Below are 57,671 nucleotides of genomic sequence, written 5' to 3'. Positions count from 1 at the left end.
GGGCTGGAAGCTGCTGGTATTACCTGCGTTATATTGATCCTGATAACGACGATGCGATCGCAGACCCTGAAAAAATTAACCATTGGCTGCCGGTCGATATGTATATTGGCGGTGCAGAGCATGCGGTGCTTCATTTGCTTTATGCCCGTTTTTGGCACAAGGTTCTCTACGATCTTGGTGTAGTGCCAACAAAAGAACCGTTCCAAAAGCTGTTTAATCAGGGAATGATTCTTGGTGAAAACAATGAAAAAATGAGTAAGTCAAAGGGGAACGTTGTAAATCCGGATGAGATTGTAAAAACACATGGCGCCGATACACTACGCGTATACGAAATGTTCATGGGGCCGCTTGACGCATCTATCGCCTGGTCTGAAAATGGTCTCGATGGCTCACGCCGATTCCTTGACCGCATCTGGCGCCTTTTTGTAGCTGATGATGGAGCCTTGACTCATAAGGTGCAAAACAAGCCGAATGACTCACTTGAAAAAGTGTATCACCAGTCGGTTAAAAAGGTGTCAGAAGATATTGAAGGCATCCGGTTTAACACAGCTATTTCCCAGATGATGGTGTTTGTGAATGAAGCATACAAAGCCGAAGTGATTCCAACCCAATATGCAAAAGGATTTACCCAGCTCCTTGCTCCATTTGCTCCTCATTTAGCAGAAGAGCTTTGGCAAAAACTTGGAGAAACGAACCTTTCCTATTCCGCATGGCCTGAATTTGATGAATCCAAGCTGGTCGATAACGAAGTGGAGATTGTCGTGCAGGTAAACGGTAAAATGAAAATGAAACTGATGATCGCAAGAGACGCAGGCAAAGAAGAAATGGAAAAACTTGCGACGAGTGAAGAAACGATACAATCAGCCATTGAAGGCAAAACCGTACGCAAAGTGATTGCGGTTCCCGGCAAGCTGGTGAATATCGTAGCGAATTAAAGAAAACAGGCAGCCGGAGATGCTCCCAATGGTTTTGGGAAGTCTCCGGCTATTTTTTTTGCTATACTGACAGTATGTTTAACTTGGAAAGGATGATTAAAGTGTCTGAATTGAAAACCATAACACCACAAGAGGTACAAAAGAAGATTGAAGCCGGCGAGCCTATTCATTTAATTGATGTCCGCGAAGAAGATGAAGTAGCAGAAGGCATGATCCCTCAGGCGAAGCATATTCCGATGGGAGACGTCGCGATGCATCTTGATGACTTAAATGAAGAAAATGAATATGTCCTGATTTGCCGCTCAGGAAAGCGCAGTGAAAATGTTGGCTGGTTCCTGCATGACCACGGCTACAAAGTAGTCAATATGACTGGCGGTATGCTTGATTATAACGGGGAAACAAAACCGAAGGCGTAAATGATAAGTTTATTTTTGGCTGGGACAGAGGCAGACCATTTTCTGCTATGTTCCAGCCTCTTTTTTCTATCTAAAGAATCATCTGAATGAAGAATGCACAATGTTTTCTGCTTGGGATCCTCGTACTTCTCTGGTGATGATTCATTCCTCTATCTTAATACTCTACTTTTACCGCAAGCGTCTTCCACTTATCAAAAGGAATATTCATGCTTTTACTATCTATTGAATAAAAAGGGATCATTCGCTCTTCATGTTTCTTGTTAATTTCCTCATAAATATACTTGTCATCAAACCCAACCGCAGCTGCTGCTTCCTGATTTGCCGCAAAGTATACCTCATCCAGTCTTGCCCAATAGACCGCCCCCAGACACATGGGACAAGGTTCACAGCTGGTATAAAGAGTGCAGCCTGTCAGCTGAAAGGTCTGAAGTTTCTCACATGCCTTCCGAATGGCTTGTATTTCAGCATGAGCAGTAGGGTCATTAGAGGAGGTAACCTTGTTTTGCCCTGTCGCAACAACAGTTCCATTTTGATCAACCACAATCGCTGCAAAAGGACCGCCGCCTTTTGTGTTGAGATTTTCAACAGCCAATTCGATTGTTTTTTCTATAAACTCATGATGATTCATGTTTTACTCCTCCTCTCAGTTAATTTTAACTAGTATACTTTGATCTTATTATAATCGTGCATACCATCCTCCTGGTGATCTCACAAAAACCAATACTTGGACAGTAATCCATTTTTTGTTGACAACGCTTTCATACGTTACTATAATAAAAGATAAGTTAATATCAGTGGCAGAGAATGAGAGATCACACGGCAGTCTTGATTTTATTGGGACTCGTGTGATTTTTTTGTATGCAAAATCAGTCTCCACTAAGGCGTTTAATAAGAAGGGAGGAAATTAAAAAATTTTTGACACGTTTGTAGTAAGCGTTATCATAATTCACTTGCGCATAATGATATAAATTGAGAGGGGTTTTAGAATGAGGGAGAAAAAAGGGGTACAAAGATTACTGATTATATCAATTATTTTATGTTTGGTCAGTATGATTGGGGCGTCGCTCGTCCAAACATCCGGGGGCAGCATTACCATAAAAGATTTAAGGTGGGAAACTCCATCCGGACATTTGATGAGCGCTTTGCTGCTCATTCCTGAAAATGCTACGGAAGAAACGCCGGCACCAGGGATTGTTACAAGTCATGGCTGGTATAACAATAGAGAAATGCAGGATTTAAATTATGTAGAAATGGCCCGTAGAGGCTATGTAGTCATGTCGATTGATATGTACGGTCACGGAAATTCAGATGCGGTTCCACCCTCTGAATGGCCTAATCGTGGAACCGGAATGTATGATGCCGTAGAACTGATGGCTGACCTGCCTTACATAGATATAAACCGTATAGGTGTGACAGGCCATTCAAATGGTGCAAGGGCTGCTAACTGGTCTATTTTAGAAGACAATAAAAAAAGCGAGGAAGATCAATTAATCTCATCTGTGCTTCTTGTAGCGAATGATGCAATGTATACAAATGATCCTGGAGAACCTTTGTATTGGGCAATGAGAACGGATGAACAGGAGTTTGCAAATGTATATGGGTCACGTGACACAGGAATTATTGCAGCCCAATACGATGAATTCTTTTTCCGCAGTCTAGGGGAGCATGGAACTGTAACAGTTCCCCGCAATTATATTCAAACCGAATATGCTCAGTCTTTCCTGAATTTCGGCGCAGTCCCTGCTGAGGCAGAAGAGCGTGAAAGCTATTCCATCTATCGTCAGAATGTTAACGGGGAGGAAGCTGTACGGGTAATTTATAATCCGGCCCAGATTCACCCGTGGAATCATTTCTCAGGAAACGTCGTGGAGAGCACACTTGAATTTTTCGATGAAACAGTAGGTGCGCCAAATCCAATTGAACCAGCAAGCCAGATTTGGCAATTTAAAGTGCTGTTTAATTTTATAGGTTTAATTGGATTTGTAATGTTTGTTATTAGTTTCACTAAATTTATGCTATTTACAGAAGCCTTCCGATCTTTAAAAGCTCAAAAAGAGGTAACCGCCCGGACAGCACCTAAAGGAGCAGGGTTACTGTGGTTTTGGGGCGGGCTGATTGTAAGCGCAGTTGTATCAGGATTTTCCTATTTGGCCCTATATAACTGGAGCATGGAGAACATTCCTGCCTTTTATAATCAGGCTCCCGTCTATTATATAGGGGTCTGGTCAGCGGTAATGGGAATTACGACCCTGGTTATTTTATTTTTATCCTACAAGCTCTTTTCTAAAGGTCAGGGGATGAATCTCCGTGATTCCGGCGTCATCATAGGATTCAAACCTCTTCTTAAAACGATTGCATTGGCTCTAATCGTTTGTTCGGCTGCTTTTAGCTTGGTATTTATTGCAGACTATTTCTTTAAAACAGATTTTCGTATATGGATAATTGCAGTAAAAGCTTTTACACCTGACAAAATTTTCATGGCTCTTAAATATCTCCCGTTTTTTCTTGCGTTCTATGTTGCCAACTCTATTGCTGTCAATTCATTTAATTTTGTAGCGGGCGGCAAAAAGAAATGGATGAACATAGCATTGCTTACTTTATTTAATGGGATAAGTGTGGCAGTTTTGGCTGTTATTCAATATACAAGTTTCTTTGTTACAGGAGAAATTTATTTTGCAGATCTTTCCCCAATCATTGGAATCTGGCTGCTGCCTATGATTATTATCATACCGCTTGCTGCGATCGTCACCCGGAAAATCTATCTTGCAACGAATAACCCGTACTTGGGAGGAATCATATACGGCATTCTAGTCACAGTAATTATGGTTACCAATACGCTAACTCAATTGTAGGCTGGGATAAAATTAATGAAGATGTTAATAGGATCTTTTTCACCAGGATACTATGAGGTGAACAGAGCGGAAGGTGGCGACTCCAGCAGGATGTGACGGTTGCTTGAGACTTCGCAGGGAGAAGCCTGCAGGAGGCACAGCGCTGTCCCTGCGTAAAGCGTCCGTCTGAAGCGAAGTGAACCGTTTAGAAAAGGTTGGGACACATTTGTCCCAGCCTTTTTTACTTTAACAACTAGAAATCTTTATAATAATATGTAAAGATTATGTAGTCAGAATATTAAAAATAATGGATTGATGCTTTTGACTGAAGGGGTGGGATCAAATGGGATACGATGCAATTGTAGTTGGAGCGGGGCTTGCAGGATTGACAGCTGCAGCAGAGATAGCAGATGCAGGCAGGAAAGTGCTCATTGTTGATCAGGAGCCGGAGGCATCTTTTGGCGGACAGGCCTGGTGGTCATTTGGAGGCTTGTTTTTAGTGGATTCTCCGGAACAGAGAAGACTTGGCATCCGGGATTCGAAAGAATTAGCCTGGCAGGACTGGCTTGGGACTGCAGGATTCGACCGGGAGGAGGATCAGGATTACTGGGGAAAGAAGTGGGCAGAAGCGTACGTTCATTTTGCTTCCGGTGAAAAACGCGAATGGCTTCACGGAATGGGTATTCGTTTTTTTCCTGTCGTAGGTTGGGCAGAAAGAGGAGGATACCTTGCAGATGGGCACGGAAATTCCGTCCCCCGCTTCCATATTGTATGGGGGACAGGGCCAGGCATTCTAGAACCTTTTAAACGGAGAGTTCAGGAGCATATGAAAAGAGGGCTCATTGATTATCTTCCGAGACATCGCGTTAACTCTTTAATACATCTTAAAGGGCGCGTGATTGGCGTAGAAGGAGAAGTTCTGGAACCAAGTTCAGTAAAAAGAGGAGAAGAAAGCAGCAGGAAGGCGCTGAAAAATTTTGCTGTTCAAGCGAAGACGGTTCTGGTATCAAGCGGTGGAATAGGAGGAAATCATTCATTAATTAAAGAACACTGGCCGAACCGACTCGGACCGCCCCCTGAAAAAATGATTTCCGGGGTGCCCGCTCATGTGGACGGACGAATGCTTGCCATTGCAGAAGAAGCGGGAGGCAGGCTGGTCAATCGGGACCGGATGTGGCACTACACAGAAGGAATAAAAAATTGGGCGCCTGTCTGGAATAATCATGGAATTCGTATATTGCCAGGTCCTTCTTCTATATGGCTTGATGCAAAAGGAAAAAGATTCCCATCTCCAAATTTTCCGGGTTTTGATACATTGGGAACACTTCAGACAATCGCAAATTCAGGATTTGACTATTCCTGGTTTATCCTCACTCAAAAAATCATCGAAAAAGAATTTGCTTTATCCGGCTCAGAACAAAATCCTGATCTCACTGAAAAAAGTATAAATAAAGTCTTAAAGCGGATATTGCCTGGTCCAACAGACCCTGTACAGGCGTTTATGGATCATGGAGAAGATTTTGTGGTTGAAAACAATTTGGAGGATTTGGTCAGAGGAATGAACAAACTGGCAGGCTCGAATCTGTTAAATGTTAAAGACATTGAAAAGCAATTGGAATCACGGGATCGTGAAATGGATCATTCGTTTACAAAAGATCTTCAAATCACAGCGATCCGGGGTGCACGAAACTACACGGGAGACAAATTGATTCGGGTTGCCCCTCCCCATAAGATCCTTGATCCGGAAAATGGTCCGTTGATTGCAGTCAGGCTGCATATCGTGAGCCGCAAAACGCTTGGCGGACTCCAAACAGATTTATCAGGCCGGGTGCTGAACCATACGGGTAAAGTTGTTAAAGGTCTTTATGCTGCTGGTGAAGCCTCGGGGTTTGGAGGAGGCGGTTTGCATGGCTACCGTGCGCTTGAAGGAACCTTCCTCGGCGGCTGTTTATTTACAGGGCGTGAAGCTGGAAGGGCAATTGCCCGTGAAGCCGCAGAGGAAAATTAAAAAATAATTTACATTTAATCAATTTTTCAGTCAGGAGAGGTCCGTGTTTCCCGTAAATTGAAAGCTCCCTTTCTATCTTTATCATCCTAAAGAAAAGAGAGTAACTCATAAAATGCTTGAATGGAAACAGGTTATATAGTAAATTGTTAATTGAGAGTGATTATCAATTTCAAATAACAAGACTGTATAACTGCAAAGATAGGATGGTTTATTTGACGCAAATTAATGAACAAACTACAGACTCACCGCTTTTAAAAGTAATACGGGAACGCCGATCAATAAAAGCGAATTATACAGACGATCCGGTAGCGGAATCACTGATCATGAACATTCTTGATGATGCTGTCTGGGCACCGAACCACGGTCTGAGAGAACCATGGCGGTTTATCTTCGTCTCTTCTGAGGAAAAAGAAAACTTTATAGGAAAGCTGGTACAAACATTTCCCAAAGAAATGCAGGAAAATAGGCGTCAGTATTTTAATCAGCCTGCAGCATTTCTTATTATTGTTATACCGGAAGATCCCCGCCATAAACAGCGCGAAGAAGACTTTGGAGCAGTCAGCTGTCTAATACAAAATATTCAGCTGCTGGCCTGGGAGAAAAAGCTTGGTGTAGTGTGGAAAACAAACCCGCATATAGTGGATCCTAAGGTGCGTTCTTTGCTGGGTGTAAAACCGGGTGAAAAAATAATCGGATTTTTGCATCTCGGGTTTTTTCAAGAAGAGTCCATCCCTCAGGGAAGAACACGGACAAATCCCCGTGAGAAGTTAACGAGATTTCAGGATATTTAATGAAGATGTGTTCTAAAAAAAATAAAAGGACAGGTGATGACCATGCTAAGTCAAACGTTAATTAAAGGGTTAAATGATCAAATGAATTATGAATTCTACTCCGCACATATTTATCTGGCTACAGCAGCTTACTGCTCAAATGAAAGTCTCGATGGTTTTGCGAACTTCTTTCTTGCTCAGGCAGAAGAAGAGCGTTTTCACGCTATGAAATTTTATCAGTTTATTATCGATATGGGTGTTCGTGCAGAAATTGACAGCATGGCTAAACCAAATAATCAATTTGATTCTGTTCTGGAGGCATTTGAGAAATCTTTGGCTCATGAAAAAGAAGTTACAAAGCGGATTTATGCTTTAGCCGATTTAGCCTTGGACGAACGCGAACATGCCACAATGAATTTTCTGAACTGGTTTATCGAAGAGCAGGTTGAAGAACAGGCGACATTTGATGCGATTATTCAAAAGTTAAGAAGAATCGATAAAGACAGCAATATGTTTTACATGCTCGAAAATGAATTAGGGAAACGGACATTTGATGGAACGAGCGAAAAATAAAAGTATAAAGTAAGAAGGTTATTAAGAGGGGCTGGGACAAAATTGTCTCAGCCTCTTTGACCGGTTCGCTGTGCTTCTGGCGAACGCTTTCCGCAGGGACGGCGCTGAGACCTACTGGGTTCTCAAGTAACCGTCATATCCTGCAGGAGCAGCCAGCTTCCGCTCCGCTCTCCTGCTAACATAAATTAATATAGCCTCATTTTTAAAACTATTTTTAGTTTTGTCCCAACCTCTTTTTTAAGTAATCGATTATTATTTATTTGCTAGAGTGGATGGTGTTGAAACTTTGCGCTAATCTGTGCGTAGTAAAGAGAAAACGAAGAAAATACAGGGGGAGTTTAAATGGAACTTGATTTTTTCTGGATTGGAGCAGGTCTGACCGCAATGGGCTATTTCATAGGAAGCGGGTTAAAAAAAAGCAGAAGTCCAAAAATGGGCTTTTTAGGGATCAGCAGCGATCAGACATTAATGAAAACGGATGAACTGGCTATTTATCTCCCGATGACAAAAGAAGAGATAGAGGAACTATTTATTCAGTACCCAAGCGCGCCAAGGATTGTTGTAAACGGCACAACGTATGTAAATTGGGAGGTTTTTTCTGACTGGCTATCGAAAACAGATACGTACCGACCTTAAATTACCAGAAACATAATAATTGTTAGTAACAGCGTTAAAATCGGAACAGAGCCTAGGACAAATTGTCACAGGCTTTTAGGCGGCTTAACTGTGTTTCATATGAATTTTCTTTCCTCCTCAAGTCGCCTCCTTTCTAACCCTCACCCCATAATTATGAAAAAACTACCTCTTTTTCTCCATTCATCAGTTATATTAAAGCCTTTTTTTTTGTTTTAATCATAAGTTAATCTTATTAATATACTGTAATTTTATCGAATTTACTTATAATTTCATTATCGTTATCCTTACGATAAAGGAGGCGGTTAAAATAGATCTTTTGCTTATTTTCTTTACAGGCATCGTGGCCACCACGCTTGGAACGCTTGCAGGTGGAGGCGGCCTCATCAGTCTGCCTGTGATGCTGCTGATCGGGATGCCGGTTCATTCAGCTATAGGAGCGAACAAGGTGTCCAACACTTTCAGCTCTTTTTCCGCTTTTATTTATCTTGTCAGGAGAAAACAGATCAATATAAAAGAATCGATTTGGCTGCTGCCGGTAAGTCTTGCTGGGGGAGGCACCGGGGCTGCGATTGCCTCTTTTCTGTCATCTCAAACGATGACTATCGCTGCCATTTTTCTTTTAATGTTCGCAATGGTTACTTCCTTCTTCAGTAAGGCTTCATTTGAAAAAGCAGAGCCGTTTAAAAAAACGCCTGCAAGTGCTGCAGGGCTTTATGGCATAGGTATTTATGACGGACTTTTCGGACCTGGGCAGGGAACGCTGATGCTTTATTTATTCAGCTGGCTTGAAATTTCATATTTGAAGGCGGTAGGACTTGTCCGTCTCGCCACTTTTTCATCCTGCATTGGGGCAGCAGCAGTTTATATTACAGCAGGTCACATCATATGGGGACTGACACTCGCTTTAATGGCGGGTTCCTGGATTGGTGCTCAAACAGGAGTAAGACTTGCTCAACGAATGAAAGCCGGATATGTAAAACCAATGCTCCGGATTATTACCCTCCTGCTAATTATTCAGCTCTTGATAGAGTACTTGAAATGATTTTATAAATATTGCGTATAAATAGAGAATTTGAAATAATTGTATGTATCATTGTCTTACCAGAGTTTAAAAACGCTTCGAATCATGAAAATACAAAACAAATTTAAAGGAGAAGTTGGATGAAAATCGTCTTGTTATTCGGACCGCAGGCTGTCGGTAAAATGACAGTAGGGCAGGAACTAGCAAAAATTACAGACTTAAAATTGTTTCACAACCATATGACGATTGATTTACTTGTTCCGTTATTTGATTTCAGCCCCGAAATGTGGAGGTTAACCACATTATTTCGCGAGGAAATTTTTAAGGAGTATGCCAGGACGGATCAATACGGATTAATTTTCACCTTTGTATGGGCGTTTGATTTGCGGGGGGATTGGGAGTTTCTTGAAACGGTCAGTTCCATTTTTACTGAAAATGGGGGAGAGGTCTACTATGTGGAGCTCGAAGCCGACCTGAAAGAAAGGCTGGAACGAAATGTAAGCCCTCACCGTCTTCAGGAAAAGCCGACGAAAAGAAATATAAAACAATCTGAAGAGAACTTGCTGGAGTCGGTTCAGAAACACCGGCTAAACTCCATGCCGGGAGAAATACAAAAAGAACATTATATAAAAATAGACAACACAAACTTGAGCGCACAAGAAACGGCAAACAAAATTAAAGACTTCTTTTCTTTACAAGCAAAAAAAGAAGACTGAGACGAATTTGTCCCAGCCTCTGCCAATCCTATTATCCAATGTCGCCTGCATTCGTTCCTGCTAAACGTCCTGTTACGAGCGCCGAGGTGATGTTATATCCGCCGGTGTAGCCATGGATATCCAGAAGTTCACCGCAAATAAACAATCCTTTGCATTTTTTCGAGTGCATCGTTTTCGGTTCGATTTCTTTAACAGATACGCCGCCTCCGGTCACAAAAGCCTTTTCAATGGATTGTGTTCCGTTGACGGAAAGCTCAAAGGATGTCATCAGCTGGGCCATCAGCCGGATTTTATCGCCAGCGATGGTTCCTGCCTGCTGATCAGGATCAATTTCTGCGCGTTCCATTAAAAAGTGAAGATAACGCTCCGGAATTTTCCCCTTCCACACATTCTTGACCGCTTTTTTTGCTTCTTCCTTTGCTTCCTTATGCATCTGCTGAAAAAGCTCTTCTCCTTTAATAGAAGGAACGGCGTCGATCCGTATCGTTACAGGCTCGCCTTTTTGCTTTTTCATTTCTTTGACTACATACTGGCTGCAGCGCAGTATGGCTGGCCCGGATAAACCAAAGTGAGTAAAGAGCATGTCCATTTTATGAGTTACCAGCGGCTTTCCTTTTTTGTTAAGCACACTGACGGCAGCTCCTCTGAGAGCAAGTCCCTGAAGCTCGCGATTTTGTATAAAGGGTTCTTGTGACAGAAGCGGCACTTCAGTGGGAAACAGTTCGGTCACTGTATGTCCCGCTTTTTCAACCCATGGATAGCCATCCCCGGTTGAACCGGTTTGAGGGACGGACTTTCCGCCAACTGCAAGAACAACAGCGTCCGCATTTATTTCATCTCCGTTTACTAAAGAAATGCCCTCAACTTCCCCGTCGCCGACTAAAAGATCCCGAACCTCGACATTCGTTCGGATCTCCACGTTCAATTCTCCAAGTCTGCGCAGCAGGGCATCCACTACCGACTGGGCTTTATTTGATACGGGAAACATGCGTCCGTGGTCTTCCTCTTTCAGCGCAACTCCGAGGCCTTCAAAAAATTCAATAATATCTTCATTGTTAAAAACAGAAAAGGCACTGTATAAAAACCGCCCATTCCCTGGAATGTGTTTGATAATTTCATCGACTGGAAGGCGGTTCGTTACATTGCATCTGCCGCCGCCTGAAATCGCAAGTTTCTTTCCAAGCTTTGTTCCTTTATCTACAAGGAGGACATGTTCCTTTTTTTCCCCGGCGGCTATAGCAGCCATCAGCCCGGAAGGTCCTCCTCCTACAACGATCACATCATACTTCATATTTTTTCACCATCTTTTCCTGTACTTTCACTTGCCTTATTTTATCCTGCTCAGTTTGGATGTTCAATCATTTCTCTTATTCATAACAGAAAATCAATTGTCATTCAAAGGATGGAGTAGTACACTATTGGTTAGTGTCGAAATATGAGTTTTCCTTAGATTAGGAAGTGAATAGATCAAAATGTCCACATCAACATTAGTAAGAGGAACCTTTATTTTAACGTTAGGAACGTTTATATCGAAATTTTTAGGGCTGTTTTATGTCATTCCTTTTTATGCTCTTCTGGGAAATGAAGAAGGGCCGGTATCGCTCTATTCATATGGATATGTTCCCTATACAATCTTTCTTTCCATCGCAACGGCGGGTGTTCCGCTTGCGGTTTCAAAATTTATTGCTAAATATAATGCACTCGAGGAGTATGAAATTGGACGAAGGCTGTTCAGGTCCGGACTATGGTTCATGACCTTATCAGGTTTTATTTCTTTTTTAATCATGTTTCTGTTTGCACCATTTTTTGCTGAATTGGCAATCCCGGCAACCGAACAGAAGATATCGGCTGATCAGGTCACGACTGTTATACGTGCTGTAAGCTTTGCCCTTATTATTATTCCATTTATGAGTTTAATACGGGGATTTTTCCAGGGTCATCAGTCGATGGGGCCTACAGCTATTTCAAATGTAGTGGAGCAAATCGTTCGAATCGTCTTTTTGCTCATCGGCGTATATGTTGTCCTCTATATAATGGATGGTTCCATTACTACCGCAATTGCTGTCGCAACGTTTGGTGCGTTTGTTGGAGGAGCTGCGAGTTTAGCTTTATTAATCTGGTATTACTTTAAACGAAAGCCTCATTTGGATAAAATGCTTGAGAAGGATCGGGGCAAGGTGGACGTATCACTGAAAGAAATGTACAAGGAAATAATTCTGTACTCGATTCCATTTGTCCTGGTAGGAGTGGCCAATCCGCTCTTTCAACTAATGGATATTCTTACCTTTAACCGTGCCATGGCTGAAATTGGCCTTGCAGCAGTATCCGATTTTCAGTTTGGAATTCTGACATTTACCACCCATAAACTTGTGATTATCCCGGTTTCTCTCGCCACAGCCTTTGCGATGACTTTGATTCCTGTCATCACCAGCACCTTTTCAAAAGGGAACTGGAACTCTTTAAATCAGCAGCTGGATCAAACCTTTCAAATTCTATTGTTTCTAACCATGCCGGCTGCGATCGGACTTTCTTTGCTGGCTGAACCGGCTTATACCGTATTCTATGGGTACAGTGAACTTGGCACTGATGTGCTGCGGACGTATTCACCCGTGGCCATTCTTTTTGCCTTATATACCGTAACAGCTGCTATGATGCAGGGAATTAATGAACAGCGTTGGAGCGTTCTGAGTTTGCTTGTTGGTCTTCTTGTCAAGCTGTCAATCAATATACCGCTTGTGCAGCTCTTTGAAGTGCAGGGGGCAGTGCTTGCGACAGCCATTGGCTATTTGGCAGCGATCATGATTAACCTGCTTGTTCTGCGTCATTTTGCTGCATACAAGTACCGTAAAGTGGTAAGACGCACAATGCTTATGATTATTTTCAATGTCGTCATGGCCGTGCCCGTTTTGATCATTTACTTCGGGCTTGCATCATTTATGAACCCGGAAAGCAGGCTGCAGGCTTTGCTCATCCTCGCGATATGCGGTGCTGTTGGAGCGTTTGTTTATTTTGTTTTAAGCTTGAAAACACGTTTAGCAGATCAGCTCTTTGGAGACCGCATCACGAGACTTCGCAAGCGTTTTACATCATAATCCCAAAAAAGCCGGTTCATAAGCCGGCTTTTGGTTTGCAAAAAAGGAGGAAGTTCTTTGAGATTAGATAAACTACTGGCAAATATGGGCTATGGCAGCCGAAAAGAAATGAAGAAATTATTGAAATCTGGTGCCGTAATTGTAGAAGGAACGCCTGCAAAAGAAGGTAAAATGCAGATTGACCCTTTTAAAGAGGAAGTGACTGTAAACGGAGAAAAAATTATTTACCGTGAGTTTATTTATGTTTTATTAAATAAACCACCTGGTGTTATTTCAGCAACTGAAGACCGGCAGCATGAGACGGTAATCGACCTTTTACCTGTGGAACTATCTGTTTTTGACCCTTTTCCGGTTGGTCGCCTGGATAAAGATACGGAAGGTTTGCTTTTATTAACAAATGACGGACAGCTTTCCCATCAGCTGCTGTCGCCAAAAAAACATGTTCCTAAGACGTATTTTGCAACCATTGAAGGGGAAGTAACAAGCGAGGATGCTGAAGCGTTTAAAAAGGGAGTCATGCTCGATGACGGGTATGTAACAAAACCTGCTGATTTAGTCATTATTAAATCAGGGACGGTCTCAGAGATTGAACTGACCATTATGGAGGGAAAATTTCATCAGGTTAAACGAATGTTTCAGTCGGTTGGCAAGGAAGTCACTTATTTAAAACGGCTTTCGATGGGCTCACTGAAACTGGATCCTTCACTTGGACTCGGCGAATTCCGAGAGTTGACGCCACATGAGCTTGAACAACTTCAAAATGGGGAATAAATGAAACAGCCCTTTCCGAAAAACGGAAAGAGCTGTCTTTAGCTTTCTTACGAAATTTTTACTTTTTTGTGTGTCGTCGTCCATTTGCCACGACTAGGACTGCTCACTAAATCGTTATAGGCTAACACATTCAAATCTCTTTGAATGGTGCGAGGTGTGATGCCAAATTCATCAACCAAATCATTTGTTGTTACCGTTCCATTTTCTTTGATGAACATGTACACAGATTTGATGCGAGTCAGCATCCGATTCGTAGTTGGTTTCAAAAAACCACTCTCCCTCATCTTTTTTTCATGGGCAATAACTGCAATGAACTTCTTTGTTGAGTATCGCTCAACGACACATTTTTTTGGTTGCCTCACGACAGCCCCTTTTCGTTAAAATTCGACAATCTCATTGTCTGACAATTTCATTGTACAATTAATTGATTGATTTTTCTAGTCCAAAGGACAGTTTTTACATGGTATTTACATTTAAACAAGTTTATTTTGGAGGATGTTTTGGAAAAAATGACTCCCTTTTCCTGATGCTTCCGTATTAAAGAGAGAAGGAGTTGTTGAAAAAAATGCTGAATGTTGACATAAAAGAAGGCGGTTATGCGCCAAATGATGCAAGAATTGAAAATGTTCGTTTTTCTGTTGGACCGGGAGAGCTTGTTGCCATGATCGGAGCAAACGGAGCAGGAAAAAGCACAACCATAAAAGCGATTATGGGTCAGCTGCCATTTCTTGATGGAGAAGCAGAGATAAAAAAAGGAATCCGCTACTCATTTATTCCGGAAAGACCGGTTTTTTATGAAGACTTAACACTATGGGAGCATATTGAATTTGTTGCTGCGGTTGAAGATCTTGAAAAATCAGACTGGGAGCCGCTCGTTCAGTCATGGCTGTCGCGATTTCGCCTAGAGCGTGTCATTCACGATTTGCCGGGGTCCTTTTCCAAGGGTATGCAGCAAAAATCCATGCTTATATTAGCCATTATGTCGAAGCCTTCTTTATGGATCATTGATGAACCCTTTATGGGACTCGACCCATCTGCTGTAAAGCTGCTTTTAGAAACGCTTCAAGAGGAACGTCAAAGAGGAGCCGGTATTTTGATGTGCACCCACGTACTTGATACGGCCCAAAGAATAGCGGACCGGATTTTGATTATGAGTCAAGGCGCCATCTATGTATCAGGTACTCTCTCTGAAGTGCTGGAAGCCTGTGATGTGCCTGATGGAACATTGTACGACTGCATTCCGGAAGGAGATCTTTAATCATGCCTCTTACGCTTTTCAGAGATCGATTAAAGAAAGATTGGCGCTATCAAAAAGATGTCTGGTCAAGTGTCATGGACTGGACAATTGTCTTATATTTGATTTTTCCAGCCCTCTTCTTCAGTGGCTTATTTTACAGGTCGCTTTGGATCCACCCTCCTGAGTGGTTTGACATGATCAACCCGCTTAGTTGGGTACTGTTGTTTTTCCTTTTCACTCTGTCCGGAAAATGGCGTACATACCTTTTTGAAGCAGATTCAGTGTTTCTTACAAAACGTCCGGAATGGATTAACCAAATTCTACAGTCTGCATGGTTTTATAACTATTTTGCCTCTTTTGTTTTCAGTTTTGCGGCATTCATTTTGTTATTGCCTTATACAGTTGGATTGTTAGATGCAACGATTCTTCAAAATGTCCTGCTGCTGCTTATGCTGACTATTATTCGAACACTCTGTAAAGTATGCCTTTCCTGGATTAACTTTTCATTTGCAGGATTTAAAAATGGATGGAGAGGTGCAGCTTTTCTCGGATCGCTCTTCATTTTCTGTACATTAATTCTAGCGGGAATCGCTTATACCCCGCTGCTTGTGCTCATAGCTGTACCTTTGCTTTTTTATTTAGTTAGAAGAGTGTTCAATAGGACAATGGCTGACCCGAAATGGCTGCCAAATCACGGATTGCAGGAAGCAAAATGGAAGGTGCGATGGATACGGTTGATTTTCAGCCTCTCTAAAGAAGTGGAGACGCCGCCCCATACGAAATTCAGAACTAGACCATTGCTATTTCGCAAATCCAGACGGATCATTAGACCAATGACTCCTGTGACCGGAATGCTGGAGCTCTTTTTAAAGCATCATATAAGAAACCCAAAATTTATTTATTATTATCTTCGCATTTTAGCACTCATTGTTTTAGCTGCCATTTTCATTCCAATCAGCTGGCTGTTTATTGCTGCAGCTGCGCTTTTAGCTTTAGGCTGTAGTGCCATTCATAAAATGATGTGGGAAACGCTTATTGAGAAACATTCGATAGGAGTTAAATATAGATTCGATAAAAGTTATGAGCAAGGTAAAAACTGGACTGCTGCGGTTATGTTCACGCCAATTGTGTTAATAGCCTTGACTGCCCTTTTCCTATAAGTAAATGAACGTCAGACAATTTCTTCAACGCAGTCAAACAATACGTGCTTGTCACAGAACAATCGATTATAATGATAGACATTACGAAAAAGGGGTGAAGATTCAGTGCCCATTCAATGGACAGAAGAAGTTGAAAAGCATAAAGAGGAAATCATTGAAAACCTTCAGCAGCTCGTTCAGATTCCGAGTATCTTAGACGAAGAGAATACAACCGAAGAAGCACCTTTGGGCCAGCCTGTAAAAGATGCGTTGGAGTGGATGCTTTCACAGGGGGATAAAGACGGTTTTATCACGAAAAACACCGGAAATCTTGCAGGGCATATTGAAATGGGAGAGGGTCGTGACATACTTGGAGTTCTCTGTCATGTAGATGTGGTGCCGGCAGGTGATGGCTGGTCTGTCCCGCCTTTTAAAGGAGTCGTGGATAATGGAAGGCTTTATGCCAGAGGAGCCATTGATGATAAGGGTCCGACCATTGCTGCCTATATGGCCATGAAAATTCTCCGTAATTTGGACGTTTCATTTGATAAGCGGGTACGAATGATTGTCGGTACAGACGAGGAAAGTAAATGGCGCTGTGTGGATCATTATTTTGAGCACGAAGAAATGCCATCGATCGGTTTTGCACCTGATGCAGATTTTCCTATTATTCACGCTGAAAAAGGAATTATCGACTTTGACTTATTTTTCAACAAGAATCTGAAGGATGAAAAAGCACCACATATGGAAATGCGGTCATTTGTGTCAGGTGAAAGGTACAATATGGTTCCGGATCGTGCAGAAGCTGTTTTAATTCCCGTTTTGGACCAGACATACCTGCTTCAGGAATTTGAGGAGTATTTAAAGGAAAATGAACTGAATGGGGATTACTTTATTGAAGGCGGCGATTTAACCATTGAATTGTATGGAAAATCCGCTCATGCAATGGAGCCTGATAACGGGGTTAACGCTGGCCTTGCGTTACTTTCTTTTCTCGAACAATTTGAACTCGATGTAAACGCACGTGCATTCTGCCGATTCGCTCAAACAATGCTTCATCACGACTCAAGAGGACACAATCTTGGTCTAACAGGCAGTGATGAAATCAGCGGTGATTTGACGGTTAATACTGGGAAAATCCGATACAGTAAAGAAGAGGCTTATTTCGGATTGAATGTCCGCTATCCGGTTACATATGATATGAAAAATGCGCTTTCCAAGCTGACTTCCATGCTTGATCAAGAAGAAATTGAAATTAAAAATATCGATGATTCACCTCCGCACCATGTAGATGGAAATGATCCTTTTATTCAGACGCTGCTTCGCGTATATGAAGAGCAGACCAATCAAAAAGGGGAGCTTTTAGCCATCGGCGGCGGAACGTATGCCAGGTCGCTTGAAAAAGGTGTCGCGTTTGGCGCTCTTTTTCCGGGCAGAGCGGATGTAGCTCATCAAAAGGATGAATATATTGAAATTGAGGATCTTTTGAAAGCTACAGCTATTTATGCCCAAGCCATTTATGAGCTTGCCTGCGTAAAATAATCTTCTTTATTTTGCTGGGGATAAAGGGTAACCGGGACCCGTTCACTTAAAGGACGATCAGTGATTCAACTAGTGAAAAGGAGTGAGTGAAATGACAATAGTACTTTACAACGATCAATTTGTTTCGCGTGAGGAATGCACCGTGGATATCGAGGATCGTGGATATCAATTTGGAGATGGCGTCTATGAAGTCATCCGAATTTACAGCGGGAAGATGTTTACTGGAAAAGAACACATCACACGTCTGTTTGAATCTGCTGAAAAGATCAGGCTTGAACTTCCATTTACAAAAGAAGAGCTGACAGAAAACCTTTACAAGCTTGTTGAAAAAAACAATCTTCATACCGGAACCATCTATTTGCAGGTGACACGCGGAGCATCTGCCCGTCAGCACCAATTTCCTTTAGAAGGAAAACCGGTTTTTACTGCTTATACAAAAGAAGTAGCCAGACCTGAAGCTCAAATGAATGAAGGAGTCACCGCTATTATTGCAGAAGATGTACGCTGGTTAAGATGCGATATTAAAAGTTTAAACCTGCTTGGAAACCTTCTGGCTAAACAGGAAGCATACTCTCAAGGCAGCTTTGAAGCGATTTTGCACCGGGAAGGCACGGTAACAGAAGGCTCTTCTTCCAACGCATTTATCATTAAAAATAATAAGCTCTTTACACATCCTGCAACAAATTTGATTTTAAATGGCATTACGCGCAGGGAACTGATCCGATTATGTCCTGGAATCGGACTGGAAGTAAAAGAAGAAGCCTTCACGCTTGATGACCTTCAAGCGGCTGATGAGGTATTTATTGCAAGCACGACAGCTGAAATAATGCCTATCGTGCAGATTGACGGGAAAGCGGTAGGAAATGCTGCGCCTGGTGAATGGACCCAAAAACTGCAATCAGTGTTTAAAGCTTCCATTCAGGAACAATGTGGAGAATTAGTAAAGGTTGAAAGATAATAAATGCATGCAGCTGCATTTCACCCAGTCGGAAGAAACTTCTGACTGGGTGAGATGCAGTTTTTTAAATGAAATTAGACTAAAAAAATAAACGGAGCAGGAAAACTGATATTGAATAAATTATTCGATTTTTGCAGAAAAAACGGCTGGAACTCAATTAGTCTCAGCCATAACATCCATTATGATTCAAATCGGAACAAATCACTTGATAGATACCGTTCACCCGTATCACAAGCGATAAAAATAACGACAGAATCCTCCGGCATATTTTTTGCGGTCTCAAGCGCTGCATAACAGGCAGCACCAGAGGATGGACCAACAAGAATTCCTTCTTCGCGGGCTAGTCTGCGCGTTATTTCATAAGCATCCTCATCTTCAATCTTATGAATTTGATCATATACAGATTGATTTAAGATAGAGGGAATAAAGCCTGGGCTGGTTCCTACAAGTTTGTGTTTACCGGGTTTTCCTCCAGATAAAACAGGTGATCCGGCAGGCTCTACTACATGCACCTGCAGTTCAGGAAAGGCTTCTTTTAAAACTTCCCCTGTACCCGTGATCGTGCCTCCTGTACCTGCTGTAGCAACAAATGCACTAAGTGGTTTATTCAGCTGTTTCACTGCTTCCATTATCTCTAAAGCGGTTGAATGACGGTGTGCATCCGGATTGGCTGAGTTGTCAAATTGCATAGGCAGGAAACTGTCCTGAATCTCTTCAGCAAGCTCTTTTGCTCTCTTAATGGCGCCGGGCATTTTATCATCACCAGGCGTAAGCACAACTTCTGCGCCGTAAGCTTTTAAAAGATTAATCCGTTCAGAAGTCATCGTGTCGGGCATGACAAGAATAGACCGGTAGCCTCTGGCAGCAGCATTCATCGCAATTCCAATCCCTGTATTGCCGCTGGTCGGTTCTATAATCGTTGAGCCCGTTTTTAAAAGCCCCTGCTTTTCTGCTTCGATCATCATGTTAAACGCTGCACGGTCCTTTACGCTCTTGCTCGGATTGTAATACTCCAGCTTTGCATAGACCGCAGCGCCCCCTTTTGGCTGAAGCCGGTTAAGCTTAACAAGAGGGGTATCTCCAATTAATTCTGCTATATTTTGAACGACTTTCATCTTCATCATCCTTTCAAACTTTCGATCCATTGATAACTCTTTATATTCTACCTGTAACGACTTCGTCAATCAATTATGTCTACTTGCTCTAAAAGATATACCAAATGGACGAACAGCGGTATAATAAATAAAAAAGGAAATGTTTAACGGAGGTGTCATTCATGTCCACACCACATTATTTTATAGCGATTGAACTTTCTCCTTTTGTCAAAGAAAAAATTGAAAATCAAAAAAGCAGTTGGCAGGAAACGCTTGATTTTAAGCAATGGACGCATAAACAGGATCTTCATATTACTCTTGCATTTTTGGGAGCTGTTTCAGAAAAAGCGCTGGCAGAGATCCAGACGCAAATGAAAGAAACGATTCCCGCTTCTCCAAGTGTTTCAATAAGAATTAATCACATCCATACATTCGGAGAAAAAGAATCTCCGCGTATTTTTTGGGTCGGCCCGAATCGGGCGGATGAAATTCAGCCTTTATACGACCAGGTGCAGAAAATCATTCAATCAGCCGGACTGAAATCGGAAGACCGCCCGTTCAGACCGCATATTACGATTGCAAAAAAATGGCAGGGATCAAAAAAATTTCATCCGCCTGAAAATTTTATTCCGTTTGATATGAAAGTCTCATCGGTCTGCCTGTACCGCATTCATCCCCAGGAAACCCCTAAGTATGAAGTCGTATCTCAGTGCAGATTAAGATAAACAGAGACCTCTAAAAAGAGGAGTGGCAAAGTGGCACAATTGATTAAATTGCAGGACTATGTTTCCAGATATGAAAAAGACAGCATTCGTTATCCATCACAATTTGTCCGATTAAAAAAACAGCAATGGTCTAAAATTAAACAGCAATGGGAAGAAGGCTCTGTTTTTTTAAATGACGAAGATGCGAAGCAGTTTAGAAATGATATTCAAGGTAAAGAGGGTCTCGTTAAACGCTTTAGGAAGATTTGGGTGAAAGAAGAGGAGCATCCTCTGTCTGAATCGGCAGAACAGCCGTCAGAAAGTGACTCCTTTACTTTTGAGCCGAAAGTGTATTATCGCCCTGACACCATTGAAGATTTAAAGCATCTTTATATGGATCAGCTTTATACTATTCAGCTGAAATGGGCGAGTTCTACACTCACAGAAAAATCATATGTAGATGGCAAATACGCAAGAGAAGAACCGCTTCGTTTTTTTCTTCAGCGATTTCCCGATACGTATCTTGTTATGTATGAACCTGTTATGCTCATCAAAAAGGCACCTATTGAATTGGATGTTCTGGTATTTACCCCTACGGAACTTTGGTGCATTACTCTTCTGGAAAATGCCGATCAATCCGCCTATCTTGGTTCAATGGATCGTTTTTGGACCATAAAATCGGGTGAACAGGAAAAAAGAATGCTAAATCCATCTATTTCCCTGGATAGGACCGAAACCATTATTAAGGGATTATTTAATCAGCAGGATCTGGACTTTCCAATCAAAAAAGCAATAATATCCAGGAATGGATACATTGATTTTAAAGATGCTCCATACGGGTTAACCTTGCTTGATAAAAAGAGTTTTCCCGCCTGGTTCTCCCAGCAAAGAAGCATGCGCGCGCCTTTAAAAAGTGCTCAGCTTCGGGCGGTTAAGACTGTATTGGACCTTACGCAGACTACTTCTGTGAGAAGAATGATGTGGTCTGAAGATGATCAGGAGACGGATAGGTTGGAGAATTCAGAATGAAAGTGATTTTTATCGTGAACCCCCATGCGAAAAACGGCTATGCTTATAAGCGGTTTTTAGCTGTAAAGAATATGTGTGAAGCGAATTCAATCGAATACTGGGTTACTGCAGCTCCTTATGAGGCAGTTGAAAAAATTCGACATTACTGTGAAAACCATGTTCATGAAGAGACGCTTTTTGCAGGGATTGGGGGAGACGGGACGATGCATGAGCTGGTCAATGCGACAGCTGGGTTCCCCCATGCATTTGCAGCGTGCATTGCAGCAGGATCGGGCAATGATTTTGCACGTCATTTTCCTTCATTTCCTCTTTCTCCTGAATCATTTCAAGAACTATCATGTTGGGACGGCAGGAATGAAAAACATGACGCTGCACGTTTCAAAGGACTAAAGACCGGGTGGTTTGTTAATAATCTTGGAATTGGATTTGATGCAGCAGTGGCAAATTCGTCGAACCGTTCCGGGTTTAAAAAATGGCTGAATCGAATAAAATTGGGAAAATTGATTTATGTTTACTATTTGATCTATCATCTTATAAGCTATAAACCTCAGTCTATGAAGGTCCAAATCGATGGCAAAACGATGGAGCTGGAAAAGGTTTGGTTTATTACAATAGCTAATCAGCCTTACTATGGAGGGGGCATGATGATTGCCCCTCATGCGAGGTCTGATGACGGATTGCTTGATCTGACAATCGTGCACCAGTTATCACGCCTGAAATTTCTTACTGTCTTTCTTTCTGTGTTTTTTGGTGGTCATCTGCGATTTAAAGAGGTGACAACGGAACAGGGAAAACAGATAAAAGTTGAAACAGAAGAACAGGCTCTCATTCATGCCGACGGAGAGTTCGGGGGCAGCTTAATTCGAAATCATCCGCTTTATGTCGAAGTAGAACCGAAAAGCTGGTCATTTGTTCCATCGAAAAAACAAGGGTCTTGACGAAAGCACCCTCTAAACGATAGAATTTTAAAAAGGATAGCTATTGTCTTTTACAGCACCAATAGCTATCTTTTTTTATTTTTTAATGAAAATGATGCAAGTGCTGCTAAGCCGACTTATAAATTTAGAGCATCGACTGGATTAAAGCTTAAACGGAAAATTTTCTTCAAAGACAAAGACGTAGAAGGTGAATGAATTTGGAACACTTGTTTGATAAAGAATGGGAAATCATGTCGGCAGGCGGGGCCTCTGGTGAAGCTTTTTTCGCACGGCTTGATGAAGAAAAACTATTCTTAAAACGCAATTCTTCCCCTTTCATTGCTGTCCTTTCAGCAGAGGGAATTGTCCCTCGCTTAAAATGGACAAAGCGTCTTGAGAATGGTGATGTAATAACAGCCCAGCATTGGCTTAACGGACGTGAACTGAAGGCAGATGAAATGGCAGGAGCAAGAGTGGGAAAACTGCTTAAAAAAATTCACAGCTCCAAAGCACTGACTTCCATGCTGCGCCGTTTAGGAAAAGAACCGTATGAAGCATTTGTGATGCTGGACGAGGTAAAGTCCACACTGGATATAGAATTAAACATGCTAAAACCGGTACGGGAAGCTATTGAATTTTTACACGAGCATGCCAAAAAAGTAACGACTGGCGACTATGTGGTGTGCCATGGTGATGTAAATCATAATAATTGGCTGCTGTCTGAAGTGGATGAACTGTTTTTAATTGACTGGGATGGCGCTATGCTGGCAGATCCCGCTGTAGACGTCGGGATGCTTTTATACTGGTACATACCGGAAAAAGACTGGGCACAGTGGATGGAACAATATGGTGAAACACTAACCGATCACTTCCGCATCCGCATGAAATGGTATGCAGTATGCCAGGCCCTTTTTATGCTGCAGTGGCAAAAAGATAAAGGCCGTCTGCATGACGTAGCCAAATGGATGAACTTTTTGCAGCGGTGTTTTCAAAGTGACTGTCCGAATGAGAATAAGAAATAGCCCGGTGCCTTTTCTAAAGAACCATTTAGAAAAATGCCGAGGCTATTTTTAATGAGAAGAAGAGGTGCAAGAAAATGAGAACGAGAAATAAACCCTGGGCTGCCGAGCGGCTTGCAGATTACCCTCACTATGCAGTGCCTGTCCCTGAAAATGTTAAGGGAAATTGGTCAGAGGATTTTGGTAATCACAATCCTTTACACATCGAAGTAGGAACGGGGAAAGGCCGCTTTGTTACAGAGATGGCTCGAGCCAATCCGGATGTGAACTATATCGGCATCGAACTTTCTGAAAGCGTGATTGTCACAGCGCTTGATCGAGTTATTGAAGCTGATCTTCCAAACGTTAAGCTGTTGAATATCAACGCAGAAGACCTGACAGCTGTTTTTGAAAAGGGAGAAGTTCATCGTGTGTATTTGAATTTTTCTGACCCGTGGCCAAAAAACCGTCATGAAAAAAGAAGATTAACCTATAAAAAGTTTTTGGATTTATACAAAACGGTTCTTCCTGAAAAAGGGGAGATTCATTTTAAAACCGATAACCAGGGCTTATTTGAATATTCCCTTCAAAGCTTTTCTGCGTATGGTCTTTTATTAACATACGTGAGCCTTGATCTTCATAAAAGTGATTTTGAAGGTAACATCATGACCGAGTATGAAGAAAAGTTTTCTAACAAAGGGCAGCGCATTTACCGCTGTGAAGTACAGTATCAATAGATTTCCGGCAGAACGTTTCGATGACGTTCTGTTTTTTTGATATACTAATGCTGGAAGCGCATTCAATTAAAGGAGTGGTGAAGATGGATTCGTTCAGCTTTGGAGAATGGACACTAAGATGGCTCGATGGCGGAGTCACTAACATGGATGGCGGTGCTATGTTTGGTGTGGTTCCAAAACCGCTGTGGTCAAAAAAATACCCTGCGAACGATCAAAATCAAATTGAACTGCCTACTGAGCCCATTCTGATTGAAATGGACGGGCACAGGGTTTTGCTCGAATCTGGTGTAGGAACTGGAAAGTTAAGTGATAAGCAGAAACGAAACTATGGCGTGACGAGAGAATCACATATAACAAAATCCCTTAAGGAGCTCGGGATCAAAGCAGAGGATATTGGTATTGTCGTAATGACGCATATGCATTTTGACCATGCCGGCGGATTAACCCGCAAAGAAGGGAACCATCTGGTTTCGGCTTTTCCAAATGCAAAAATATACGCATCAAACGTTGAATGGGATGAAATGAGAGCCCCGAATATTCGCTCGAAAAATACATACTGGGAAGAAAACTGGAAATCAATCGAGGATCAAGTCGTAACGTTTAGTGGAGAAATATCGATTTTGCCAGGTTTAAAAATGGTTCATACGGGTGGTCACAGTGATGGACACTGCATCGTGCTATTGGAACAAAACGGGGAAACGATGATTCATATGGCAGATTTGATGCCTACCCACGCCCACAAAAATCCTTTATGGGTTCTAGCCTATGACGACTATCCTATGAATTCAATAGCAGCAAAGCAGAAATGGATTAAACATGGAATGCAAGAAAACTGGTGGTTCAGTTTTTACCATGATTCTTTTTATAGAGCAGTGAAATGGGATCAGGATGGAAAGGAAATAATTGATTCTGTAAAAAGACAATCTTTTGGTGATTAATAAAGAAGAATAAGTTGTCTCAGATTTAGACGTAGGCCATTTTGCTCTCTACTTTCAGCGTTTAGACGCATCGGATGAAAATTCCTTTCTGCTAACCTGCGAAAAAATCTTTTAAGGAGGGGAAAGTTGAAATGACACCAGAAATCAATCTTCCTGTCGGTATAACTGAAGTGCCTGATCTAAGGGAGGCTGTCGGCTGGGGCAGGAGGGATCAAGATTATCCTCTTCTGCTTGAACGCTGTAATTTCTGGGCAGGGATCCGCAATGAAACAGGTTTGCTTATCGGATTCGGGTATGTGGCAGGGACCGGTCTTGAACATGGATATTTGGAGGATGTCATGATTCATCCTCACTACCATCAAAGAGGCCTTGGCGGGAAACTGGTCTCAACGCTGCTCAATGAAGCTGGAAAGCATGGAATAGAGATCGTCACTGTAACCTTTGCTTCTAAGCACACATCTTTCTATGAACATAATGGATTTGTTTTATGTGATGGAGGCATTTGGCGGAAAGGTGTGTAGCCCCGTCATCTGCAAGAATATTAGAACATTACTGCTTTGCTTGATCTTTCCAACCCATGACATCAAAAAGAGCTGTTCCAGCCGCCAATCCAACTGAAATTGAAAATAATCGGCTGACATCAAGAAGTTCCGGTGCGAAAAGTAAATAAAATAAGCAGACAAAGCAGCTGAATGAAAGAAAAGACATTAAAAAACGAATTACGCTCTTTTTAAGCGTCTCAGCGGAACTATTCTTCAACTGAATAGCCCCTTTTACGATGAAAAGTATCGATAAACCAAAAAGAAGGGCAATGTAAAATAAGACAAAAGGGAAAAATGCTGGATGTGCTGTATTTGTAAACATGCCCCATGTAATGATGACCGTACAGATTATAAAAAAGATAAACAATATGACTAGCAGTCTGACTGTTGCCATTCGTCGGCCCCTCCCTATTTCGTAGTATGTCAATTTTTTCTTCGCGCCAGACTTTTAAAAAGAGGTGGGGGACATACTTAAAAAAGTTTAAAAATGAGGCAGTAAATTTTAGTAGTATTAGGGGAGCGGAGGGTTGTGACTCCCTGGAGGATATGACGGCAAGCTGAGCCTTTACAGGGCAGAGCCCTAAAAAGGCTCAGCGCCGTGATCCGGTGATAAAACCTGAGATAGTTATCCCAGGCTTTTTTTACTCTCAAATTTTATAAACGTCCATTACAGTGCCCGTTTTTGCATCCGCAATAAATTCAAACTGCTCTAACTCATTGCCTTGATGACGGGAGATGCCCCCGCGGTAAACCTGGTTTTTAACTGCAAGAATTTCATGCTCTTCAGGTTTCATTTGAATCCATGAACCATCAATTGATCCGCGCTTTTTAAATTGATTTTTAACGTCCTGAAGTACTTTATCAGCAGGAACAGAAACTGCTTTTGACGTGCCTTGGCTGATGGCATACCCGGCAGCCAGGCCGACTGCTGCTCCAATCGTAACATCCTTCCAATTCATTTGATCTCACCTCCGAATTGCTCAAACTATCCTAAGTATACAGAATTCTTCTGTGTAAATCACCTATCTTTTCCATTCCGGCTGAATTGTTCTAAACAGTGGCAAGTCGAAAGAAAGTTCTGTAAAATAAACGTGAATCTACATATGGCAGGTAAATACGAGAGGGGATTTTTTTGTGAATCAAGATACACTGAATTTATTTAAAACGTTAACAGAGCTTCCAGGAGCGCCGGGCAACGAGCATGCGGTCCGGGCTTTTATGAAACAGGAACTTTCCAAATACTCCGATGAAATCGTACAGGACGGACTGGGGAGCATTTTTGGACTGAAAAAAGGTCCTCAGGATGGACCTGTTGTAATGGCAGCTGGACATATGGATGAAGTGGGTTTTATGGTAACGGGAATAACTGACAATGGCATGCTGCGCTTTCAGACACTTGGCGGATGGTGGAGTCAGGTTCTGCTTGCACAACGGGTTGAAATCATAACCCATGCAGCTCCTGTTACAGGTGTGATTGGCTCCATTCCTCCTCATTTATTGAGTCCGGAGAAGCGGGCAAAGCCAATGGATATTAAAAATATGCTGATAGATGTAGGGGCAGACGACAGAGAAGATGCTGAATCGATGGGGATTCGTCCCGGCCAGCAAATTGTACCGATTTGCCCATTTACACCGATGGCAAATAATAAAAAGATTCTGGCAAAAGCCTGGGATAATCGATACGGCTGCGGGATCTCGATCGAATTGCTGAAAGAACTGCAGGGAGAAAGCCTTAATTCTACGCTTTACAGCGGAGCAACTGTGCAGGAGGAAGTCGGGCTCAGAGGTGCGCAGACTGCAGCTAATCTGATCAAACCGGATATTTTCTTCGCAATGGACGCAAGCCCTGCAAATGATATGACTGGAGACAAAAATGAATTCGGTCAGCTCGGAAAAGGAACCCTTTTGCGTATACTGGACCGCAGTATGGTAACGCACAGAGGAATGAGAGAATTTGTTCTGGATACAGCCGAATCCAACAGCATACCTTATCAGTATTTTGTATCTGCCGGAGGAACAGACGCAGGTCGAGTCCATACCTCCAATGAGGGTGTGCCAAGTGCTGTAGTGGGTATCTGCTCCCGCTACATTCATACTCATGCTTCGATGATTCATATTGATGATTATGCTGCTGCAAAAGAATTGCTTGTAAAGCTTGTAAAATCCTGCGATCGTTCTACGATTGAATCGATTCGTCAAAACTCATAATTTCAATGACTGAGACAATTGTGGTCGCAGCCGGCACTCAAAACAAAGCAAAAATTGCAGCAATTGAGAAAGCATTCTGTTCTTTATCATACGAGTTTTATCGTATAGAACCCAGTGAGGCTTCGTCTCAAGTAAGCGAGCAGCCCTTTGGTGATGAAGAAACCATGACAGGTGCAGTTAATCGTGCCAGTAATGCTCTGTTATTAACCTCAGACGCGCGCTTAGGGATTGGCCTGGAAGGAGGCGTCGTAGAGACGTCTCATGGTCTTTTTCTGTGCAACTGGGGAGCATTGAAGGATAAGGATACCGATGAGCCCATCCTGGCCGGAGGAGCACGAATTCGCCTCCCGAATGAAGTAGCGGATCAATTACGGCTTGGCGGAGAGCTTGGGCCTGTTATGGATCGCTTCAGCCAAAGAAAAGAAATTCGCCAGCAGGAGGGTGCGGTCGGTATTTTTACAGGCGGCCGTATGACGCGTGCTGACATGTTTTCACATATCGTGACCCTTCTTTTAGGTCAATGGGAAATGAACAAGCAAAAATAAAAGCAGAATGCTAATAGAGGAAAGCCTTCAAAACAAGATACCCAGTTATGAAGGCTTTCCTTTTTTTTGTGGGGAATCGGAATTCTAAGGAGGAATAGCGTTGGAAATCTTTACTTTTAAAAAAGAAAACGGCAAACGTATTGAAGCTTTTGATTCCAATTTTGTGATGTCCCGTATTACCAAAACCAGCAGCCACTCCATGATCGGGTGCATGTACCTTGAAGAAAACGGAGTGATCGGCTATCATCAGGCCGTAACGCCTCAGATGCTTTTGATTGTAAAGGGAGAAGGGGAAGTACGAAGCAATAACGGAAAGTATTTTCCCGTGAAAACTGGAGATGCTGTATTTTGGGGAAAAGACGAATGGCATGAAACAAGGTCGGAGGAAGGTTTGATGGCTATTGTCATTGAAAGTGAAGAATTAACCCCGGGGGACTTTATTAAATAATGGAGCCTTGTCTTTACATGGGGTGGGAAAAGAGTTTTTGATCAATTATTTGAAAAGATAAATGAATGAAGGTTTGATTTGTTTTTAGAGAAAGGAGCCATGATTGATGAGAGCTGTTCAAGTGACCGGATATGGCGATGTGGATAAATTACAGGTAGTAGACATACCTGTGCCTGAACCTAAGAGTAATGAAGTTCTGGTGAAAATAAAAGCGTGTGCAATAAACAACACTGAAATCTGGATGAGAGAGGGAGCCTATGGAGCCGGCTCAAAGTCAGGCTGGAAACCGGAAGGCGTAGAATTTCCCCGCACACCCGGCTCTGATATTACGGGGGTGGTAGTGAAGGTTGGAGATCAAGTGGATCCACTAATGGTGGACAAAGACGTTGTGTTGTTTCCTTTCACCTCCAGTGGAGAAGCAGGATTGGAGCATATATCAGACGATATGTCTTTTATTGGTTCTGAATACGATGGAGGCTATGCTGAGTATGTGGCTTGGCCTGCTGAACTTTGTTATGAGATGCCGCTTTCCAGCTATACAGATAGCGCTGTATTTTCAGTCAGCGGTTTAACAGCCTGGCATATGGTAAACCAAATTCATCTTCAGCCGGGAGAAACGGTTATGGTCACTGGGTCTAATGGCGGCGTCGGATCTTTAAATGTTCAAATAGCTGCAAAAGTATTTGGAGCTAAGGTGATCGCGATTGTTGGAGACATGGCTGCGGAAGAAAAATTAAAGGAATTAGGAGCTGCACATGTTTTATCGTATAAATCAGCTCATCTTTCAAAGGAAATCTTAGAAGTAAATGGAGGACCGATAGATGCTGTTCTGGATGTTGTAGGCGATGCATTGTTCTCTATTTCTCTTGAAGTACTTAAGAAAGGGGGAAAGTTCTGTATATCCGGATCTGCCGGGGGGCAGAAAACCAGCCTTGATTTTAGAACGGTCTATTTAAAGCATATTACTATGTACGGATCCGTTCTTGGAACGCGGGTTGAATTTAAAGAAATGCTTGATGCCATTTCTGCAGGCAAGATTAAGCCTGTCATCGACCGGACTTTTTCTTTGGAAGAAGCAAAAGAAGCGCAAGTCTATTTTAAGAATAAAGGTAAACTGGGAAAGATATTGTTGATTCCTTAATTCCCCATGATCGCCCATGAGGTCTCAGTAAATAAGTAAAGGTCAAAAAAGTATAGTGAAACGATGGAGAGAGTTTGGGGCAACTTTGTCTCAGGCTCTTTGCTCGCTTCAAGTGGACGCTTTTTTTAGGGAGGGCTTCTTACTGCCTTGCCCTTCAGAGTCTGAAGCACCCCTCATCCCCTTTAAACATTTGCCGCTTTCCCCCGCCTTAAACAATGATAAATACTCCTTCATTGTTTATTTTTCTTGTGATGTCTCAACTTCTTTCTATAATAATTTTACTTCTCTGCTATTTCTGACTGAAAAGAAGTGGATGAAACTTTTTTAATCTCTATTCCGTAAATGAAATAAGAGAGGCAGGGTGACGACTATGAAATTCAGTAAATGGATCCCAGTTTTAATCGCCGTTTTGTTTTTTATTTTTCCACATAAAGGCCATGCGGTAGACTATTCAATTTCACAGTTCGATATTTTAGCAGAAGTTCAGGAATCGGGTGAAGTGAATGTTACGGAAACACATACGTATGAGTTTGATAGTGAATTTAATGGGATAACCCGTCATTTAGCGCCGAAAGATGGTTCGGCTATTGAAAACGTAAAAGCAAGTGAAAATGGTGAAGACCTGGATTTGTCTGTTGAAAATGACCTTTATCGTATTTACCGTGCAGGAGAAGATGAAACCATCGAAGTGACCATTACCTATACCATCAAAGATGCTATTCAATCAAACGGAGATCTTGCGGAATTTTATTGGGCTTTTTTTGGGGATGTAAACGAGTCTGACTATGGAAATGTATCTGTTGCACTAATTCCGCCTTCGCCGACAAGTGATGTGACGGCATTTGGCTATGATCGTGCTTTTGACAAAGAAAGCATACAGGGAGACGGAACCGTTCGTTTTGAATACGGAAAAGTGCCTGCCCAAACAAAGGGGGACATAAGAGCTGCCTGGGATGCTGATGTGTTCAGCTCTTCCATTGTGAACACAGAAGAAGATCTTCGAGCTGAATTAGCAGCAGCAAAAGAATCTCTTGAACAGGAGGCGGCTGCCTATAATGAACGTCGTGATCTGATCGCTGTAATCGGAATCTCGGTGCTTGCCATTTATGGATTGTATCTTCTCTATTTAATAATAACGGGGGTTCGCAGGTCAAAGTCTGTTCAGAAAGAAGCACGCAGCCATGACCATTCAGGAACAGGTATACCATCTGAGATCATGTCTTTGCCTGCTTTGATTTGGTACATGAATGGCCATCTACCTAACGAAGCGATTGGCGCTTCTTTATTAAACTTAGTTCGAAAAGGAAACGTCATTCAAAGCACAGAAAGTGAATTTATGATTGCACATCGCAGGGATTTGAAGGAACAGGAAGAGATTTTGCTCAATTGGCTCTTTAATGAAATTGGAAGCGGAGATACATTTACTTTAGAGGAGCTAGAACAGTACACCTCTATAAAGGAAAATCATACTCAGTACCAGCACTCAGAAGCACTATGGAAAGAAGCTGTGCACAGGGAAATGAAAGGCCATGAGCTTTATGAAAATAAAACGAATCACAGGCTGGCTGCAGGATTTTCATCTCTGATTATGTTGCCTCTGATTGTTCTTTTTCCTTTACATGATTTGATGCCTGAGCTGTTTGCTGCGGTTATGCTGATGATTGCAGCTATTGCTTATGCTATTGCTTACTCACCAAGAACCGTTAAAGGTGTTTTGATTAGGAATGAGTGGATAGAGGCAAAACGCAGCTACTTTAATACTTCGGTTGACGAATGGGAAAATTGGTCTGAAGATGACAAGATGAGGATGTATTTATATGGTCTCGGCTCGAATGATAAAGATATCATGGATAAAAATGATAAACTAATCGCTGCCTTTAAACCGTTGTCTGCTTCCGCTGCCTCAGCTTATACAGTGGATATCTCAACACTAGCCATCCTTTCTGCAGTTACAGGGCCGAGCTTTCATTCGGCTAATGAGTCTGCTTCCATCCAGAGTTCCTCTAACGCCTCATCAGCAGGAGCTGGCGGCGGAGGAGTTGGAGGAGGCGGCGGTGGATCCGGTGCTTTTTAGCACAAGCAGAAAAGCGGTTTGAAATAACGAAAAATTTAAAATAAGTCAGTATATAATAGTTGTATGAGGTTAACTATAGCGCCGTCCCTGCGGAAAGCGTCCTCCTGAAGCGGTGTGAACCGGTCGTAGAGCTTGAGACACTTTGTCCCAAGCTCTTATTTTTGTAGTAAGTACTCAAAATGTAACAATGTCAAAAAGAGTTGATTTGATCCATGATGTCACTGAGTATTTTAATAGAGCCCTGTGTGTCTTTTTTTAATTCAAGTGAATGATCAGCTTCAGGAAAACAGAAAGACGATAGAGCAGCGTTGTGCTTCAATTGATTAAACCTCTCTTCCTGATAATAGGGATCCTCGCTGCCGATAAAACATAAACCTTCCGCGTGATGATTCAGCATGGCAGCCCTGACGTCGTCTTTATGGAGCAACGGGGTCATCCACACTGTTTTTGCCTGGCTGAATGTTTCCATTTTTAATAAAGAACTGACTGCTATTGTCCCAAGAGACTTTCCGATTAAATAGTAATCTTCATATGATTCGTTCTCGAGCAGAGTGTTGATAACAGTATGAATATCAAAATTAAGCGCTTTAATTAATTCAGATTGATCAAAATGATCATAGTCAGGGGATGAATAACGATAGTTAACTTGAAGGACATCGAACCCTCGATTAATATAGATTCCCGTTGTATAGTGAAGAAGCGGGGCTTGAGCAGTGTAGCCAAGGCCAGGCAGGACGATCACAAGTCCTTTTGGCTGCTCCTGCTTAAATAACGTATATGGAACCAATAGTTCTTTATATCCCTTAGTTTCATGCCGCGTTATTTCCATACACAATGGTTCCCCTTTCAGCTGCAAGTAAATGGCAGAAAAATATCATGAATAGTTGAACTTTTATCCATTTTCATTTTAATTTTCTTCAAATATGTAAGAAATCGCTTTGAGTGCCTGTTCCGGTGTTTCAACTGTCACAGTTGCTTTGCGTGAAAGCTCCTTTAATGCATGGTGAAGCTTCTCTGGGCGGATTAAGATCAAGGGCTTATGCATCGTAATGGCAGCACTTGCATCCATCGCGGTATTCCATTGCTTGTACTGCTCGCCAAATAAAGCAATAACGAGATCGGACTTTTGCAAAAGGACCTCTGTACGCAGGTTGTTCATTGCTGAAGCCGCATCATCTTTGAAAATGGGAGTCGGCTGTTCCCCTAAAATTTCTTCCCCGATTTGATCAGACCGTTCATGGTTTTCCATTGGACCTACAAAATTCAGCTGCCAGGGCAGCTCTTTAGCCATTGATTTCAGGTGCTCACGCCAGTTGCTGTGAATTTCTCCTGCTAAATAAATAGTTAGTTCCATAAGACCACTCCTTTAATTTCTTTTAAAAAGTATATCATAATCAGAATCTTGCTAAAAATTGTCTGCTTTCTTCTATTGTCAAGTGACAGGAGGAACGGGTATCATGATAGACGAAGCGTTTTAAATGTGCAGGAGGTACCATTCGTGAAAAAATTATTTATATTAACCATTTTTGCAGGCATATTTGCTGTATTGGGTGCATGCAGCCCATCGATCGAAGAGGAAAAAGAGAAGACGGTGGATGAGGTCAAAGAAATTTTCGAGGATCAGCCTAAAAAAACAAATGAAGAAATAGATGAGCTGTCTTTTCGGCTTCCTTTTAATACATCCATAGAAGAAGAGGATCACCATAATCTTGTATTAGAAAAAGGAAATGAGACATTCGTTCTGTTTCATCACCGCAACAGTGAAGCAGGCAATGAAAGTGTCTATCAAATGACAACGGCTTCTGAAGAGCCCTGGCTAGTAAATGAAACATTTACAGAAGATGGCCGTTTTGGTTATGTTCTTGTAAGACAGATAGAAAATGAAAGCTATGAACTTGTTACTGGCGCAGACCATGTAAAGCTGACTACAATCTCGTCGTTAGGCGATTTATCAGACAATGCTAAATGGATGATGGAAACGGTACGTTCTGCAGAATGGAAGGACGAATAGATTCCCCCCAAGTCGTCAACAGGAAAGAGGCTGAGACTTCATTATTTTGTCTCAGCCTCTATTTTTCTACATAAATCTTTACATTTTTGACAAGTGTCTTTACACTAGTGATGTTAATAGAATGGGGGATTTATAGAATGAAGTGGCTTCAAAAAAAGGGTATACGTTTGTCTTTTAAAACCTATTTGATTGATGGACTAAGCTATATGGCATTAGGACTTTTTGGTTCGCTTATTATTGGACTCATAATCAAAACTGCAGGTGAACAGCTGAGTCTCCCGTTCTTAGAAGAAATGGGTGCTTTAGCGATGACCATAACAGGACCTGCTATTGGTGTAGCAGTGGCATATGGTCTGAAAGCTCCTCCATTGGTGCTGTTTGCCGCTGCAGTCACCGGTGCTGCCGGGTATTCCCTCGGTGGACCAGCCGGGGCATACGTTGCTTCACTTTTTTCTACAGAGATCGGCAAGCTGGTAAGCCAGTCAACCAAGATTGATATTATTGTCACTCCATTTGTAACCATCGCAGCCGGTTACTCTGTTGCTGCTTATATTGGACCCGTGATAGCAGAATTTATGACATCGTTTGGCGGTTGGATCGTATGGGCCACTGATCAGCGTCCTATCATCATGGGCATGCTTGTAGCAATGCTCATGGGACTTGCCCTGACGGCTCCTATTTCCAGTCTGGCGATTGCCCTGATGCTGGATTTGAGCGGGATAGCTGCCGGGGCGGCGACCATTGGATGCAGTGCGCAAATGGTAGGTTTTGCGGTTGCAAGCTACAGGGAAAACAAATTCAGCGGACTGATTGCCCAGGGAATGGGAACTTCTATGCTGCAGGTTCCGAATATCCTGCGCAATCCACTTATTCTTCTTCCTCCAACCATTGCGGGAATGCTGATGGCTCCAATAGGAACCACACTTTGGGTTATGGAAAACAATGCTCCTGGCGCGGGGATGGGTACAAGCGGATTTGTAGGGCAGATCATGACGTTTCAAACTATGGGATTCACTGCTGAAGTCATGCTGCAGGTTTTCATGCTGCATTTCATTGGACCAATGGCCATTGCCCTGTTACTATCTCATTATATGAGAAAGCTTGGTCTAATAAGAGACGGGCAAATGAAGATTCATACAGGAGGCAGTGAAAAATGAAAAAACTTGAATCTGTTGAGCAATTTCAGGAATTTAAAAATAGCGGCAAGCATGTGTTTATGTTTTCTGCAGACTGGTGTCCGGACTGCAGGGTGATTGATCCCATTCTTCCGGAAATAGAAGAAAAATTTTCGGATTATACATTTGTTTATGTAGACAGAGATGAATTTATTGATCTTTGTATTGAACAAAATGTATTTGGCATTCCGAGCTTTGTTGCCTTTCATAATGGCAAAGAAACAGGCAGGTTTGTCAGTAAAGATCGTAAAACACAGGAACAGATCGAAAAGTTTTTATCAGATTTGCCAGCGTAAACGGTAAAACGACATAAAATTTAACATGAAATGCTGACCTGCCCCAAAGGAAGGATTTCTCCTTTAGGGTCAGGTCATTTTCATGTACAATAGAGTGTAGGATGAAAAGCACTCTCCTAAGTCAGGAGGAAAAAAGATGAGTAAAAAAATGGATTCCATTAAAATGAAACGGTTGCTTGAAGATCGGCTTAAGCGGGTGGATCGAACGATAAGCTATAATCGTGAAAAAGACGAAATCCGGATTGAAAACAATGATACTCAAAAAGGAATTGAAGTTTCCATACCAAGTGTAATTGGAAAATGGAATGAAAAGAAAGATGCAGCAATCGATGAAGTTGTCTATTATGTGGAAGAAGCGCTAAATGTAATGGGAAAAGAAACGAAAGTAGAGTCCGCACAAAAGCAGGTGCTGCCTGTTATTCGTTCCACTTCCTTTCCGGTGGAAGCTTCTGAAGGCATTCCCTTCATATTTGATGAGCACACCGCTGAAACACGTATCTACTATGCTGTTGATCTTGGCACTACGTACCGCTTAATTGACAAGGACTTTATGGATAAGCAGGGCTGGACAAAAAAGCAGATAAAAGAAATGGCCCTCTTTAATGTACGATCTCTGCCAACTGAGGTAAAAAAAGATGAAGTAGCAGGCAATGTATTTTATTTTATGAATACAAATGACGGCTATGATGCCAGCAGGATTCTAAATGAGTCTTTTCTGAAAGAAATGTCTGCTAAAATGGAAGGCGAGATGACAGTTGCCGTTCCGCATCAGGATGTCCTGATTATTGGAGATATGAGAAATGAAACCGGGTATGATGTCCTTGCCCAAATGGCGATGTCCTTTTTTGCAGGAGGGCATGTTCCGATTACTGCGCTTTCCTTTATTTATGACAATGGAGAGCTTGAGCCAGTATTTATCATGGGAAAAAATAAAAGAAGAGAATAAGGAGAAACAGACATGAATGTTTTTTACAACCGTAATGGCATTGGAGATGTATTACTAATTACATTAGCATCGGTCCCCGCAGATGCACGATCATTTGAGCGGAAAAATGATGCAGCAAAGATTATCAACACTGAAACTGGTGAAACAGCAGGGTACAATCTTTTTAATGCTTCTGCCTACTTTCAGACGGAAGAAGCAGGACCTGTTGAGATGAATGAAGAAAAACTCGGTGTGCTGAATGAAGCGCTTCGTAAAAATGGCTTTCCTGAAGAGTTGACGGCTGATTTTTCACCTAAATTTGTTGTAGGCTATATTGAATCGAAGGAAAAACACCCTAATGCCGATAAGCTGAATATCTGCCAAGTTCAAGTCGGAGAAGAGAAGCTGCAAATCGTTTGCGGTGCTCCTAATGTGGACCAGGGCCAAAAAGTAGTGGTAGCGAAAGTCGGGGCAGTGATGCCAGGCGGTATGGTGATTAAAGACGCTGAATTAAGAGGAGTTCCTTCAAGCGGCATGATTTGTTCAGCGAAGGAGCTTAATTTAAAAGATGCTCCACAGGAAAAGGGGATTTTAGTCCTTGAAGATTCATATGAAGCAGGAGAGCCATTTCCTCTCACTTAATGTTTCAACATTTCCGCCCTGTTTGTTTTCCTATAAGGCTAGGAAGATCAGCAGGGTCTTTTTTGCGGTCTGTATTGGCTTTTAGGGAAGGTGACAATAGAATCCGGACTATTTAAATATGTCTTCACCCCTTATTCTGTCATAATGTAAACCGTTTTACCCAATTCATGGTTTTGACTCCAATTTAAGAAAAAAACTGATAAAATGTAAAGGAACTTAAAGAAATGAGTGATCGTAATGAGTTGGATTAAAAAAGTTCTGTCCTACCTTCAGCAGGAAGAAAAAGAGGAGCAGGTTAAACGGTCAGCACCTCTTTCAAAGAAAGAATCTTCCGCTGCAAAGAAAGGTAACCAGATGGACACGAAAATGGTTTATCAGTATCCGAAGGGAGCATTTCGCTTCCCTATCATACCGGACGAAAAAACGGAACGCCCACAGAGAGAAGAGAGTCCGAAGAAGAATGGCAATAATTATGATGCAGAAAGAAAAGCATCAGAGCGGGTATATGACGAAAAAATTAAAGTAAAAAAAGAAGGCTCAAAAAAGCCTTTTACACCAACTGAAGTTCCGTCACCGATCTATGGCTTTCAAAAAAGACCGGTTAAACCGGAGATAGAGGAAATTGAGTACGAACTTCCGGTGGCGGAGAGAAAAATTAACCCGTTTAAACCGGCAGTATTCACATCAGAAAAGGCGTCTGTTTACAAGCAGCAGACTCCAACTGAAAAAACGGAACTAAAAGAAGAAGCTGCGGCTGAAGAAAAAACGGTGCTGTCTTCCGAGAATCCTTTTGAAATCAGGGGAGGAACTTCCTTTACAGGGATTGACCGTGAAAGCACTGAGGAAGAGACTGGTCGATCTTCAGCAAATGAAAATACATCAGTTGAGACTGTAAGCAGTGATCTGCCTAGTGCAGAGACTCAGGCAACAGATGAAAAACCAGCACCTCTGCATCTTGTGCCAGATTCACATAGGGATGACGAGGAAGAAGACAACTATCGAGAGAGTGAAAAAGAAAAAATCACTGTCAATTCGGATGAAGATGAGCCGTTGGATCAGGAATTGCCGGTTTCTGAAGAAGTGAAAAGTGAACAAACGGCTCCAGTTAAAAAAGAAAAAAAAGGCGGCAGCCTGCCTTTTAATGTTTTAATGCTTAAACAAGACAGAAGAAAAGCCCGTGACCGAGAGCAAAAAAAAACGGTAAATAACCAGCAGGACCAGGTGGCATCGCAGGGCACCCATCATGTTAACGAACCTCATGAGGAGGACACAGTGATTCCAAATGCTTCACTTGAAAATGCGCAGGAAGAACTGTCTTATTTTGCTTTTCCTTCTATGGATCTGTTGATGCCGCCCATTCACGCTGAAGTGGATCAGGACTGGCTTGATGAACAAACTTCCGTGCTTGACGATACATTATTTTCTTTTAACGTAAATGCAAAAGTAAAACATGTAACACAAGGGCCATCTGTTACAAGGTTTGAAATTTTCCCAGAAAAGGGTGTGAAGGTCAGTAAGATAACAGGCCTTACAGACGACATTAAGCTTAGCCTTGCTGCACGGGATATCAGAATGGAAGCTCCAATACCCGGCAAGATGGCAGTAGGGATTGAAATTCCGAATCCATCCAGCCGTCCGGTTGCCTTGAAGGAAATCCTGGATCATCCTGCCTTTAAAGAGTCTTCTGCTGCACTTCCGATTGCTCTTGGCCTGGATATTGAAGGCCAGCCAGTTGTTACCGATATCGGGAAAATGCCGCATGGACTGATTGCTGGAGCTACAGGTTCAGGAAAGAGTGTATGCATAAATTCAATTTTAATCAGTTTGCTCTATCATTCTTCACCTGATGATCTCAAGCTGCTGTTAATTGACCCTAAGATGGTCGAGCTTGCACCTTACAATCATATTCCGCATCTTGTCAGTCCCGTCATCACCGACGTAAAGGCTGCAACAGCAGCGTTAAAATGGGCTGTAGAAGAAATGGAAAGAAGGTATCAGCTTTTTGCACATGCGGGTGTCAGAGACATCAGCAAGTATAATCAAAAAGCAAAAGAAGCACGGGAATTCAATAAGAAACTTCCTTATTTAGTTATTGTGATTGATGAACTCGCAGATTTGATGATGATGTCTCCTGCTGACGTGGAAGAAGCCATTTGCCGTATTGCACAAAAAGCCCGTGCATGCGGAATTCATTTGCTGATCGCAACACAGCGGCCTTCAGTTGATGTGATAACGGGTTTAATTAAAGCGAATGTGCCAACACGGGTTGCCTTTTCAGTCAGTTCCCAGGTCGATTCAAGGACGATTATTGATACCTCAGGAGCAGACAGGCTTCTTGGAAGAGGTGATATGCTCTTTTTAGGCAATGGAGCCTCGAAACCGATAAGGCTTCAAGGTACTTTTGTCTCTGACGATGAAATCGATGCCGTGGTTTCTCACGTCAGAAAGGAACGGGAAGTCAATTACCTTTTCCACCAGGAAGAGCTCTTGGCAAAAGTGGAAATACAGGAAGAGGAAGACGAACTCCTTATTGACGCCTGTGAACTTGTCGTTTCTCACGGCGGAGCATCGACCTCTCTGCTGCAGCGCCAGTTCAGAATTGGATACAATCGTGCCGCCCGTCTAATCGATATGATGGAGAAGCAGGGCTGGATCTCCGAAGCGAAAGGAAGCAAGCCAAGAGATGTACTAATGACGAATGAAGATCTGGAATCACTGCAAAATACAGGAACAAGTCAATAGTCTATACCATTCTGATACTTAGCACATAGTTTATTGAAAGAGACAAACGTGCTATAATAAAAAAATATGCGTTTTCAACTAATCTGATTAACACCATCCTGTGCCTAACATATACTGCAACAAGGCAGAGGATCGTTGGAGGTTTAAATATGACAAGTTATCATTTTGTAGGAATAAAAGGATCTGGAATGAGTCCTCTGGCTCAAATATTGCACGACATGAATCATCATGTTCAGGGTTCTGATATAGACAAACATTTTTTTACACAAGTTCCCCTTGAAGAACGTGACATACAAATTTTGCCGTTTAGCCGGGAGAATATCCGCCCTGGTATGACAGTCATTGCAGGAAATGCTTATCCGGATGAGCATGAGGAGATCGACGAAGCCCGCAGCCAGGGATTAGAAGTGATCCGTTATCATAAATTTCTCGGTGATTTTATGAAGCGGTATGTTTCAATCGGCGTCTCAGGCGCACATGGTAAAACATCGACAACGGGCCTGCTTGCCCATGTAATGCAGGGTGGGGACAGAACCTCTTTCTTAATCGGAGACGGTACTGGAAAAGGAATGGAAGACAGCAAATACTTTGCTTTTGAAGCGTGTGAGTACAGAAGGCACTTTCTTTCCTATTCACCTGATTACATGATTATGACCAATATAGATTTTGACCATCCTGATTATTTCGCTGATGTAGATGATGTTTTTTCAGCGTTTCAGGAAATGGCTATGCAGGTAAATAAAGGAATCATTGCGTGCGGTGATGATGAACAGCTGCAGAAAATGCAGGCAAATGTGCCTGTCTTATTTTATGGATTTGATGAAGATAATGACTTTCAGGCAAGAAATATCGTGACAACGCCTGAAGGAACAACTTTTGATGTACAGGTCCGAAATGAATTTTACGCAACGTTTACCATTCCGATGTTTGGAAATCATACCATCCTGAATGCATTATCAGTTATTGCTCTTTGCCATTATGAAGGCTTCGATACAGAAGTGGTTCAGGCTCAGCTTAAAACATTCAGCGGGGTTAAAAGACGTTTTACCGAGAAAAAGGTTCAAAACCAAATTCTGATTGATGATTACGCGCATCACCCGACTGAAATCAGGGCAACACTCGACTCTGCTTCAAAAAAATACCCGGGACGTGAAATTGTGGCCATTTTTCAGCCGCATACCTTCACGAGGACCCAAACGTTCCTCAATGATTTTGCGGACTGTCTGAATAAAGCTGATCAGGTTTATCTATGTGATATTTTCGGGTCAGCAAGAGAAAATCATGGCAAACTTACAATCCATGATCTTAAAGAAAAAATTGAAGGAGCAGTTCTTTTAAATGCAGAAGATCCTTCTCTTCTTTCCAAGCATAAAGACGCTGTGCTTATTTTTATGGGAGCAGGAGACATTCAAAAATTCCAGCAATCCTATGAGGACTGGATTTTAGCTAAGAGCTGAAATAAATCAATATCATTCACGCCAAAATGGCAGGGTCTTAACTGAAAAAGCACTTAAAATTGAGGAAGTATTCTTTGCCATTTTAAGATAGCGGTGTGGAATCTTACCGCAGTTCAATAAACCACACTTTAAGAACCTGAGACACATTTGTTGTCTCAGGTTCTTTTTAAATTGTCACATCCATCATAATTCCGATATCAGCAATCAGGCTGCATGTAGTTGGTTCAATGAAATTTTTTTTATTGAGAAGGAATTAAGCTGGTGTAAATAGAAAATATAAGGAATAGCAAGTTTAGTGTATAATTTGCAAGGGTATATCCACTATATGAAATAGGAAGGAGATGAATCATTCATGGAAATTATACTTTACATTAGTGCAGCCATTGCTGCTGTAGGATTTTTAGTACTATGCATTAGCCTTGCCACTACACTTACTGCTATGAAAAAAACGTTGGATAATCTCGCAGGAACAGTAGGGGCACTTCAAAATCAGCTTGACGGCATTACGAAAGAGACGACAGATTTATTACATAAAACGAATGGTCTTGCTGAAGATATCCAGGACAAATCGTTAAAATTAAATACTGTTGTTGACGCGGTGAAAGGTGTCGGAACGAATGTTCAGCAGCTGAATAACTCAATTGGTAAAATTACGCACTCAATCAGCCGTTCGGTTGAAAATAACGAAGAAAAAATTGCTCAGGTTGTTCAGTGGAGCAATGTAGCAATGGAAATTCGCGACAAGTGGAAAGCACGCAGCGCAAAGCCTGCCAACTTTTCAACAGATTACCCGGAACCACAGCGAGCACTTCCGCCCGCTGACGAACAGAGATCCTATTAATTTCCATATCCAGTAAGTTAAACAGGGAGGTAATCTAATGGCTCAATACGATAAACATTCAACATATGATACGGTTTCAACGAAAGAAAGCAGCTCTAAGGAATTTATCCTTGGGGCAGTAATCGGAGGCGCGATTGGTGCAGCTACTGCACTGTTTCTTGCTCCAAAGTCAGGTACAGAGCTCCGTCAGGACTTAAATAATCAGGCAGGATTGTTAAAAGAACGTTCTTATGAGTGGAAAGATCAGGCTGTTACAAAGGGTAATGAGTTAGCATCAACAGCAAAAGAAAAATCAGCAGGCATTACACAGACAGTGCAAAACCAGTCCAACTCCTTAGTTGAAAAAGTAAAATCAATGAAGGAGAAAAATTCATCATCAGACCAGGAAGAAACATTCGATGCAGGAGATCAAGGTTCAGCAGATCTTCCAAGGAATGAAAGTACGGTATCATCTATTCCAACCGTAACTCCTGTTGATCCGGCAACTCCAAAAACAGATCCTGCTCCACTTAGTGAGGATACAAAGTTAAATAAGTAATTCACAGAAAAACGGTGAAGCTTTACTTCATCGTTTTTTCTTGGAAATGTTAACAAAGGAGTGTTTATTTTGAATAAAATTGATTCAATTAGTGAATTTGACGAGCTACTTTCAACCAAGCAGTCTTTTTTCCTTTTAAAGCACAGCCTTACATGCCCGATAAGTGCTTCTGCTTATGAAGAGTACAAAAATTTTGATGCCCATGAACAAGCAGACACATATTATCTGGCTGTACAGGAAGCCAAAGAGCTCTCAGCGTATATAGCAGATCAATTTGGTGTGAGGCATGAGTCGCCACAGGCACTTTACTTTAAAGATAAAAAACCTGTATGGAATACATCTCACTTCAAGATTAAAGAAAAAGCACTTAAAGATCAGCTGCAGTAGAGGCACGTCAAGATTTATCATAGTAACCCTATCTGTTGAAAAAGCCGCCTTTCCAAATGGAATGGCGGCTTTTGTTGCTGTATACAGCTTATTTAACGTAAAGCTCCAGAACATCCCCTGTTTTAATCGGCTCATCAAGAGAAGCATGCACGCCGTTTTTTTGAATAACAACTTTACCGGTAGTGCCTGTTGGAGGCTGCCAGTCTGAATAACGAAATACATCCTGAAAAACAAATTCTCTTGCGCTGCTTTTATGGATTATTAATTCTTCGTCATAAATTAAAGAGTCTTCTCCCTTTAGCGGCTCATTATTTCGAAAAATGATAGCAGATGGTTGATTCAGAACAATCAGATCTCCATTAAAAGATACTTCTATTTTATGATGGGCAGGAAGAGCTAATTCTGTAAGAAGGAGAGCTGCTGTTGGCTTTGAATGTCCTTTTACTTCGATCACATCATTCTGTTTTACTTCCCCCGATAAAAATTCAGGCCGCAATGGAAGATGATTAACCTTAACTCTTGCATCCCATTGAGGAAAAAAGGTGCGTTTGCCATCTAATATAAGACGAAATGGTTTACTCTCGTTTTTCTGGATGTCTATACCTGCCTGCCTGATTACTTCGAAATAAGACAGGTTCTTATTAAATTTCACTGAATCTCTGTCCTCCAACTCATAATCCGGGGACTGTACTACACCATTCACTCTTATTTCTTTTTTCACCACATAGGAGCTCCTGTTTATCTCAACCTCTATATCAAGTGACTCTTCTTCTAGAATATCGCGAATTCTGGTTGTGAATGGCTGACCCTGTTCTCCTTGTTGAATGATAATGTCATCTCCCGGTCGAATGGGATCGTTGATTTGAGCAGGCAGGCCATTTAGCTGAATTACAGGCGGCTGTCCTTCACCTCCGGGTATGGTCAGCTTTTGACTGTTCAGCATAATCATTTTGGCAGGCGCCGGGGTACCTTGCATGTTTGAAAACTTAATTCCGCCAGCAAGAAGGGCATCAGAAATTAAAAGCTGTTTTACTTCAAATAGACGTACTTCATGGCCATTCAGGGTGACTGTTACATACTTTATTGGCGATTTTTTTGCGGCAATGGCGATTCCTACAGGAGTGATAAATTCAGGACCCTCCGTGATAGAATCCCTAAACGTTAATCCTTGCACCGCTTCTATCCCTCTTACGGCAACTCTTGAGGAAGGCAGGTTCAATTTTCGAGAAAGAAGCTCCGGCAGCAGCGGTGTAAGGCTTCCTCCACCAACGAGCATGACTGCTTTTGGGGAGTTCTGATTGTTTAAGCGCATTATTTCCTCGGAAATGGCCACTGCCAGCTTTTCTGCAGAAGGGCGTAGAGCCTCTACCATTTCATCTCTGGAGACTTCGTTTTCAAAGCCCAGAATATCAGAAATGACGAGTGTATTTGACGTTTGGATTTTTCTCTTCGTTTCTTCTGCCAGCGGGAAATCCAATATAAAATGTTCACTGAGGCATTCTGTTATTTCATCACCGGCAATGGGCACCATTCCATAGGCGACTACTGTTCCATCGTTTGTAATGGCAATATCCGAAGTTCCCGCTCCGATATCAACAAGTGCTATATTCAGCTTTCTCATTGAAGCCGGAATCAGCACATTAATCGCTGCGATAGGTTCTAATGTAAGGGCACCCATAGAAAGACCGGCTCTTTTTAGAGAAGCTATCAAAGATTCAATGACTATTCGAGGTAGAAAGGTAGCTATAATTGCAACAGATGCTGTATCGCCTTTTTGATCCTCGAGAGATCCTATGTTTTGTCCATCTATCATATAGTGCAGGACCGAATAGCCAACACAGTGATAATGGTGGCTGTTTTCATCTTGGGCTGCTTTCTCCTGAGCTAATTGGACAGCCTGCAGCTCCATATGTAAAATATCCTGCTGTGACAGATTTTGATTTTTTGACAGCGGCAAATCAAAACGTGCCTGACTTGTAATTAATGCCCGTCCTGCGGCTGCAACCGAGACGGTAGTTAAGGAGCCGTAGCACTGCTCAAACTCTTCTTTAATTTCAATAATTAGTTCGGCAACGGCAGGGACGTGATGAATCTGTCCATCGAGCATTGCCCGGCTTTTATGATCTTTCTGTATGATTTTTTCTACTGTGTAATGGTCTTCCTTATAAGATAAAATCAGACCTACTATCGAACGGGTTCCAATATCAAGGGCGAAAATTCTTTCAGTATTCAATAAGTACTGCACATCCTTTTCTTTATCACTTTAACGCTTAAAAGCGTTTAATAAATAAAGTTTTTCGTGACATTCTAAGAAGGTTGGATTATAATAAGGAACAATTGATGAGTTGCTTTCAACATTCTCTTATTTAGAAATAGCAGGTCCTTCGATAACAGGGCTACGCTATCCAAAATGTACCACACTTTTGGCAGAGGGAAAAGATGAAATCAATCAATTAAATTACTTGAAAAAGGGTCTGTTAACAGGATTCACTTTCTGATAGCTGGAATAAGCAGCCGCTTATTGTCCAGCCGAATAAAGTCTATGCCGACGTTAACCGAGACTCAAAAGAAAGGAATGTTTAATATGAGCAATGTGGAATTGGATCAGCTTAGAAAAAGAGTAGATGAGATGAACCTTCAACTGCTGGACGTTATCAATCAGCGTGCAGAGTTGGTTCAAGAGATCGGGCGAGTAAAAGAAAAGCAGGGTGTTAACCGTTTTGAGCCAGTACGAGAACGTGCCATGCTGGACCTTTTAAATGAAAACAACAAAGGACCATTTCTCAATTCCACGATTGAGCATATTTTCAAAGAGATATTCAAGGCCGGTCTTGAGCTTCAGAAAGACGATCATCGCAAGGCGCTGCTTGTATCTAGAAAGAAAAAATCGGATGATACAGTGGTAGAGCTTAAAGGCGAACAAATCGGAAATGGCAAGCCGCAATTTATTTTCGGCCCATGTGCTGTTGAATCCTATGAACAGGTGGCTGCGGTTGCTAAGCAGGTTCAGGGCAAAGGACTTAAATTGCTGCGTGGCGGAGCATACAAACCAAGAACCTCTCCTTATGATTTTCAGGGTCTTGGCCTTGAAGGGCTGCAGATTCTAAAGCGTGTTGCAGATGAATACGATCTGGCTGTAATCAGTGAAATTGTAAATCCGGCTCATATAGAAGAAGCTGTTGATTATATTGATGTGATTCAAATAGGCGCGAGGAATATGCAAAACTTTGAATTGCTTAAAGCAGCAGGCGCTGCAAAAAAACCAGTCCTGTTGAAACGTGGCCTTGCAGCAACAATTGATGAATTTATTAACGCTGCTGAATATATTATGGCACAGGGAAATGATCAGATCATATTGTGTGAGCGGGGAATCCGCACATACGAAAAAGCAACCAGAAATACACTGGATATATCAGCCGTGCCAATCCTGAAACAGGAAACTCATCTACCAGTCATGGTTGATGTGACCCATTCAACCGGCAGAAGAGACTTGCTTCTTCCTACAGCAAAAGCAGCTCTTGCTATCGGCGCAGATGGCGTAATGGCAGAAGTACATCCTGATCCGGCAGTTGCTTTGTCTGATTCTGCTCAGCAAATGAACTTTGAGCAATTTGATCATTTCTGGGGTGCAGTTCAAGAATTTTTAGGTGTTCATGCGAAATCCTAGTTGAGAAGGACTCTTCCTGTCTGGTGCAGATGCACTGGATGGGGAGAGTTTTTTGTTTGGCTTTATTGCCTGCAGTACATACTAGTAAATACGAACGTTTTATGTCTTCTTACTCTAATGATTGAAAGCGTTACAACACTAGCGTATGATTATGTACATATGTGAACAAATAGGTGTACAGACAAGTTAACCTTAGATTCTGTCCGCTTTTTCGTGTAAAATGAAAACAAATGAAAATGAGAATGCTTAAAGGAGCGCTTACAATGAATATAACGATTTATGATGTAGCAAGAGAAGCAAATGTATCAATGGCGACTGTTTCACGTGTTGTCAATGGCAACCCAAATGTAAAACCGGCTACAAGAAAAAAGGTGCTCGAGGTCATTGACCGTCTTGGCTACCGGCCAAATGCAGTAGCAAGAGGGCTTGCAAGCAAAAAAACAACTACAGTAGGGGTTATTATCCCTGATATTTCAAATATCTTTTTTGCTGAGCTGGCAAGGGGAATTGAAGATATTGCCACCATGTATAAATACAACATTATTTTAAGCAACTCAGATCAGAATGAAGAAAAAGAACTTCATTTATTGAATACCATGCTTGGAAAACAAGTGGACGGAATTGTGTTCATGGGAGGCAATATAACGGAGGAGCATGTGGCTGAATTTAAGCGTTCACCTGTTCCAATCGTTATTGCAGGCTCAGTCGACGCGACCAACGAAACTCCGTCTGTTAATATCGACTATCATCAGGCTTCGTTTGATGCTGTATCCCGTTTGGTTGAAAAAGGACATAAAGAAATTGCTTTTGTCAGCGGACCGTTTCACGATACGATCAACCGGGCATTAAAGCTTGAAGGCTATCGTGAGGCACTGCAGGAAGCAGGCATTGATTATACTGACGATCTGGTCATTGAAGGTGATTATACGTATGACAGCGGACTTGAAGCATGGTCGCGGCTGCAGGAGCTTTCAACAAAACCGACTGCTATTTTTGTAGGAAATGATGAAATGGCGCTTGGTGTTGTGCACGGTGCGCAGGATCAGGGGTTGAATATTCCGAATGATACTGAAGTCATCTCTTTTGACAGCACGAAACTCGCGCTCATGGTTCGCCCGCAGCTAACTTCTGTTGTTCAGCCGCTTTATGATATTGGTGCGGTTGCGATGCGTTTACTTACAAAATTAATGAATAAAGAAGAAATCGATAATCAAACAGTGGTTCTTCCTCATCGAATTGAGGGCAGACAATCAACAAAAAACGAAGGCTAATCAGCCGGTTGCATAACGGCAGGGGAGACGGTTATGAAAAATCTTGATTTTCTGACGCCTGTTGGGGTGGCAGCAGGGATACTGATGATTGGTATTGCAGTAGCATGGAATGGGGGATTGGAGGGCTTTTCTTCCTTTCTCCACCTTCCTTCTATTTTAATTGTTTTTGGAGGCATTCTTGCGGCAATGCTCGTCAGCTTTCCAATTCGTGAACTTAAACGGTTTGGCAGAGTGAGTGTTCAGTCTTTTAAAAGCTCAAAAGATAATTTAAGAGAAACTGTAGATTTGTTTGTTCATCTTTCAGAGATTGCTAGAAAAGAAGGCATCCTTTCTTTGGAGAAAGAGCTTGCAGAGATTCACAATCCATTCATCAAAAGAGGCATTTATTTAACGATAGATGGTGTTGATGCAGAAACCATAGAAAACATACTTCATGCTGAAATGATTTCATTGGAAGAACGCCATCGCAAAGGAAGAAGAATGGTGGAAAAAGCAGGGGACTATGCACCTGCGTGGGGAATGATTGGAACGTTGATCGGCTTGATACTGATGCTGAAAGATTTAAATGATCCTGCTTCTTTGGGACCGAATATGGCCATTGCCCTTTTGACGACGTTTTACGGCGTCCTTCTTGCTAATCTTGTTTTTAATCCGATGGCTGCAAAGCTTGCGACCTCGACAGAAAAAGAATTATTTACAGGCAGAGTCATTGTCGAAGGGGTTATTGGCATCCACAACGGTCAGAACCCAAGAGTTCTTGAGGACCAGCTTGCTGTTTATTTAACCGGGGAAGAGACGGCGCCTGGAGTACGCGATGTCTAAAGGTAAAAGGCCGATTATCAGAGTTGAGGACCGATCGTCAGATACACCAAAATGGATGATTACATACGCTGATTTTATTATGCTGATTCTTGTTTTTTTTATCCTGTTATTTTCCATATCCCAAATGGATGAAGAAAAATTTGATGCAATTGCGCAATCGTTCAAGGAAGAGGGCTTGTTTGATTCCTCTCCTTCTATTGTTCCTTTTGAAGATCCTATGGATGGTGAGGAGCAAAACGATGAGCAGCTTGCCAGTTTAATGCAGCAGATCGAGCAGTATCTTGATAAAGAAAATCTGCAGGATACAGTAATAGCTTCAAGGACTGACAGGGGAGTGGTCATTGTTTTACAGGAACAGGTTTTATTTAATTCGGGAGAAGCGGAAATTCTTCCTCAGGCATTTTCTGTACTCGATAAGGTAGGGGAACTGATTGAAGGAATTCCTAATTTCGTGAGGGTAGAAGGACACACAGATGACCGTCCTATACAAACCGCTCAATACCCCTCAAACTGGGAGCTTTCAACAGCCAGATCAAGCAGCGTTCTCCGTTATATGCTTGATTCACACGAGATTGAAAGTGACCGTTTTGCCGCGGTCGGCTATGGCGATACAAGACCGGAAGTTCCGAATGACGGTCCTGCCAACTGGACGTTAAACCGAAGAGTAGAAATTGTAATTTTAAATCGTTTTTATGAAGAAGAGTCAGAACAGTAATTGGATAAAAGAGAATAAATTAGAAAAAGAATGCCCCCATGAATTTTTTCATGAAGGCATTCTTTTTAATATAATGAATTGCTTCGGGCAGTCTTACTTTTTGGATTGAGACCGTATAGGGTAAAGTGCTTTCTCCACAGTCTGCTGATTTTTTTCTGAGATTTCTTTCTTTCTGGGAATCTCTTTATATAGCTGAGCAGGGTCTGACCAGGTATCGATTAACGGAACAGGCGATTCCTTTTGCCATTGATTCAGCCATTCAGAAGAAATCTTATCAGATGTAAGTGTGAAATCGGACATCTCCATCCAGATATGAGCCCATGCCCTGGGGACTACCCGCCAGATATCATACCCTCCGCCGCCAACAGCTATCCATCTGCCATCACAGTACTCGTGGGCGAGCATATGAGCCAGTCTCGGGATTTCGCAATAAATCTTCATAGTCGATGATAGGTGAGTGAGCGGATCTAAACAATGCGCATCCGCACCATTCTGCGTCAAAATAACATCCGGTTTGAAAAATTCAACAATCTCCCGGAACGATTGTTCGTAAGCTGCGAGAAAAGACTCATCTTCCGTAAATGCATCAAGTGGAATATTGAAGGAGTATCCATATCCTTTTCCATGACCGCGTTCATTCACTGCTCCTGTTCCGGGGAACAGATAGCGTCCCGTTTCGTGGATAGAGAGTGTACACACGGATGGATCATCATAAAATGACCATTGAACCCCGTCTCCATGGTGGGCATCTGTATCGATATATAACACCTTCGCCCCGTATTTTTCCTGCAGGTACTTTATGGCTACAGAGCTGTCATTGTAAATACAAAATCCGGAGGCTTTTCCTCTGAAGCCGTGATGAAGGCCGCCGCCGAGATTAACCGCATGCTGTGCTTGTTTTGACATCACCATATCAACAGCTGTCAGCGTACCGCCCACAAGCCGTGCACTCGCTTCATGCATGCCTTTGAATACAGGAGTGTCTTCTGTCCCCAGCCCGTAGCTTTCAGCTTTCTCCCCGGGCAGTTTTCCTTCTCCTGCAAGCTTTACTGCTTCTATATACGCTCTATCATGAACAAGCGACAATTCCTCATCACTTGCCAGCCTTGGCGCAACGATATCTTCGTCAGAAATAGCATTAGTTTTTCGCAGCAGATCCAGCGTGAGCTGCAGTCTTTTCTGATTAAACGGATGATCATTTGAAAAACGGTAATTCAGCAGATCATCCGAATAAATAAAAACAGCTTTTTTTAAAGCGGATGGTTGGGAAGTTGTGGCCATAATACATCGTGCCCTTCCTCGCGCAGATCATCAATGACGGACATGGGGTTCATTGTCTGTACGCGAAATACTAAAATCTTATAATTTTCGTCTTTCTTATCTGGATAAACAAGCACACTATGAATATTGGAATGATTTTTCCTGATGATCCCGGCTACTTCAAAGAGCATGCCTGCTCTGTCAGGTACTTTTACTTCTATTTGCGAGCCAGGCTGTTTTGCACCAGTCAGTTGAATTAAGGTATGTAATAAATCCGTTTCAGTCACCATGCCAATTAATTTTCCATCACTCACGATGGGCAGGCAGCCAATTTGTTCTTCCATGAACAGCAGCGCAATTTCCTCTACAAAATCCAGTGGGTGTCCTGTAATTACAGGTGTTGTCATGATGTCCTTTACTTTAGTATCAAAGAGTTCCCGTGAATCAGCAGGTTGAAAAGGGGAAGGGGAAAACTCCTTTATATCCCGGTCTGTTAAAATTCCTATTACCTTTTGGGAGGAATCCAGGATAGGCAGGTGTCTGATTTTAAGTTCTGCCATTTTTTCGATCGCCTGTGCCAGGGTGGATTCTGGAGTAAGTGTGTGTACATTTCGAATCATCATATCTTCTATAATCATGACGGACTTCCTCCTAGCGATTAGTACATAAACCGATTCATAAAGCGCAGCTGATCAAATTGTTCAATGGAAGAAGGTTTAATCCGCTTTCCAATCCTGGCCATTAAACAATTTGCCGGATGCGAACTGATTTCCGGATCGTCTGTTGCATAATACTCCAAACCGCCTGCATTCATCATCTTTTCCATTACTTTTCGATATTCCCATACATTCAGACCAGTTCCTTTTAAATCCCAATGCCAGTAGTATTCAGTTGTGATGATAATATAATCTTCCATTGCATCATCCATCATGGACACTCGAAGAAGATTTTTTCCTACAGATGCACCGCGGAACTTCGGAATTACTTCAATTGCGCCAAGCTCAATTAAATTCTCCATTTTGCCGTGCGACCAGCGTTCAAGAGGATCCGGATACAGATACGTTACGTAGCCGACGATCGTATTGTGATCTCTGGCAATAATAATTCTTCCCTCAGGAAGGTCAGCAATTTCGATCAGAGCTTTATGTTGCTGGGTCGGCGGTCGAAAAGCCACAAGGTCTTCATGAAATTCCAGGGAAGAAAGGTCATTTGCTGATAAGGGCCCTTCAATCACAATGGAACCTTTCGTTGTTTTGAGTTCCTTTGCATTGTATATTTTCATATGGTCCATATGGACGGCTCACCTACATTTCATTGAGGTTCTATCTATAGCATACCTCAATAAATAAAGCGCTTTCAACTAAAACATTTAGATAAGTCGAATGCCGTACGTAAAAGTCTCTTATTTTTAAAAATTGAGATAATTCCGGTTTTATACTATACTGAAGTGGACATTTCTTACATAGGGGGACGATTTTATGAAATTGGAAGCGTTACCATCAGTAAATGGGAAATATAATTTAAAAGATTATGAGGAAGCAGTTTCAAGCTTCAATTGGAAAGAAGCTGAAAAAAATTTTTCCTGGCATGAAACAGGCAAAATCAATATGGCGTATGAAGCAATTGACCGTCATGCTGAAAGTGACAAAAAAAACAAAGTCGCATTATATTACAAAGACGGAAGCCGTAATGAAAAATATACATTCAGAGAAATGAAAGAGATGACGAATAAAGCTGCAAATGTATTAAAAAGCCAGGGAGACATAGAGAAGGGAGATCGTATTTTCATATTCATGCCCCGATCGCCTGAATTGTATTTCAGCCTGCTTGGTGCACTGAAAATTGGTGCGATTGTTGGCCCTTTATTTGAAGCCTTCATGGAAGGAGCGGTTAAAGACCGCCTGGAAGACAGCGAGGCAAAGGCCATCATTACTACACCAGAACTGCTGGAACGTATTCCTGTAAACGAACTTCCAAATCTTAAGCACATCTTCATAGTAGGGGAACAGGTAAAAGAAGATGGAGTTCATATCGATTTCATGAAGCATTTTGCTGCTGCGAGCCGATCTTTCTCCATTGAATGGCTTCAGCGGGATGATGGATTGATCTTGCATTATACATCGGGTTCTACGGGCAAGCCCAAGGGTGTTCTCCATGTTCAGGAAGCCATGCTTCAGCATTATCAAACATCTAAATGGGTGCTTGACCTGCGTGATGACGACATCTATTGGTGTACAGCGGATCCGGGCTGGGTAACGGGTACATCATACGGTATTTTTGGACCGTGGCTGACAGGCACTACCTCCGTCGTTGTAGGAGGACGCTTTAGTCCTGAGGCATGGTATCAGACATTGCAAGATTACGAGGTTACAGTCTGGTACAGTGCACCTACAGCATTCAGAATGCTCATGGGGGCAGGAGACGAGCTTGTGAAAAAGTATGATCTTTCTGCTTTGCGTCATGTGCTCAGTGTAGGAGAACCGTTAAACCCTGAAGTAATCCGGTGGGGCATGAAAGTGTTCCAGCACAGAATCCATGATACATGGTGGATGACTGAAACCGGCGGACAAATGATCTGCAACTATCCGACTCTTGATATAAGACCTGGTTCAATGGGGAAACCATTCCCGGGAGTGGAAGCGGCTATCGTTGATGATCAGGGAAATGAATTGCCTGCAAATCGCATGGGTAATCTGGCATTAAAGAAGGGATGGCCTTCTATGATGAATACCATCTGGAATAATGAACAAAAGTACGAGTCATACTTTATGCCAAATGGATGGTATGTTTCAGGTGATTCAGCTTATAAAGACGAAGACGGCTATTACTGGTTCCAGGGACGTATTGATGATGTTATTATGACTTCCGGAGAGCGTGTAGGACCATTTGAGGTTGAAAGTAAATTGGTGGAGCATCCTTCTGTTGCTGAAGCAGGAGTTATCGGTAAGCCGGATCCTGTCCGCGGAGAAATCATTAAAGCGTTTATAGCACTGCGGGAAGGGTATGAAGCATCAGACGAGTTAAAAGAAGAAATTCGCCAGCATGTAAAAAAAGGCTTGTCTGCTCATGCTGCTCCACGTGAAATTGAATTCAAAGACAAGCTGCCAAAAACGAGAAGCGGAAAAATTATGAGACGTGTGCTAAAAGCATGGGAACTGGACCTGCCAACAGGTGATTTGTCCACTATGGAAGATTAATAGAAAAAGTAAAAGAGGTCAACCGGCTCTGGTTGACCTCTTTCTTATGCTTATTTTTTATTCTTCATCATCTGCTGTATTTTCGCTTGAGTCAGAAGAGTTTTCTCCATCATTATCCTCATCACCATCCTCTTCGTCTTCCGGAGGATCTTCAGGTGGAGGATCTTCTTCTTCCGGAGGATCCTCAGCCTCTTCATCTTCCGGAGGATCAGGAGATTCTACTGGTTCTTCAGGTTCTTCAGGTTCTTCTTCTTCTTCTTCGTTATTGCCGTTTCCATTCCCGCCACCGTTGCCGTTTCCTCCTGATGGAGGAGTTGAGGCAGGAGGGGTTGACGTTTCCTGAGATTCTTCACTTTCTTCAGGTTCCTCCGGTTCAGGAGGAGGTGCTGATCCTATTCGCACTTCGTTTGAACGGGCAGATTCTCTTCCTGCAACATCAACTGCAACTACTTCATAGGTGCCTGCAGAAAGAGAGGCAGTCAGTGTCTCATCGACTTTACGAATGGCGACTTTGCTGTTTCCGGAATAGACGCGATAGCCTACCACGTCACTGCTTCCTGAAGGAGTCCATGTAACTGAATCTCCTGAAACTCTTGCTGTGACAGAACCAGGGCTGCTTCCGTCATCTTCAAGTCTATTGTCAGCCACCAGAAGGTTATCAAAGTAATCATTTGTATCAGAGAACAGCTTTGAAGCATCGCCTCCATACGGGTATAGCATTCTTTCTGCGAAATCAGGACTGAGCAAAGCGCCGGTGGATGAAAATTCATCCGGTGTTGAATCAAGTGCAACATATCTCTGTCCATTAATCGTCACGTATTTAGAGGTGGATAAGCCTTCGTTTTCTCCTGAAGGATTATACGCTTCTGTAGCTATTGTGTTAACTGTTAATCCTGCTGCAGAGCAAGCATCGTCCGCCGGAAGACCAGTAAAGGAGCAGATTGACCGGTTAACAACTCCGTCTGGCCGTGCAAATTGTTCAGAAGGGTCAATTAAGTCAGGATTTACTTCTCTGGCCTGGTTCATCATCTGAGCCCAAAGCGTAATCGCTCGGCGGCTGGCTTCTGATCCCATTGAAGAAGGCTGATCATAGCCAAACCAGATCCCGAATGTGATATTCGGATTTGTACCGATAAACCAGTTGTCATGAAACTCACTGGATGTTCCTGATTTTGAAGCCCAGTCAGTTGAAAAATTTAAAGTTTGTGGAGCTGCTACACCTGAGCCGTTTACCATCGTATCTCTCATCATATCCAGCGTGACATAAGATGCGGCCGGTGAAAAGATTTCTTCTGGTACGGTTTCATGTTCATAAATGACATTGCCTTCCCGATCAAGGATTTTTTCAATCATATAGGGCTCATTATATTGGCCCATATTACCAAGAGTTGCATAAGCTGCAACATTTTCTTCAACGGTTAATCCATGATCCAGCCCTCCTAAAGAGAAAGCAGGATATGAATATTCAGCATCGCTAATATTTTCCGGTCCAGTCTTTTTAAGAAACTCTCCGGGATTGTACCCATCGGCAAGCATTTTACCAAAAAGTCTGGCAGCAGAAAGGTTATGAGATTTAGCAAGAGCTGTTCTGGCTGGTAAAATCCCATATTCCTGACCTGTTACAAAGTTAACAGGTGTCCACCCATTATGAGTAAAGCTTACGTCAACGACCGGACTTGCTGCACCAATCAGTCCGTATTCGACGGCCGGGGCATACACAACAAGCGGTTTGATAGTTGAGCCGGTAGAACGATAGGTCTTGGTCGCATGGTTGGCCTGTTCCTGCTCAAAATCACGGCCGCCGGTGAAAGAGATAATTTTTCCTGTATGGTTTTCCATCAGGACAGATCCTACTTGAACAGGTGCGCTTACTTCTACGCTTTCCCCAGTTTCATCGTCAATGTCAGTGACCAATTTATTCGGTCCATAATTTTCATATTCGTTTTTAACAATTTCCATTGCATCATACAAATCTTTATCGATCGTGGAGTGAATTTCATATCCACGCTGTCCTAGATCTCTTTTGGCAATTGCCTTATATTCCTCATCAAGCGACTGGCTGTCATCTACCTGTTCTTTAGGGTAGCCGTCCTGTTCAGCAAGATAATATTTTAAAATCTCTACAGCTCGGTCTTCCAGTTCGCTTGTCACATACGGGTAGCGGTCTACTGCACTGGAGGAAGGGGGGATAAAGTCCTGTGTTAAATCATAGTTAAGAGCTTCATCATGTTCCTCTTGAGTAATAGAACCTTCCCGGAGCATTCTGTAAAGGACTTCCTGTTTTCTTTCCACTCCCGGCTGAAGGCCTTCAGGTGATTTCAATTCACCTGCATTGGTAAAAGGGGTATAGCCAAAAGGCGCCTGCGGCAGTCCAGCGATAAACGCGGCCTGAGGAAGCGTCAGATCCTTTGCGTCCACACCGAAAATACCCTGAGCAGCTGTCTGAACACCGGCTATATTATTTCCTGAGGAATTTCTTCCCATATCCGCCATGTTCAAATAAGCCTGAAGTATTTCTTCTTTTTCAAAAAATCGTTCGACACGAAGCGCAAGCAGAATTTCTTTTGCTTTTCTGTCAAAAGAGACTTCATTGGTCAATACCTGGTTTTTGATTAATTGCTGTGTGAGAGTGCTTCCCCCTGTTTGATTTGCAGAGTTGGTCACTTCCTGAAAAAGAGCACGCATAATCGCTTTAGGAACGACACCGTCATGCTCCATAAAATATTCATCCTCAGTGGCAATTACAGCATCAATTAATAGGGGAGAAACATCTTCGAGGACAACCTGTTCCCGTTCCAGGTCCGTTCTGATTTTCCCTAAGTACACTTCATTGGCAAAATAAATATCGGAAGTTTCCGTGTAATTATATAAATCCGTTTGTAGGGATTCATAAGAAAGCACCTTTTCGTCCTTTACAAGAGACGCAAAATATCCGGCACCTACTCCGCCTGCAAATGCTGCACCCAAAACTCCAAAAATAATGAGAAGTAAAAAAATATTCCACAAAACCTGATAGGAAATTCTGAATTTCTTTGCAGCACCTGCATTTACAAAAGCAGATTTTATAGAAAGCATGCGTTCTTTAAAGGCAAGTTTGCGATCTGACAATGGTTATCATCCTCCTTGAAACATCCTCTTCATTATAACATATTTTGCAGGAATTCAATGGATATTGCGGCATAATGTGCACGATGAAATCATAGGGAGCTTGACATCCTGTTAAGTAATATGGTAAAAATACGTTAACTAATCCCTATATTAAAGCATTGAAGAGAATAAGTAGAGAATCCTCCCTGTTATTTTAGAGAAGCGGTGGCCGCTGAAAACCGCTACAAAGGATTAATCGAATTACACTCTCTGAGCTGTTTTCTGCCCTGGTGGAAGACCGGATAACCTCCGTTATAAAATGAAGTGGAAGAGACAACGTTCTCTTAAGCTGGGTGGTACCGCGCATAAAAGCGTCCCTGCATACGCAAGGGGCTATTTTTATGCGCTTTTTTAATTAAAAGCGTAAGCGGCCCGTTTAGACCCGACAAGTTTAAGACCCGGAGCAAAAGGAGGCTGGTTTATGCCTCCGTTGATCTGGGACTTAAAACCTCGAGGGTCTGGCCGCTGGAGCTGGATAAAGTAAAAGCGTAAGCGGCCCGTTTAGACCCGACAAGTTTAAGACCCGGAGCAAAAGGAGGCTGGTTTATGCCTCCGTTG

Annotated in this window: 55 protein-coding genes and 1 other annotated feature (1 of these 56 running past the window's edge); of the genes, 42 read left to right on the top strand and 13 right to left on the bottom strand. The window is 42.3% G+C overall.

Annotation, left to right across the window (positions count from 1 at the left end):
- Both leuS and P6709_RS17395 read left to right on the top strand, forming a co-directional pair.
- Positions 1-935 carry the end of a leucine--tRNA ligase gene (leuS, locus tag P6709_RS17400; protein ID WP_278242204.1) on the top strand. 1,477 nt of this gene lie to the left of the window's left edge, so 935 of the gene's 2,412 nt are visible here — the last part of the coding sequence; its start codon lies off the left edge, out of view; it ends in the stop codon at positions 933-935.
- Positions 936-1,036: 101 nt separating this feature from the next.
- Entirely contained in the window at positions 1,037-1,351 is a 315-nt protein-coding gene (locus tag P6709_RS17395) for a rhodanese-like domain-containing protein (RefSeq protein ID WP_278242203.1), read from the top strand.
- A 154-nt stretch (positions 1,352-1,505) separates the two neighbouring features.
- Here P6709_RS17395 and P6709_RS17390 read toward each other — a convergent pair whose 3' ends face one another.
- Positions 1,506-1,979 carry a nucleoside deaminase gene (locus tag P6709_RS17390; protein WP_278242202.1) on the bottom strand — a complete coding sequence of 158 codons (474 nt, stop codon included), beginning with the start codon at positions 1,977-1,979 and terminating at the stop codon, positions 1,506-1,508.
- A gap of 358 nt (positions 1,980-2,337) precedes the next feature.
- Between P6709_RS17390 and P6709_RS17385 the strand changes: the two genes are divergently transcribed.
- The 7 genes from P6709_RS17385 (at position 2,338) to P6709_RS17355 (ending at position 9,906) form a co-directional block, all read left to right on the top strand.
- Positions 2,338-4,203: an alpha/beta hydrolase family protein gene (locus P6709_RS17385; protein ID WP_278242201.1), complete on the top strand. Its 1,866-nt coding sequence runs from the start codon at positions 2,338-2,340 to the stop codon at positions 4,201-4,203.
- Positions 4,204-4,525: 322 nt separating this feature from the next.
- Positions 4,526-6,190 (top strand): FAD-binding dehydrogenase, encoded by a 1,665-nt coding sequence (locus P6709_RS17380; RefSeq protein WP_278242200.1) that lies wholly within the window; start codon positions 4,526-4,528, stop codon positions 6,188-6,190.
- A 212-nt stretch (positions 6,191-6,402) separates the two neighbouring features.
- The gene (locus tag P6709_RS17375; protein ID WP_278242199.1) at positions 6,403-6,981 is read left to right on the top strand and encodes a nitroreductase family protein; all 579 of its coding nucleotides are present in this window, start codon (positions 6,403-6,405) and stop codon (positions 6,979-6,981) included.
- 42 nt (positions 6,982-7,023) lie between these two features.
- On the top strand, positions 7,024-7,533 hold the full coding sequence (locus P6709_RS17370; protein WP_278242261.1) for a ferritin: 510 nt from the start codon (positions 7,024-7,026) through the stop codon (positions 7,531-7,533).
- Between the two features lie 342 nt (positions 7,534-7,875).
- Positions 7,876-8,169, top strand: coding sequence for a DNA-binding protein (locus tag P6709_RS17365; protein ID WP_278242198.1), 294 nt, complete (start codon positions 7,876-7,878; stop codon positions 8,167-8,169).
- A gap of 307 nt (positions 8,170-8,476) precedes the next feature.
- The gene (locus tag P6709_RS17360; protein ID WP_278242260.1) at positions 8,477-9,211 is read left to right on the top strand and encodes a sulfite exporter TauE/SafE family protein; all 735 of its coding nucleotides are present in this window, start codon (positions 8,477-8,479) and stop codon (positions 9,209-9,211) included.
- A gap of 119 nt (positions 9,212-9,330) precedes the next feature.
- On the top strand, positions 9,331-9,906 hold the full coding sequence (locus tag P6709_RS17355) for a shikimate kinase (protein ID WP_278242197.1): 576 nt from the start codon (positions 9,331-9,333) through the stop codon (positions 9,904-9,906).
- Positions 9,907-9,937: 31 nt separating this feature from the next.
- Here the strand turns inward: P6709_RS17355 and P6709_RS17350 are convergent, their stop codons facing one another.
- Entirely contained in the window at positions 9,938-11,197 is a 1,260-nt protein-coding gene (locus P6709_RS17350; protein ID WP_278242196.1) for an NAD(P)/FAD-dependent oxidoreductase, read from the bottom strand.
- Positions 11,198-11,378: 181 nt separating this feature from the next.
- Between P6709_RS17350 and P6709_RS17345 the strand changes: the two genes are divergently transcribed.
- On the top strand, positions 11,379-12,998 hold the full coding sequence (locus P6709_RS17345) for a putative polysaccharide biosynthesis protein (RefSeq protein WP_278242195.1): 1,620 nt from the start codon (positions 11,379-11,381) through the stop codon (positions 12,996-12,998).
- Positions 12,999-13,055: 57 nt separating this feature from the next.
- Positions 13,056-13,769 (top strand): pseudouridine synthase, encoded by a 714-nt coding sequence (locus P6709_RS17340; protein ID WP_278242194.1) that lies wholly within the window; start codon positions 13,056-13,058, stop codon positions 13,767-13,769.
- A 47-nt stretch (positions 13,770-13,816) separates the two neighbouring features.
- Here P6709_RS17340 and P6709_RS17335 read toward each other — a convergent pair whose 3' ends face one another.
- Complete coding sequence (locus tag P6709_RS17335; protein ID WP_041060221.1) at positions 13,817-14,035, bottom strand: DeoR family transcriptional regulator; 219 nt, start codon at positions 14,033-14,035, stop codon at positions 13,817-13,819.
- Between the two features lie 299 nt (positions 14,036-14,334).
- On the opposite strand from P6709_RS17335, the gene P6709_RS17330 reads away from it, so the two are divergent.
- From P6709_RS17330 to dat, 4 genes are all read left to right on the top strand, one after another.
- Positions 14,335-15,027 carry an ABC transporter ATP-binding protein gene (locus tag P6709_RS17330; protein ID WP_278242193.1) on the top strand — a complete coding sequence of 231 codons (693 nt, stop codon included), beginning with the start codon at positions 14,335-14,337 and terminating at the stop codon, positions 15,025-15,027.
- A gap of 2 nt (positions 15,028-15,029) precedes the next feature.
- Positions 15,030-16,166 carry an ABC transporter permease gene (locus P6709_RS17325; RefSeq protein WP_278242192.1) on the top strand — a complete coding sequence of 379 codons (1,137 nt, stop codon included), beginning with the start codon at positions 15,030-15,032 and terminating at the stop codon, positions 16,164-16,166.
- Positions 16,167-16,271: 105 nt separating this feature from the next.
- The gene (pepV, locus tag P6709_RS17320; RefSeq protein ID WP_278242191.1) at positions 16,272-17,687 is read left to right on the top strand and encodes a dipeptidase PepV; all 1,416 of its coding nucleotides are present in this window, start codon (positions 16,272-16,274) and stop codon (positions 17,685-17,687) included.
- 91 nt (positions 17,688-17,778) lie between these two features.
- Positions 17,779-18,645 (top strand): D-amino-acid transaminase, encoded by an 867-nt coding sequence (gene dat / locus P6709_RS17315; protein WP_278242190.1) that lies wholly within the window; start codon positions 17,779-17,781, stop codon positions 18,643-18,645.
- Positions 18,646-18,824: 179 nt separating this feature from the next.
- Here the strand turns inward: dat and cysK are convergent, their stop codons facing one another.
- Complete coding sequence (gene cysK / locus P6709_RS17310) at positions 18,825-19,760, bottom strand: cysteine synthase A (RefSeq protein WP_278242189.1); 936 nt, start codon at positions 19,758-19,760, stop codon at positions 18,825-18,827.
- Between the two features lie 161 nt (positions 19,761-19,921).
- Between cysK and thpR the strand changes: the two genes are divergently transcribed.
- The 7 genes from thpR to P6709_RS17275 all read left to right on the top strand — a co-directional run bounded on the left by thpR (position 19,922) and on the right by P6709_RS17275 (position 25,583).
- A complete protein-coding gene (gene thpR, locus P6709_RS17305; protein WP_278242188.1) occupies positions 19,922-20,464 on the top strand; it encodes an RNA 2',3'-cyclic phosphodiesterase in 543 nt (180 codons plus the stop codon).
- A gap of 30 nt (positions 20,465-20,494) precedes the next feature.
- Entirely contained in the window at positions 20,495-21,472 is a 978-nt protein-coding gene (locus P6709_RS17300) for an NERD domain-containing protein (RefSeq protein ID WP_278242187.1), read from the top strand.
- Positions 21,469-22,410 (top strand): diacylglycerol/lipid kinase family protein, encoded by a 942-nt coding sequence (locus P6709_RS17295; RefSeq protein ID WP_278242186.1) that lies wholly within the window; start codon positions 21,469-21,471, stop codon positions 22,408-22,410. The genes P6709_RS17300 and P6709_RS17295 overlap by 4 nt, the downstream gene beginning before the upstream one ends.
- A 197-nt stretch (positions 22,411-22,607) precedes the next feature.
- Complete coding sequence (locus tag P6709_RS17290) at positions 22,608-23,411, top strand: phosphotransferase family protein (RefSeq protein WP_278242185.1); 804 nt, start codon at positions 22,608-22,610, stop codon at positions 23,409-23,411.
- Positions 23,412-23,485: 74 nt separating this feature from the next.
- Positions 23,486-24,124, top strand: a complete 639-nt coding sequence (trmB, locus tag P6709_RS17285; protein WP_278242184.1) for a tRNA (guanosine(46)-N7)-methyltransferase TrmB — start codon at positions 23,486-23,488, stop codon at positions 24,122-24,124.
- Positions 24,125-24,207: 83 nt separating this feature from the next.
- Positions 24,208-25,062, top strand: coding sequence for a YtnP family quorum-quenching lactonase (locus tag P6709_RS17280; protein ID WP_278242183.1), 855 nt, complete (start codon positions 24,208-24,210; stop codon positions 25,060-25,062).
- Positions 25,063-25,193: 131 nt separating this feature from the next.
- Positions 25,194-25,583: a GNAT family N-acetyltransferase gene (locus P6709_RS17275; RefSeq protein ID WP_278242182.1), complete on the top strand. Its 390-nt coding sequence runs from the start codon at positions 25,194-25,196 to the stop codon at positions 25,581-25,583.
- A gap of 28 nt (positions 25,584-25,611) precedes the next feature.
- On the opposite strand, the gene P6709_RS17270 is transcribed toward P6709_RS17275, so the two are convergent.
- Both P6709_RS17270 and P6709_RS17265 read right to left on the bottom strand, forming a co-directional pair.
- Positions 25,612-25,998, bottom strand: coding sequence for a hypothetical protein (locus tag P6709_RS17270; RefSeq protein WP_278242181.1), 387 nt, complete (start codon positions 25,996-25,998; stop codon positions 25,612-25,614).
- Positions 25,999-26,251: 253 nt separating this feature from the next.
- Positions 26,252-26,563: a hypothetical protein gene (locus P6709_RS17265; protein ID WP_278242180.1), complete on the bottom strand. Its 312-nt coding sequence runs from the start codon at positions 26,561-26,563 to the stop codon at positions 26,252-26,254.
- Between the two features lie 175 nt (positions 26,564-26,738).
- On the opposite strand from P6709_RS17265, the gene P6709_RS17260 reads away from it, so the two are divergent.
- From P6709_RS17260 to P6709_RS17240, 5 genes are all read left to right on the top strand, one after another.
- Complete coding sequence (locus tag P6709_RS17260; RefSeq protein ID WP_278242179.1) at positions 26,739-27,812, top strand: M42 family metallopeptidase; 1,074 nt, start codon at positions 26,739-26,741, stop codon at positions 27,810-27,812.
- Between the two features lie 5 nt (positions 27,813-27,817).
- Positions 27,818-28,357, top strand: coding sequence for a DUF84 family protein (locus P6709_RS17255; RefSeq protein WP_278242178.1), 540 nt, complete (start codon positions 27,818-27,820; stop codon positions 28,355-28,357).
- 100 nt (positions 28,358-28,457) lie between these two features.
- Positions 28,458-28,805 carry a cupin domain-containing protein gene (locus P6709_RS17250; protein ID WP_278242177.1) on the top strand — a complete coding sequence of 116 codons (348 nt, stop codon included), beginning with the start codon at positions 28,458-28,460 and terminating at the stop codon, positions 28,803-28,805.
- 106 nt (positions 28,806-28,911) lie between these two features.
- Positions 28,912-29,946: a zinc-binding dehydrogenase gene (locus tag P6709_RS17245; protein WP_278242176.1), complete on the top strand. Its 1,035-nt coding sequence runs from the start codon at positions 28,912-28,914 to the stop codon at positions 29,944-29,946.
- A gap of 370 nt (positions 29,947-30,316) precedes the next feature.
- A complete protein-coding gene (locus tag P6709_RS17240; protein WP_278242175.1) occupies positions 30,317-32,020 on the top strand; it encodes a DUF2207 domain-containing protein in 1,704 nt (567 codons plus the stop codon).
- 190 nt (positions 32,021-32,210) lie between these two features.
- Here P6709_RS17240 and P6709_RS17235 read toward each other — a convergent pair whose 3' ends face one another.
- On the bottom strand, positions 32,211-32,849 hold the full coding sequence (locus P6709_RS17235; protein WP_278242174.1) for an alpha/beta family hydrolase: 639 nt from the start codon (positions 32,847-32,849) through the stop codon (positions 32,211-32,213).
- A gap of 78 nt (positions 32,850-32,927) precedes the next feature.
- Positions 32,928-33,374, bottom strand: coding sequence for a YtoQ family protein (locus P6709_RS17230; RefSeq protein ID WP_278242173.1), 447 nt, complete (start codon positions 33,372-33,374; stop codon positions 32,928-32,930).
- Between the two features lie 144 nt (positions 33,375-33,518).
- On the opposite strand from P6709_RS17230, the gene P6709_RS17225 reads away from it, so the two are divergent.
- The 10 genes from P6709_RS17225 (at position 33,519) to ytxJ (ending at position 43,034) form a co-directional block, all read left to right on the top strand.
- Complete coding sequence (locus P6709_RS17225; RefSeq protein ID WP_278242172.1) at positions 33,519-34,031, top strand: hypothetical protein; 513 nt, start codon at positions 33,519-33,521, stop codon at positions 34,029-34,031.
- Between the two features lie 137 nt (positions 34,032-34,168).
- Positions 34,169-35,188, top strand: a complete 1,020-nt coding sequence (locus P6709_RS17220) for a PTS transporter subunit IIC (protein WP_278242171.1) — start codon at positions 34,169-34,171, stop codon at positions 35,186-35,188.
- Positions 35,185-35,502, top strand: a complete 318-nt coding sequence (locus tag P6709_RS17215; RefSeq protein ID WP_278242170.1) for a thioredoxin family protein — start codon at positions 35,185-35,187, stop codon at positions 35,500-35,502. Before P6709_RS17220 ends, P6709_RS17215 begins: the two co-directional genes overlap by 4 nt.
- 136 nt (positions 35,503-35,638) lie before the next feature.
- A complete protein-coding gene (locus tag P6709_RS17210) occupies positions 35,639-36,448 on the top strand; it encodes a DUF1444 domain-containing protein (RefSeq protein ID WP_278242169.1) in 810 nt (269 codons plus the stop codon).
- 12 nt (positions 36,449-36,460) lie between these two features.
- Positions 36,461-37,069, top strand: coding sequence for a YtpR family tRNA-binding protein (ytpR, locus tag P6709_RS17205; RefSeq protein ID WP_278242168.1), 609 nt, complete (start codon positions 36,461-36,463; stop codon positions 37,067-37,069).
- Between the two features lie 237 nt (positions 37,070-37,306).
- Positions 37,307-39,811 carry a DNA translocase FtsK gene (locus tag P6709_RS17200; protein WP_278242167.1) on the top strand — a complete coding sequence of 835 codons (2,505 nt, stop codon included), beginning with the start codon at positions 37,307-37,309 and terminating at the stop codon, positions 39,809-39,811.
- Between the two features lie 149 nt (positions 39,812-39,960).
- Positions 39,961-41,268 carry a UDP-N-acetylmuramate--L-alanine ligase gene (gene murC, locus P6709_RS17195; RefSeq protein WP_278242166.1) on the top strand — a complete coding sequence of 436 codons (1,308 nt, stop codon included), beginning with the start codon at positions 39,961-39,963 and terminating at the stop codon, positions 41,266-41,268.
- Between the two features lie 352 nt (positions 41,269-41,620).
- Entirely contained in the window at positions 41,621-42,109 is a 489-nt protein-coding gene (locus tag P6709_RS17190) for a DUF948 domain-containing protein (RefSeq protein ID WP_278242165.1), read from the top strand.
- Positions 42,110-42,146: 37 nt separating this feature from the next.
- Positions 42,147-42,647, top strand: a complete 501-nt coding sequence (locus P6709_RS17185; protein WP_278242164.1) for a YtxH domain-containing protein — start codon at positions 42,147-42,149, stop codon at positions 42,645-42,647.
- A gap of 60 nt (positions 42,648-42,707) precedes the next feature.
- Positions 42,708-43,034, top strand: a complete 327-nt coding sequence (gene ytxJ, locus P6709_RS17180) for a bacillithiol system redox-active protein YtxJ (RefSeq protein WP_336619010.1) — start codon at positions 42,708-42,710, stop codon at positions 43,032-43,034.
- Between the two features lie 88 nt (positions 43,035-43,122).
- On the opposite strand, the gene pilM is transcribed toward ytxJ, so the two are convergent.
- Positions 43,123-45,267 (bottom strand): pilus assembly protein PilM, encoded by a 2,145-nt coding sequence (gene pilM / locus P6709_RS17175; RefSeq protein WP_278242162.1) that lies wholly within the window; start codon positions 45,265-45,267, stop codon positions 43,123-43,125.
- A 351-nt stretch (positions 45,268-45,618) separates the two neighbouring features.
- Between pilM and P6709_RS17170 the strand changes: the two genes are divergently transcribed.
- The 4 genes from P6709_RS17170 (at position 45,619) to motS (ending at position 49,509) form a co-directional block, all read left to right on the top strand.
- A complete protein-coding gene (locus P6709_RS17170) occupies positions 45,619-46,701 on the top strand; it encodes a bifunctional 3-deoxy-7-phosphoheptulonate synthase/chorismate mutase (RefSeq protein WP_278242161.1) in 1,083 nt (360 codons plus the stop codon).
- 263 nt (positions 46,702-46,964) lie between these two features.
- Complete coding sequence (gene ccpA / locus P6709_RS17165) at positions 46,965-47,972, top strand: catabolite control protein A (RefSeq protein WP_278242160.1); 1,008 nt, start codon at positions 46,965-46,967, stop codon at positions 47,970-47,972.
- Positions 47,973-48,005: 33 nt separating this feature from the next.
- Positions 48,006-48,794 (top strand): MotA/TolQ/ExbB proton channel family protein, encoded by a 789-nt coding sequence (locus P6709_RS17160; protein ID WP_278242159.1) that lies wholly within the window; start codon positions 48,006-48,008, stop codon positions 48,792-48,794.
- On the top strand, positions 48,787-49,509 hold the full coding sequence (motS, locus tag P6709_RS17155) for a flagellar motor protein MotS (protein WP_278242158.1): 723 nt from the start codon (positions 48,787-48,789) through the stop codon (positions 49,507-49,509). The genes P6709_RS17160 and motS overlap by 8 nt, the downstream gene beginning before the upstream one ends.
- A 93-nt stretch (positions 49,510-49,602) precedes the next feature.
- Here motS and P6709_RS17150 read toward each other — a convergent pair whose 3' ends face one another.
- From P6709_RS17150 to P6709_RS17140, 3 genes are read right to left on the bottom strand one after another with little or no spacing between them, the layout of a single operon-like run.
- Positions 49,603-50,790 (bottom strand): acetoin utilization protein AcuC, encoded by a 1,188-nt coding sequence (locus P6709_RS17150; protein WP_278242157.1) that lies wholly within the window; start codon positions 50,788-50,790, stop codon positions 49,603-49,605.
- On the bottom strand, positions 50,760-51,407 hold the full coding sequence (locus P6709_RS17145) for an acetoin utilization AcuB family protein (RefSeq protein WP_278242156.1): 648 nt from the start codon (positions 51,405-51,407) through the stop codon (positions 50,760-50,762). The genes P6709_RS17150 and P6709_RS17145 overlap by 31 nt, the downstream gene beginning before the upstream one ends.
- A 20-nt stretch (positions 51,408-51,427) precedes the next feature.
- Positions 51,428-52,060, bottom strand: coding sequence for a GNAT family N-acetyltransferase (locus P6709_RS17140; RefSeq protein WP_278242155.1), 633 nt, complete (start codon positions 52,058-52,060; stop codon positions 51,428-51,430).
- 187 nt (positions 52,061-52,247) lie between these two features.
- Here P6709_RS17140 and acsA point away from each other — a divergent pair, with 187 nt between their 5' ends.
- Positions 52,248-53,966 (top strand): acetate--CoA ligase, encoded by a 1,719-nt coding sequence (acsA, locus tag P6709_RS17135; protein WP_278242154.1) that lies wholly within the window; start codon positions 52,248-52,250, stop codon positions 53,964-53,966.
- Between the two features lie 57 nt (positions 53,967-54,023).
- On the opposite strand, the gene P6709_RS17130 is transcribed toward acsA, so the two are convergent.
- Positions 54,024-57,074: a transglycosylase domain-containing protein gene (locus P6709_RS17130; RefSeq protein WP_278242153.1), complete on the bottom strand. Its 3,051-nt coding sequence runs from the start codon at positions 57,072-57,074 to the stop codon at positions 54,024-54,026.
- Positions 57,075-57,223: 149 nt separating this feature from the next.
- Positions 57,224-57,435 (top strand) — a binding site (T-box leader).
- Positions 57,436-57,671: the final 236 nt, after the last annotated feature.

It is taken from the genome of Jeotgalibacillus sp. ET6, from assembly GCF_029667115.1.
Taxonomy (GTDB): domain Bacteria; phylum Bacillota; class Bacilli; order Bacillales; family Jeotgalibacillaceae; genus Jeotgalibacillus.
This window is presented reverse-complemented; position numbering and strand designations above follow the sequence as displayed.

Bases quoted from the DNA above. Each gene is read 5' to 3' on its own strand.
- P6709_RS17390 (WP_278242202.1), bottom strand. From the start codon at position 1,979: ATGAATCATCATGAGTTTATAGAAAAAACAATCGAATTGGCTGTTGAA.
- P6709_RS17385 (WP_278242201.1), top strand. From the start codon at position 2,338: ATGAGGGAGAAAAAAGGGGTACAAAGATTACTGATTATATCAATTATT.
- P6709_RS17380 (WP_278242200.1), top strand. From the start codon at position 4,526: ATGGGATACGATGCAATTGTAGTTGGAGCGGGGCTTGCAGGATTGACA.
- P6709_RS17370 (WP_278242261.1), top strand. From the start codon at position 7,024: ATGCTAAGTCAAACGTTAATTAAAGGGTTAAATGATCAAATGAATTAT.
- P6709_RS17365 (WP_278242198.1), top strand. From the start codon at position 7,876: ATGGAACTTGATTTTTTCTGGATTGGAGCAGGTCTGACCGCAATGGGC.
- P6709_RS17355 (WP_278242197.1), top strand. From the start codon at position 9,331: ATGAAAATCGTCTTGTTATTCGGACCGCAGGCTGTCGGTAAAATGACA.
- P6709_RS17350 (WP_278242196.1), bottom strand. From the start codon at position 11,197: ATGAAGTATGATGTGATCGTTGTAGGAGGAGGACCTTCCGGGCTGATG.
- P6709_RS17345 (WP_278242195.1), top strand. From the start codon at position 11,379: ATGTCCACATCAACATTAGTAAGAGGAACCTTTATTTTAACGTTAGGA.
- P6709_RS17330 (WP_278242193.1), top strand. From the start codon at position 14,335: ATGCTGAATGTTGACATAAAAGAAGGCGGTTATGCGCCAAATGATGCA.
- P6709_RS17325 (WP_278242192.1), top strand. From the start codon at position 15,030: ATGCCTCTTACGCTTTTCAGAGATCGATTAAAGAAAGATTGGCGCTAT.
- dat (WP_278242190.1), top strand. From the start codon at position 17,779: ATGACAATAGTACTTTACAACGATCAATTTGTTTCGCGTGAGGAATGC.
- cysK (WP_278242189.1), bottom strand. From the start codon at position 19,760: ATGAAAGTCGTTCAAAATATAGCAGAATTAATTGGAGATACCCCTCTT.
- thpR (WP_278242188.1), top strand. From the start codon at position 19,922: ATGTCCACACCACATTATTTTATAGCGATTGAACTTTCTCCTTTTGTC.
- P6709_RS17295 (WP_278242186.1), top strand. From the start codon at position 21,469: ATGAAAGTGATTTTTATCGTGAACCCCCATGCGAAAAACGGCTATGCT.
- trmB (WP_278242184.1), top strand. From the start codon at position 23,486: ATGAGAACGAGAAATAAACCCTGGGCTGCCGAGCGGCTTGCAGATTAC.
- P6709_RS17280 (WP_278242183.1), top strand. From the start codon at position 24,208: ATGGATTCGTTCAGCTTTGGAGAATGGACACTAAGATGGCTCGATGGC.
- P6709_RS17275 (WP_278242182.1), top strand. From the start codon at position 25,194: ATGACACCAGAAATCAATCTTCCTGTCGGTATAACTGAAGTGCCTGAT.
- P6709_RS17270 (WP_278242181.1), bottom strand. From the start codon at position 25,998: ATGGCAACAGTCAGACTGCTAGTCATATTGTTTATCTTTTTTATAATC.
- P6709_RS17265 (WP_278242180.1), bottom strand. From the start codon at position 26,563: ATGAATTGGAAGGATGTTACGATTGGAGCAGCAGTCGGCCTGGCTGCC.
- P6709_RS17255 (WP_278242178.1), top strand. From the start codon at position 27,818: ATGACTGAGACAATTGTGGTCGCAGCCGGCACTCAAAACAAAGCAAAA.
- P6709_RS17245 (WP_278242176.1), top strand. From the start codon at position 28,912: ATGAGAGCTGTTCAAGTGACCGGATATGGCGATGTGGATAAATTACAG.
- P6709_RS17240 (WP_278242175.1), top strand. From the start codon at position 30,317: ATGAAATTCAGTAAATGGATCCCAGTTTTAATCGCCGTTTTGTTTTTT.
- P6709_RS17235 (WP_278242174.1), bottom strand. From the start codon at position 32,849: ATGGAAATAACGCGGCATGAAACTAAGGGATATAAAGAACTATTGGTT.
- P6709_RS17230 (WP_278242173.1), bottom strand. From the start codon at position 33,374: ATGGAACTAACTATTTATTTAGCAGGAGAAATTCACAGCAACTGGCGT.
- P6709_RS17220 (WP_278242171.1), top strand. From the start codon at position 34,169: ATGAAGTGGCTTCAAAAAAAGGGTATACGTTTGTCTTTTAAAACCTAT.
- P6709_RS17215 (WP_278242170.1), top strand. From the start codon at position 35,185: ATGAAAAAACTTGAATCTGTTGAGCAATTTCAGGAATTTAAAAATAGC.
- P6709_RS17210 (WP_278242169.1), top strand. From the start codon at position 35,639: ATGAGTAAAAAAATGGATTCCATTAAAATGAAACGGTTGCTTGAAGAT.
- ytpR (WP_278242168.1), top strand. From the start codon at position 36,461: ATGAATGTTTTTTACAACCGTAATGGCATTGGAGATGTATTACTAATT.
- P6709_RS17200 (WP_278242167.1), top strand. From the start codon at position 37,307: ATGAGTTGGATTAAAAAAGTTCTGTCCTACCTTCAGCAGGAAGAAAAA.
- murC (WP_278242166.1), top strand. From the start codon at position 39,961: ATGACAAGTTATCATTTTGTAGGAATAAAAGGATCTGGAATGAGTCCT.
- P6709_RS17190 (WP_278242165.1), top strand. From the start codon at position 41,621: ATGGAAATTATACTTTACATTAGTGCAGCCATTGCTGCTGTAGGATTT.
- P6709_RS17185 (WP_278242164.1), top strand. From the start codon at position 42,147: ATGGCTCAATACGATAAACATTCAACATATGATACGGTTTCAACGAAA.
- P6709_RS17170 (WP_278242161.1), top strand. From the start codon at position 45,619: ATGAGCAATGTGGAATTGGATCAGCTTAGAAAAAGAGTAGATGAGATG.
- ccpA (WP_278242160.1), top strand. From the start codon at position 46,965: ATGAATATAACGATTTATGATGTAGCAAGAGAAGCAAATGTATCAATG.
- P6709_RS17160 (WP_278242159.1), top strand. From the start codon at position 48,006: ATGAAAAATCTTGATTTTCTGACGCCTGTTGGGGTGGCAGCAGGGATA.
- motS (WP_278242158.1), top strand. From the start codon at position 48,787: ATGTCTAAAGGTAAAAGGCCGATTATCAGAGTTGAGGACCGATCGTCA.
- P6709_RS17150 (WP_278242157.1), bottom strand. From the start codon at position 50,790: ATGGCCACAACTTCCCAACCATCCGCTTTAAAAAAAGCTGTTTTTATT.
- P6709_RS17145 (WP_278242156.1), bottom strand. From the start codon at position 51,407: ATGATTATAGAAGATATGATGATTCGAAATGTACACACACTTACTCCA.
- P6709_RS17140 (WP_278242155.1), bottom strand. From the start codon at position 52,060: ATGGACCATATGAAAATATACAATGCAAAGGAACTCAAAACAACGAAA.
- acsA (WP_278242154.1), top strand. From the start codon at position 52,248: ATGAAATTGGAAGCGTTACCATCAGTAAATGGGAAATATAATTTAAAA.